47 protein-coding genes and 6 pseudogenes are annotated in these 50,855 nt (G+C 35.3%); 21 read left to right on the plus strand and 32 right to left on the minus strand.

Annotation, left to right across the window (positions count from 1 at the left end):
- Positions 1 to 342 precede the first annotated feature (342 nt).
- The 13 genes from MHH73_RS22175 to MHH73_RS22235 all read right to left on the minus strand — a co-directional run bounded on the left by MHH73_RS22175 (position 343) and on the right by MHH73_RS22235 (position 15,351).
- A complete protein-coding gene (locus tag MHH73_RS22175; RefSeq protein ID WP_251162690.1) occupies positions 343 to 624 on the minus strand; it encodes a heavy metal-binding domain-containing protein in 282 nt (93 codons plus the stop codon).
- 15 nt (positions 625 to 639) lie between these two features.
- The gene (locus MHH73_RS22180; protein WP_340978748.1) at positions 640 to 1,839 is read right to left on the minus strand and encodes a C40 family peptidase; all 1,200 of its coding nucleotides are present in this window, start codon (positions 1,837 to 1,839) and stop codon (positions 640 to 642) included.
- Positions 1,826 to 2,455 (minus strand): hypothetical protein, encoded by a 630-nt coding sequence (locus tag MHH73_RS22185; RefSeq protein ID WP_341069957.1) that lies wholly within the window; start codon positions 2,453 to 2,455, stop codon positions 1,826 to 1,828. Before MHH73_RS22185 ends, MHH73_RS22180 begins: the two co-directional genes overlap by 14 nt.
- The gene (locus MHH73_RS22190) at positions 2,455 to 4,893 is read right to left on the minus strand and encodes a CD3337/EF1877 family mobilome membrane protein (RefSeq protein ID WP_341069960.1); all 2,439 of its coding nucleotides are present in this window, start codon (positions 4,891 to 4,893) and stop codon (positions 2,455 to 2,457) included. Before MHH73_RS22190 ends, MHH73_RS22185 begins: the two co-directional genes overlap by 1 nt.
- Positions 4,890 to 5,324, minus strand: coding sequence for a hypothetical protein (locus tag MHH73_RS22195; protein WP_341069963.1), 435 nt, complete (start codon positions 5,322 to 5,324; stop codon positions 4,890 to 4,892). The genes MHH73_RS22190 and MHH73_RS22195 overlap by 4 nt, the downstream gene beginning before the upstream one ends.
- Entirely contained in the window at positions 5,321 to 7,882 is a 2,562-nt protein-coding gene (locus MHH73_RS22200; protein WP_341069966.1) for an ATP-binding protein, read from the minus strand. The genes MHH73_RS22195 and MHH73_RS22200 overlap by 4 nt, the downstream gene beginning before the upstream one ends.
- On the minus strand, positions 7,872 to 8,291 hold the full coding sequence (locus MHH73_RS22205; RefSeq protein WP_341069969.1) for a TcpE family conjugal transfer membrane protein: 420 nt from the start codon (positions 8,289 to 8,291) through the stop codon (positions 7,872 to 7,874). The genes MHH73_RS22200 and MHH73_RS22205 overlap by 11 nt, the downstream gene beginning before the upstream one ends.
- A 3-nt stretch (positions 8,292 to 8,294) precedes the next feature.
- A complete protein-coding gene (locus MHH73_RS22210; RefSeq protein WP_289432525.1) occupies positions 8,295 to 8,516 on the minus strand; it encodes a hypothetical protein in 222 nt (73 codons plus the stop codon).
- An 18-nt stretch (positions 8,517 to 8,534) separates the two neighbouring features.
- Positions 8,535 to 9,515: a conjugal transfer protein gene (locus MHH73_RS22215; protein WP_341069973.1), complete on the minus strand. Its 981-nt coding sequence runs from the start codon at positions 9,513 to 9,515 to the stop codon at positions 8,535 to 8,537.
- Between the two features lie 13 nt (positions 9,516 to 9,528).
- On the minus strand, positions 9,529 to 9,867 hold the full coding sequence (locus MHH73_RS22220) for a hypothetical protein (RefSeq protein WP_289432527.1): 339 nt from the start codon (positions 9,865 to 9,867) through the stop codon (positions 9,529 to 9,531).
- 56 nt (positions 9,868 to 9,923) lie between these two features.
- Complete coding sequence (locus tag MHH73_RS22225) at positions 9,924 to 10,814, minus strand: replication-relaxation family protein (RefSeq protein ID WP_289432528.1); 891 nt, start codon at positions 10,812 to 10,814, stop codon at positions 9,924 to 9,926.
- A gap of 14 nt (positions 10,815 to 10,828) precedes the next feature.
- Positions 10,829 to 13,369: an ATP-binding protein gene (locus tag MHH73_RS22230; RefSeq protein ID WP_341069976.1), complete on the minus strand. Its 2,541-nt coding sequence runs from the start codon at positions 13,367 to 13,369 to the stop codon at positions 10,829 to 10,831.
- Positions 13,370 to 13,917: 548 nt separating this feature from the next.
- Positions 13,918 to 15,351: a primase C-terminal domain-containing protein gene (locus tag MHH73_RS22235; RefSeq protein ID WP_341069978.1), complete on the minus strand. Its 1,434-nt coding sequence runs from the start codon at positions 15,349 to 15,351 to the stop codon at positions 13,918 to 13,920.
- Between the two features lie 597 nt (positions 15,352 to 15,948).
- Here MHH73_RS22235 and MHH73_RS22240 point away from each other — a divergent pair.
- Positions 15,949 to 17,121 (plus strand): ParM/StbA family protein, encoded by a 1,173-nt coding sequence (locus tag MHH73_RS22240; RefSeq protein ID WP_341053033.1) that lies wholly within the window; start codon positions 15,949 to 15,951, stop codon positions 17,119 to 17,121.
- A complete protein-coding gene (locus MHH73_RS22245) occupies positions 17,102 to 17,482 on the plus strand; it encodes a hypothetical protein (RefSeq protein ID WP_341060466.1) in 381 nt (126 codons plus the stop codon). Before MHH73_RS22240 ends, MHH73_RS22245 begins: the two co-directional genes overlap by 20 nt.
- A gap of 180 nt (positions 17,483 to 17,662) precedes the next feature.
- Here MHH73_RS22245 and MHH73_RS22250 read toward each other — a convergent pair whose 3' ends face one another.
- The 4 genes and pseudogenes from MHH73_RS22250 to MHH73_RS22265 form a co-directional block, all read right to left on the minus strand.
- A complete protein-coding gene (locus MHH73_RS22250) occupies positions 17,663 to 18,025 on the minus strand; it encodes a hypothetical protein (protein WP_341069981.1) in 363 nt (120 codons plus the stop codon).
- Between the two features lie 27 nt (positions 18,026 to 18,052).
- Positions 18,053 to 18,436: a hypothetical protein gene (locus tag MHH73_RS22255; protein ID WP_341069984.1), complete on the minus strand. Its 384-nt coding sequence runs from the start codon at positions 18,434 to 18,436 to the stop codon at positions 18,053 to 18,055.
- Between the two features lie 187 nt (positions 18,437 to 18,623).
- Positions 18,624 to 21,569 (minus strand): annotated as a pseudogene (locus MHH73_RS22260) (Tn3 family transposase).
- A 1-nt stretch (position 21,570) separates the two neighbouring features.
- Positions 21,571 to 22,140: a recombinase family protein gene (locus tag MHH73_RS22265; RefSeq protein WP_076315855.1), complete on the minus strand. Its 570-nt coding sequence runs from the start codon at positions 22,138 to 22,140 to the stop codon at positions 21,571 to 21,573.
- Between the two features lie 359 nt (positions 22,141 to 22,499).
- Here MHH73_RS22265 and MHH73_RS22270 point away from each other — a divergent pair, with 359 nt between their 5' ends.
- Both MHH73_RS22270 and MHH73_RS22275 read left to right on the plus strand, forming a co-directional pair.
- Positions 22,500 to 23,096, plus strand: coding sequence for a TetR/AcrR family transcriptional regulator (locus tag MHH73_RS22270; RefSeq protein ID WP_071220739.1), 597 nt, complete (start codon positions 22,500 to 22,502; stop codon positions 23,094 to 23,096).
- Positions 23,097 to 23,284: 188 nt separating this feature from the next.
- Positions 23,285 to 23,953, plus strand: a complete 669-nt coding sequence (locus MHH73_RS22275; protein WP_071220738.1) for a YqeB family protein — start codon at positions 23,285 to 23,287, stop codon at positions 23,951 to 23,953.
- Between the two features lie 164 nt (positions 23,954 to 24,117).
- Here MHH73_RS22275 and MHH73_RS22280 read toward each other — a convergent pair whose 3' ends face one another.
- On the minus strand, positions 24,118 to 24,777 hold the full coding sequence (locus MHH73_RS22280) for a SprT-like domain-containing protein (RefSeq protein ID WP_341069987.1): 660 nt from the start codon (positions 24,775 to 24,777) through the stop codon (positions 24,118 to 24,120).
- A gap of 144 nt (positions 24,778 to 24,921) precedes the next feature.
- Between MHH73_RS22280 and MHH73_RS22285 the strand changes: the two genes are divergently transcribed.
- On the plus strand, positions 24,922 to 25,251 hold the full coding sequence (locus MHH73_RS22285) for a hypothetical protein (protein ID WP_341069989.1): 330 nt from the start codon (positions 24,922 to 24,924) through the stop codon (positions 25,249 to 25,251).
- A 27-nt stretch (positions 25,252 to 25,278) separates the two neighbouring features.
- Positions 25,279 to 25,470, plus strand: coding sequence for a hypothetical protein (locus MHH73_RS22290; RefSeq protein WP_341069990.1), 192 nt, complete (start codon positions 25,279 to 25,281; stop codon positions 25,468 to 25,470).
- A 120-nt stretch (positions 25,471 to 25,590) separates the two neighbouring features.
- On the opposite strand, the gene MHH73_RS22295 is transcribed toward MHH73_RS22290, so the two are convergent.
- Both MHH73_RS22295 and MHH73_RS22300 read right to left on the minus strand, forming a co-directional pair.
- Positions 25,591 to 25,917, minus strand: coding sequence for a hypothetical protein (locus MHH73_RS22295; RefSeq protein WP_341069993.1), 327 nt, complete (start codon positions 25,915 to 25,917; stop codon positions 25,591 to 25,593).
- Positions 25,918 to 26,487: 570 nt separating this feature from the next.
- Positions 26,488 to 26,754, minus strand: coding sequence for a hypothetical protein (locus tag MHH73_RS22300; RefSeq protein ID WP_095373729.1), 267 nt, complete (start codon positions 26,752 to 26,754; stop codon positions 26,488 to 26,490).
- 120 nt (positions 26,755 to 26,874) lie between these two features.
- Here MHH73_RS22300 and MHH73_RS22305 point away from each other — a divergent pair, with 120 nt between their 5' ends.
- The gene (locus MHH73_RS22305; protein ID WP_341069996.1) at positions 26,875 to 27,165 is read left to right on the plus strand and encodes an AbrB/MazE/SpoVT family DNA-binding domain-containing protein; all 291 of its coding nucleotides are present in this window, start codon (positions 26,875 to 26,877) and stop codon (positions 27,163 to 27,165) included.
- Between the two features lie 78 nt (positions 27,166 to 27,243).
- Here MHH73_RS22305 and MHH73_RS22310 read toward each other — a convergent pair whose 3' ends face one another.
- Positions 27,244 to 27,993 carry a hypothetical protein gene (locus tag MHH73_RS22310; RefSeq protein ID WP_341069999.1) on the minus strand — a complete coding sequence of 250 codons (750 nt, stop codon included), beginning with the start codon at positions 27,991 to 27,993 and terminating at the stop codon, positions 27,244 to 27,246.
- Positions 27,994 to 28,478: 485 nt separating this feature from the next.
- On the opposite strand from MHH73_RS22310, the gene MHH73_RS22315 reads away from it, so the two are divergent.
- The 4 genes from MHH73_RS22315 to MHH73_RS22330 all read left to right on the plus strand — a co-directional run bounded on the left by MHH73_RS22315 (position 28,479) and on the right by MHH73_RS22330 (position 31,519).
- Positions 28,479 to 28,769 carry a hypothetical protein gene (locus MHH73_RS22315; RefSeq protein ID WP_341070002.1) on the plus strand — a complete coding sequence of 97 codons (291 nt, stop codon included), beginning with the start codon at positions 28,479 to 28,481 and terminating at the stop codon, positions 28,767 to 28,769.
- A 74-nt stretch (positions 28,770 to 28,843) separates the two neighbouring features.
- A complete protein-coding gene (locus MHH73_RS22320; protein ID WP_095373721.1) occupies positions 28,844 to 29,758 on the plus strand; it encodes a hypothetical protein in 915 nt (304 codons plus the stop codon).
- A gap of 597 nt (positions 29,759 to 30,355) precedes the next feature.
- A complete protein-coding gene (locus MHH73_RS22325; RefSeq protein WP_224938898.1) occupies positions 30,356 to 30,988 on the plus strand; it encodes a hypothetical protein in 633 nt (210 codons plus the stop codon).
- A 135-nt stretch (positions 30,989 to 31,123) separates the two neighbouring features.
- Positions 31,124 to 31,519, plus strand: a complete 396-nt coding sequence (locus MHH73_RS22330; protein ID WP_224938897.1) for a DUF3888 domain-containing protein — start codon at positions 31,124 to 31,126, stop codon at positions 31,517 to 31,519.
- Between the two features lie 99 nt (positions 31,520 to 31,618).
- Here MHH73_RS22330 and MHH73_RS22335 read toward each other — a convergent pair whose 3' ends face one another.
- Entirely contained in the window at positions 31,619 to 32,188 is a 570-nt protein-coding gene (locus MHH73_RS22335) for a recombinase family protein (protein WP_341066904.1), read from the minus strand.
- Between the two features lie 809 nt (positions 32,189 to 32,997).
- Here MHH73_RS22335 and MHH73_RS22340 point away from each other — a divergent pair.
- From MHH73_RS22340 to MHH73_RS22350, 3 genes are read left to right on the plus strand one after another with little or no spacing between them, the layout of a single operon-like run.
- The gene (locus MHH73_RS22340) at positions 32,998 to 34,563 is read left to right on the plus strand and encodes a spore germination protein (protein ID WP_009336473.1); all 1,566 of its coding nucleotides are present in this window, start codon (positions 32,998 to 33,000) and stop codon (positions 34,561 to 34,563) included.
- A complete protein-coding gene (locus tag MHH73_RS22345) occupies positions 34,563 to 35,753 on the plus strand; it encodes a Ger(x)C family spore germination protein (RefSeq protein WP_341066906.1) in 1,191 nt (396 codons plus the stop codon). The genes MHH73_RS22340 and MHH73_RS22345 overlap by 1 nt, the downstream gene beginning before the upstream one ends.
- A gap of 33 nt (positions 35,754 to 35,786) precedes the next feature.
- Entirely contained in the window at positions 35,787 to 36,857 is a 1,071-nt protein-coding gene (locus MHH73_RS22350; RefSeq protein ID WP_341066909.1) for a GerAB/ArcD/ProY family transporter, read from the plus strand.
- A 144-nt stretch (positions 36,858 to 37,001) separates the two neighbouring features.
- Here MHH73_RS22350 and MHH73_RS22525 read toward each other — a convergent pair.
- The 3 genes and pseudogenes from MHH73_RS22525 to MHH73_RS22360 all read right to left on the minus strand — a co-directional run.
- Positions 37,002 to 37,118 (minus strand): annotated as a pseudogene (locus MHH73_RS22525) (tyrosine-type recombinase/integrase); the annotation flags it as partial.
- Between the two features lie 56 nt (positions 37,119 to 37,174).
- A pseudogene (locus MHH73_RS22355) lies at positions 37,175 to 38,932 on the minus strand (Tn3 family transposase); the annotation flags it as partial.
- A 186-nt stretch (positions 38,933 to 39,118) separates the two neighbouring features.
- The gene (locus MHH73_RS22360; RefSeq protein ID WP_116354206.1) at positions 39,119 to 39,532 is read right to left on the minus strand and encodes a carboxymuconolactone decarboxylase family protein; all 414 of its coding nucleotides are present in this window, start codon (positions 39,530 to 39,532) and stop codon (positions 39,119 to 39,121) included.
- A gap of 132 nt (positions 39,533 to 39,664) precedes the next feature.
- On the opposite strand from MHH73_RS22360, the gene MHH73_RS22365 reads away from it, so the two are divergent.
- Positions 39,665 to 40,105 carry an Lrp/AsnC family transcriptional regulator gene (locus MHH73_RS22365; protein WP_116354207.1) on the plus strand — a complete coding sequence of 147 codons (441 nt, stop codon included), beginning with the start codon at positions 39,665 to 39,667 and terminating at the stop codon, positions 40,103 to 40,105.
- 171 nt (positions 40,106 to 40,276) lie between these two features.
- On the opposite strand, the gene MHH73_RS22370 is transcribed toward MHH73_RS22365, so the two are convergent.
- Together MHH73_RS22370 and MHH73_RS22375 are read right to left on the minus strand one after the other, a co-directional pair.
- Complete coding sequence (locus tag MHH73_RS22370; protein WP_223254522.1) at positions 40,277 to 40,846, minus strand: cupin domain-containing protein; 570 nt, start codon at positions 40,844 to 40,846, stop codon at positions 40,277 to 40,279.
- Positions 40,847 to 41,044: 198 nt separating this feature from the next.
- Positions 41,045 to 42,310: pseudogene (locus MHH73_RS22375) on the minus strand (DUF4158 domain-containing protein); the annotation flags it as partial.
- A 285-nt stretch (positions 42,311 to 42,595) separates the two neighbouring features.
- Between MHH73_RS22375 and MHH73_RS22380 the strand changes: the two are divergent.
- On the plus strand, positions 42,596 to 43,441 hold the full coding sequence (locus MHH73_RS22380) for an AraC family transcriptional regulator (protein WP_010731423.1): 846 nt from the start codon (positions 42,596 to 42,598) through the stop codon (positions 43,439 to 43,441).
- Between the two features lie 139 nt (positions 43,442 to 43,580).
- A pseudogene (locus MHH73_RS22385) lies at positions 43,581 to 43,916 on the plus strand (recombinase family protein); the annotation flags it as partial.
- Positions 43,917 to 43,978: 62 nt separating this feature from the next.
- Here MHH73_RS22385 and MHH73_RS22390 read toward each other — a convergent pair.
- The 5 genes and pseudogenes from MHH73_RS22390 to MHH73_RS22410 all read right to left on the minus strand — a co-directional run.
- Positions 43,979 to 44,209 (minus strand): annotated as a pseudogene (locus MHH73_RS22390) (DUF4158 domain-containing protein); the annotation flags it as partial.
- Entirely contained in the window at positions 44,206 to 44,871 is a 666-nt protein-coding gene (locus tag MHH73_RS22395; RefSeq protein ID WP_251162682.1) for a recombinase family protein, read from the minus strand. The pseudogene MHH73_RS22390 and the gene MHH73_RS22395, both read right to left, overlap by 4 nt.
- A gap of 806 nt (positions 44,872 to 45,677) precedes the next feature.
- Complete coding sequence (gene ytzI, locus MHH73_RS22400) at positions 45,678 to 45,845, minus strand: YtzI protein (RefSeq protein WP_251162683.1); 168 nt, start codon at positions 45,843 to 45,845, stop codon at positions 45,678 to 45,680.
- Positions 45,846 to 45,918: 73 nt separating this feature from the next.
- Positions 45,919 to 46,377 (minus strand): DNA mismatch repair protein, encoded by a 459-nt coding sequence (locus tag MHH73_RS22405; RefSeq protein ID WP_251162684.1) that lies wholly within the window; start codon positions 46,375 to 46,377, stop codon positions 45,919 to 45,921.
- A 148-nt stretch (positions 46,378 to 46,525) separates the two neighbouring features.
- Positions 46,526 to 46,729, minus strand: coding sequence for a hypothetical protein (locus MHH73_RS22410; RefSeq protein WP_251162685.1), 204 nt, complete (start codon positions 46,727 to 46,729; stop codon positions 46,526 to 46,528).
- Positions 46,730 to 47,307: 578 nt separating this feature from the next.
- Between MHH73_RS22410 and MHH73_RS22415 the strand changes: the two genes are divergently transcribed.
- From MHH73_RS22415 to MHH73_RS22430, 4 genes are all read left to right on the plus strand, one after another.
- A complete protein-coding gene (locus tag MHH73_RS22415) occupies positions 47,308 to 49,068 on the plus strand; it encodes a SulP family inorganic anion transporter (protein ID WP_251162686.1) in 1,761 nt (586 codons plus the stop codon).
- Positions 49,069 to 49,095: 27 nt separating this feature from the next.
- Complete coding sequence (locus tag MHH73_RS22420) at positions 49,096 to 49,434, plus strand: ArsR/SmtB family transcription factor (protein ID WP_251162687.1); 339 nt, start codon at positions 49,096 to 49,098, stop codon at positions 49,432 to 49,434.
- A gap of 202 nt (positions 49,435 to 49,636) precedes the next feature.
- A complete protein-coding gene (locus MHH73_RS22425) occupies positions 49,637 to 49,981 on the plus strand; it encodes a zinc ribbon domain-containing protein YjdM (protein WP_251162688.1) in 345 nt (114 codons plus the stop codon).
- A 39-nt stretch (positions 49,982 to 50,020) separates the two neighbouring features.
- A complete protein-coding gene (locus MHH73_RS22430) occupies positions 50,021 to 50,281 on the plus strand; it encodes a hypothetical protein (RefSeq protein WP_251162689.1) in 261 nt (86 codons plus the stop codon).
- Positions 50,282 to 50,855: the final 574 nt, after the last annotated feature.

Below are 50,855 nucleotides of genomic sequence, written 5' to 3' on the forward strand. Positions count from 1 at the left end.
TTAGCATTTTTTTCATTTCGACCATTCCTTTCTATTTTTTCAATTTTTTGTTCTTTAAGAATATATCACGATTTTATTTTTCCACAAATAGGGAATTATTCATATTTTTATAATTTTTAAAAAATTAAAGAACTATATAGGAGTACTGACAGCAAAACGCTTTTACAAAGAATAGTTCACTCTGCAGACAACCTTTCATTTACACAAAAAAAGAAATTAACAACGCTTCATTGGCTCTGTGGCGAAATTAATTTCTTTTAAACGGGATAATATCTTTTAAATGTAAATGACTTTTGATTTAAACATAGTAAAGCAGCCATTAAGGCTGCTCCGTAGTAGTTATTAATCAATCAATTTAATTACAGTGCCATATCCTGAAACCATAACATTTTTATCTTGATTAAAAAATTTAGTATCATAACGGATATGGATAACTCCATCCCCACCCATGCTTTCAGCGTATTCCATCACTTGCAAATTAATTTTATTAAATGCCTCCGAAATGAGGTCTTTTTCTTTTGTAAAACTAATTAATTTGTTCTCTTTTACAGGTGTTGTGATGTAATTATGGTAAACATCTAATACTTCATATTTTTCTTTAATATCCCCTGTCGACATAATCATTTGATTTTTCCTCCTTTAAAGTCGCTTCACTCTACCGTTAAATGTATCTTTCCAATACCCACTTGTCATATCTTCAATTGCCACACCTTTACTCGTTTGAGCACCTATGAATCTTCCATCTCCTATATAAATACCTACATGCCCATCGTCTTTATAGGTATTGAAGAAAACAAGGTCTCCTGGTTTCGCTTCTTTTAGTGATACGGTTTTACCAAGGTTCTTTAATGTATCAGTAGTAGTTGATGTTAACGGCCCGAGATTTACACCAACTTGATCAAAAGCCCAATGTACAAAGCTTGAACAATCAAAGCGCCCTGCTTCAATATCACTTTGGTTTCTTCCACCACCAAAGACGTATTCGGAATTACCAATCCATTGACGCCCAATGTCAGCTACTTCTACACCACTTAACCCCTCTGTGCCATCTACAGCAACATAGCCATCTACATATGAACCAGCAAAGCCTAAAACTTTCTCTACGTACCAATCAGCTCGGTTATAAGCGAATATGGCTTCTCTTAAATTACCATCAGCTGCTCCATTGGCAGCTAGATAGCTAGCTGCAGAGAAAATGGCATCCTCAATGTCGAATGGGTCAGCCTTTCCATCGTTATTCGCATCTACACCATACCCACCATACTTTTCTATCACTTTAGGATCTGATAAATCAGAATCTGATATATTCCCTGCGCCAAGCCCTGAACAAGTTGGATGCCCCCATCCAACCCATGTACAGGGCATAAATTGCATGTGACCAAGTGCGCCCACAGGCGAAATCATCGGTTCGATTGTTGAAAAATGCGTTTCTACTCGATGGTGCGCAGCCAACAAATTCCACGGTACGCCATAAGCTTCTTGTGCTGCTTGATAAACAGGTATAAATACGGAAGGAATTTCATTCTGACCTAACTCCGAAATATCACCGCCCCATAGCCCTCCTGTTTGCGTTTTTGTCTCTTGTTCTGCACTAGAAGCTAAAAGGAAAAAGACGGATACAGCTATACCAATAAACAATATAACAACAGCTGCAACCCCTAATATGATGGGCCAACCAATTTGTGATGCTGCGGCAGTTCCTGCTTTTTGTGCTGCCTTTTTAGCAACTTGTTGCCCTGCTTTCTTTGCGGCTGCTTTCCCAGCTGTGGCAGCTGCGCTTTTTAGCGCCGAGCTGCCATCTGATTCATAATTGTCGTTTGGGTCATTAGCTTGAGACATTTACATTCACATCCTCTACAAGCCATTCACCGTTATTTTCTCTCAAACCAACAAGATACCAATCTTCTATTTTTTGAGTAGAACCATCAACGGATTTAGCTTCCCCTTTTACCATCACATTCCAACGGACAACAATGCTGCTAGCGTTAGAAACTTGTGTAATATCTATTTCATCCACCGTTAAATAAGTTCGTTCTAATGGCTCTCTACGAGGGTTTTTTTCGAATTTCTTATACAAAGCATCCGTCATAAACGGTTGCGCATTTTCTAAATACTCCATCGGCTTTTCCGCATTATAAGTGTGATATGCTTTTACAAATTTTATAGCGACATCTTTGGACCTTTCCATTTGTTCTTCGGAGAATTGCTCTGTTTGGTTGTATGTCTTAGTTGCTGTTGTTGATTCTTCGTCATTTTCTGTATCTTGAACGGCTGATGAAGAGCCAGAATCAGTGTTTTCCACTGATTCGACTACCTCTTCTGATTGCCCTGAATCTACTGCCATTTTGTTGAGAAAAAAATATGTGGTAAAGCCCACGACAAGGAAAATGGAAAGGGTAAATATAAACAGTTTCACACGATCTCTTTTACTGTGTTCAAAATCCCATCCAAACATTAGTTACCTCCTTCATTCTCTTGATTACCTTGTTTTTTTCTCCATTCAGCTACTTGTTCGGCTTCCCATTTAGTTAATGGTTTATCGTCATTCTTTGCTCGATTAATGATTGTCTGAATTGCTTCAGCTGTCATTTTACTAACTCGTCTTGCTCCGTTTGATGTTGTTTGTTGAGTACTTGCATTGTTCTCATTGGTGATGTGATTTCGATTAAATGTCTCATTGATATTTCTTTGCGTACTTTCATTATTTGTGATGTTTCGATTAACGGTTTCATTGAAGTTTTGATTTATCTGTTCGTTATTAGTGATTTGTCGATTAACAGTCTCACTAATATTTCTTTGTGTATTTTCGTTATTCATTAAATTACGATTGACCGTTTCGTTAGAAACGTTGCTTTCTTGTGTGATACGGTCACGATTCACTGTGTTTTGAATGTTCTTAACATCATTGTCATGAGTAGATTGATTTCGATTAATCACTTCTTGAGCGGTCTGTTTATCTGTGTCATTATGAAGTGTTCGACGTTCGGCAAGATTTGATTGCTGCTTCTCTTGAATTTTGTCTGTATGTTCGCGCATATTTTGATGATTGACATTACGCTCTGACTGTTGACGATCATTAATATCCATACCTTCGAGTGTAGACGCTGTTTCTTTATCCGCAAGCTTTTCAGGATATCTATTCACCAATGGGATTGTATTGCCTGAACCCATACGGCGACGACGTAAATCATCTATATTCGTTACATTATCATTACTCTTATCTTGGCTATTAGAATCAATCTGACGGTCCATAAGCTCTTCTTGATTAGTTGGGGCATTTGCGATGTCTGGTCGATTATGGAGTTGGTTTTTATACGTTTCTTTTCCTTCTTGAAACTCTTGATCACTACGGTCAGCAAGAGTCATACTTCTTGCTGCAGCTGAAATACGGTCTTTTGTTTCACCTAATGCCTTTTTACGTTCAGCTAATTGTTGTTCGTCTAGCTTACCAATATGGGGCTGTGGTTTAAGTCCTGTTTTGCGGTTCGCTAAAGGTAAAGGGCTCTTCTCGCCGTTCATTAACTCTTTACCTCTACGTACATTATTCTTTGCTTGATTAAAGCGATTTCTGTAATTGTTTAATGTTTGACCGGTACTACTTTGAATATTACTTGCAGCTGTTGATACCATTCCAAACAAGTCTTTTCGTTTTGCCCAAACACCTACAAAACAAATAATTTGTAATAACATCATACCTAGATAACCTAAATCAGAGCTTTCTGTAGCTCGATAAAGAATTGCGGAGACTCCAAACAAGATAGTTAATAATAAAGCTATAGCAATCTTCATAATCTGCGCATGAACGAGTTTCATAATCCAATTAAGAGCTGTTTGTTTCCAACTCGGTATTAAAGCCATCAATAATGGAACTGGTGCAAATAAAGCTAAAACCAAAAAGATTAATTGATATAAAATAATTGTTCCTGAAATAAGAAGCAGAAAAACTCCGATGATAGTATTTGCGATGAAAAGTAAAGGAACAAACGCAGCTCTTTGTTTGATACCCGACGTTGACATCATAGAATTGTTATTTTCGTTCACTTCCCATTCTGCCTTTTCTTGTCTTTCCTCTGCATCAATTATTGGGTCAACTGCTAAAAGATCATTAACTCTATTTTCCTCTATTTTTGTAGTTCCATATTGCATTAGCAAATATGGCTTTTTTACCATTAAATCAAACATCTGATTTCGGATAGTAGCTAATCCCTCATCTTTGCTGTAACCCGATCCAGGATTAACAATACCTGCTGAAACCCCTAAAATGTTACTTTGTAATTCACTTGACCATTCATTAATACCACCTAAGAATTTCGCAGAATTAGCGAAGAATCCCATTGAAAACACAAAGATAATTAAAGCTGAAATGATTCCACCCCATGCTCTACTACCTTCCCGTTTTATCATCCCTACATAAGCTGCCCATGCACCTACCATGCATATAATAAAGGTGATTAATAATGGCCAAAGTCCATTGCCCATAAAGCCATTTGAATTAAATCCTGCGATATTAGAAATCGCTGCACCAATCTGATCGATTACACTTGAGACAAAATCAAGCGCAAATGCTTCTTGAACAATGACCATTGTGAAATTAGCTAATAGGTTGTTAAGCATCCATACAGCATTAACCATTTCCATTAAAGCAACATAAATTTGATTCCCTGCGCCATCCATCCAATTCCAAGGCATCCAGTCACCAGATGTGTCAACATAAGTGTCAAGTTCGTAATGATGTTGTGGATGCTCATTATATTCGAGCTCTACCTCTCCTACTCTCTGGGTTTCTCTATCTTGCGGAACAAGGTTATCTTGTAAGCTCTCTGCGGCTACAGGTACTTGCATTGTCACAAACATTAAACAGATGACAGCCAATAGCTTCAAGATTTTTTTCACTGATTATGCAGCTCCTTTAATACCTTCGGCTCTATATTTGCTACTAATTGGTCAAAATCGTGAATTTCACCATATTTTGAACGCTTCCAACCATCGTCTGTTTGAATTACCTCCATAGTATCTGTTTTCAAACGACTTTCTTCAGGATGTTCATATACAATTTCATAGAAATATCGATCGTCATCAACTTTCCATTCAGTTAACTTGTAATTTTCAACTTGTGAATCATTATCTGCTTTATCTTCTGGGTCAATTAAGCTCTGTTCTTTTTCTAGTAATTCAGCCATTTTCCCCTGATCTTTTTGAATGTGTGCATTCACCCATTCAACAGGAATATTTGAAGGACCTTGACTGTTCACCTTTTCGCTACCGCATGCTGCGGTAACGAATATTGTTGTTGTCAATCCTGCTGCAACTAACCATTTCTTCATACATAAACCTCCGTTTCTTCTTTTTCTGGTTGATTATTCTTTTCTTGTATAACCTCATTTTCTTCTATTTCCTCCGAAACCCTTTCAGCAGGTGGTCTTGTATCGAATGCGTCGAATAAGTCATGGAATAAAGCATTAATGGAAACAACTCCTACACGACCAGAAATATCTTGAAATAGACATTGGCCATTCTGTAATTCACTCAATATAGATGCGTTATATTCAGTATTTTTTAAATTTAATAAGGAAAGCACATTTTCAATTTCTTTTGAGTCGGTACTTCTAAAAGCAAATTTCATACCGATGTTATTCTTCATTTTTTCATCTAACAAGTCATCCGCATTTTGTGTTACAAAGTAAATTCCAGCATTCATAGAACGCCCTGCACGCACAAGACGTGTAGCTAAGTGACTCCCTTGGCTTGTGTTTAAGATTGCCCAAGCTTCATCAAGTAACACCACTTTAAAGATACTACGATCAGAATGAATGAATTTTAATGCGAACGACGAAATTGGAAGCATCATTGCTATAGAAAGCATTTCAGATAAGTTGTATTTTTCTGGAGGTGTGTTAGGTGATGGCAACTCTAAATTTTGTATTTGTAGAACGTTTAATGCTGTTTCTAAGCTAATGGATGATTGCCCCTCACCATCACCGAATAATAGCTGTGCAAAGGATAATTCACTAAAGGACTGAATATGTCCACCAAGTTCTCTTGCCACTTCGTCATCATCATTTAGCAAGGTTTGCATTACTTTTTTCAAACAAGGCTTTTCTCCTTCGGCAACCACACGCACAGCATGTGTTAATTTAGGAAATCGTTTAGAATCATCTAAACGTACACCTGTAAGGAACGTTAGGATATCTAGAGCAAGCGTTTCAGCTTCTTTGATATTATCGTGTATGGAAAACGGGTCGAGCCTTCCAGCATCCTCTGCTTTCGTAGAAAGCGAAATGATGTTGACATGGTCTCTTAAATCATAAAGCTTGTCGCCCCATTCATCTCTATCTCCCTTTGGGTCCACCACTAAAGCTTTTCCGCCTGATAATACCGATAAATACGTAATCAAGTTAGCACAAAAGGATTTTCCTCCACCTAGTGAGCCAAGAAATGCTGCTGATAAAGCATTTGTTTTCGTTCCTCTAATCCCTTGTGCAGCTCGGTTAGGCATAATATAAACAGGTTGGTCTAAGATACCTGTTGAACCGATAAAAAAGCCTTCTCCATCGCCTAATTGTTTAGTAGCTCCAAACATCCCTCCTGCTACTGTCGCAGGCTCCATGAAATGAACATAATCGGTAACATACCTTTTAGCTGCTGGTAGAAACTCATTAAATGCAAGCCATTGATCACCATAAGGTTGCTCGATTTGAAACATCATATCTTGGTAATGGTCCTTCAACGTATCACAACGTCTTTTTAATTCATCTTCATCTGATGCAGATAAAGCGAAAACAATAGATGTTTTAATTAATGGCATTCGTGATTTTTGTAAATGAGCTTCTAGCTCATGCGCTTCTTGCCTTCCTTCCAATACGTTTAACCCTGTATCATTGCCTGTTTCTCTTGCGTGACGATCTTGGTCTTTTAATTCTTTCTGTTTGTTTCGTACAGCTGATAAAGCTTTACGATTATCCATCGTTTCTGTGCGAATACTGATTTCTACAGGGAAATCAAGGCTTTGAATGGCATATATCCATTCTTCATTCGGAAATTCTAATTCATAAGGTACACTTGAAACAGTTAGAAAAGCGACATGCCCTTCTCTTTCTTCACCTTCATGAATTTGCTTTAATAAAAGGCTCCGTTTAGGAGAATCATCAATCAACCCTTCGGTTAAACGTAAAATGTCATGATGCATCGGGCGGCGAACAGTTACATTCTCTTCCTCATATTCTTTATAATTCACTGAATACGCTGGACTCCAATTTTGTATAAGAGGCGCTTTCCCAATCCCTCGATAAAAGTTTCTTCTAATCAACCATTGAACTGTTAATTCATCCACTGGTTCAGCTCTCATACGTGAATGAACTTTATTATGAATACGTCGTTCCGATTTACGATAACGCAAAATTTCATCTTCGATAATTTCAGGTGTATCTAGACCTGATGTTTCATTCACACCGCTAATAAATTCTTTCCACGCTTCTTTTAAGTCCTGAAGAAAGGATTTTTTATTTTTTACATTGTCGGGTTTCGGTAATTTTACGCCAATGAAAAACAAATACTCTGTTCCTTCTTTGCCTAACATACTTTCCAATTGGATGGCTGCGTCATCCGTATGTTTAGCAGCAGCTTCTTTTAATGGACCTGTTAATGTTTTTTTGAATTTATTATGTTTCTCTTCTATCGATTGAAAATTCGGAACAACAAGCAAATGAGTATCTAAGTTAATTTGCCAAAAAAACGCTTTAATTTTGGTGAAAATAATGTCCTTCTCGTCAGTTGCAAGGAAATCGTAATTAAACCCTTCTAATTTATAATAAGCCCAACAACTGCCATCTTGAGAAAACACCAAATTGCCTTCAAAATATTTAACGGGAAAGTCAATGTTCATTTACTTCACCATCCTTTTTTTGATAACTAAGCTTTCGATAACTAATAGAACTTTTATATTTATAAGGAGCTTTCACTTCTGAAACTTCCTTATATCGGTTTATACGGCGAGGGCTAAGGTGGTGTTGTGCCGCCCGATAAAAGAATCGGTGCGGCGCTTTTCCATCTAACAGTTGTTTGGTAAAAAACCAGGCAAATAATCCCGGTAAAAAGATGTATTCAATCAAACCCAAATCAATTAAACTTAAAGGGGGGAATTTGTTTAGGAACCAAACCAAGGCAACTCCACCCGCAAAAAATCCTATCTGCCGATACGTTACGGGTATCGGCAGTGGGATGTCTTGCACCCCATAAAGTACCTTTTCCACTTTCCATACACTGTTATAGGTTCGTAGAATCTTTGGTCTCATATATTACCCTCCGAACACGGTTCTGAATAAGTTAGAACCAAGATTTGTAATAGTGTCTGGGTTAAATACAAATACGCCTACAACCATCGCGAATATAGCAAATCCAACGAACCTAGAAAACTCTCTTTTCACTAAGAAATAAATTGCTATAGCTCCGATAGCTACCAAAAACAAAGCACCAATTTGTGTTGAAAACCAACTTTGAATATTTTCTCCAAAATTCATAATCTATGAACCTCCTAATTATTGATTCTTTAATTCATTTACAAACCATCGATTATCTTTGACAATTTCCATTTCATACGGGTAAACAAGTTCTGCTTTAGAATGTTGATCGCTAAAAGCAACCGTGGCATGAACGATATATTCTCCTTCTTTTTCCCCTTCCTTCACGACGAGGTTTTTCACTTCTTTGAAAGTCATGATACCAGTCATAGATAAAACTGAATCATCATTATCTTTCAAATAATAAGTTAATTCTTCTTGTGTGCCTGTCGTATATACCTTGAAGAAGGTATATAAGAAGGTTTTTACTTCTTCTTGCAATTCAGAACTTAACACTTTATCTTCTTCGCTTATTTTAGTGTCTGCTGCAATGTCTGGCTTTTGAGGGGCAGCCACGAAATAAGGTATTTGATGCACTACATAAGATTGGCCATCTGTTTTCACTGGAACAACAAAGTATTTTTCGTGTGGTCCTGATGTTTCTTCTTTAGGTTGAGGTGGTTTCTTTTTATCCTTCTTAGCTTTTTCTACTGCCTTTTTGTCAGGTGGAATCACCTTTTTCAAGTTCTGATTGATTCGTAGTGTAATCAAAGCTTCATCTTTTTTCGTTTCTTCTACCTTCCATACTTGTGAAGAAGATAACGTGCTGCTCCATTCCATCCCTTCATAAGATAATCCTGCTTGCTGATCTAATCCTTCAGCTAAATATTTAGATAAGCGTTCCCCTCTTTTTTCTCTTGCTTCATCGGTGTTATCCCAAATGAAATATTGAGACGCAAAGTTTTGCGCAAAGGTTTGACCGCCCTCTTTAGCTGCTAGATTTACCACTTCCTCTTGTGCTTCTGTCGGAATCTCTTCTTTTGCTTCATTGGCTCCTGCATTTCCCACTCTGACAATAGCGATAATTGATAAGAACAACACAAGCCCAAACCCAGTCCAAAACACACCTTTAAGCATTTTTTTCCTGAATAACGTTTTCGGATATTCTCGCTTTTTCATAATGCCCTCCTTTTTATTTCATCATTTCTTCCATGGCTTTCTTTCTACTATCTTTTTTCTTGGCTTCTTCTCCTAAAGCCCAAACAGCTATACAAAGGAAAAGAATTAATCCTAGAGTTGCCCAAATACCATATTCAGTATAAAAGCTTTTCAGCCATCCTAAGACATCATCTGCTGCTTCTGCGAAAGGTGGATATTGATCATAAGCAAATTGAAATAGAAAGTATCCAGCAATAATCATAAGTGCAAGAATGATAACTAATCCGACTAATCGCTTTAAAAAGCCCAATAGCATATCTTTAATGGTACTATCACCACTCGATGAAGAACCTCGCTTCACCTTGTACCCCAATCCAATCACCTCCTTTCAAGTGTAGCTTCAATTTTTGAATATTAATATTCAATTTTTTATTCTATACGTTTATATAGGCTATATAGTTTCTCTTGGTCAGTAGAATGCGCAGCCTTCCATATGTCACCGTAAGGATTTTCTAAAACCTCATCATAAGTAGCAAACATCAAAGCACCACCAATTTTTTCGATTTCTCTTGATTCTGCTTTTTTAGCATTTCTCATCAATTGATCTCTTTCGTTTTGGTTACTCGATACAAATAAAACACGAACAAGTTGTATATTATCACCAAAAACCACATCATCTTTATAAGCGCCTTTTCTCACATATTCGTTATAGCGTCGTAACTTATTTATGGTGACATCAATCCTTTGACGACTTCTTTCTAATTCCACTAAGTATAAGATTTGAATAGATTGCTCATTTAGCGTGCGTTCTAAAACAAATGCACCATCGGGCCGAATAACAGTAGTTGCTGATTGCTTCACTTTACCTTCTTTGTCTTTTGAGGATTCCCCATAATTCCTGAAAGCTCGCCTTTCAGAAAAAAATTCTTTAAAAGCAAATACTTTATCTTTTTGTGAAGCATAAGCACCTTGAATATGAGACATCTGCAATGAATGATAAATATATGTTGGTGTACGATCAGTCCATCGTTTATCCCAATCAGATTCCCCTAAAATCTCTTTCACTTCTTGCACACCCTTATTATCTAAGGTGTAAACTAAACGGTCATTTCCACGTGTTGACGCTTTAGCAACTGGAAAAGATTTAATATAACCCTCTCTTTGCAATGCGTTCATTTGCCGTGATATCCACGGTCTAGAATAAGCTGTCCCGTCAGGGTGAACATAGATGTATTTTTCTAAATACGGTACATCCACAAAAACCAAGTCATGCAATGATACAAATAATTGTTCTTCTATATCTCCGATTCTTTTTACCATTCCTCATTAACCCCCTAAACCAATAAATCCTCGATATTAACCGCTTTTTTATCATTTGACTCCCTCTTCTCCTGATTATCTTCTAGATTTGGTGTGTCCTCTTGATTTGTGTCATCAGCAATTAAACCATCATTTTCAGATTCATCTTTCTGCTCATCTTGTTCCATTAATTCTTCTGTTAAAGCATGTAATTCACCACTTATCTCATGAAATGCTTCATTTTCTTGGTCAGGAATTTCACCATCGCCAACCAACACATCTAATTCCATATATTCATCAACTGGTTCTACTTCCGATTCTTTCGTAACCACTGGAACAGCTAATTTTTCATACTCTAATGCCTCTTCAATCGTTCTTTGTTTAATACCAGGAATCGAAGATTGATAAAGTGCTTCTTGTGGTGCTTTCATCCGAATCAGAAAAGGTCTTGTTCGTTCATTTCCAACCTGCATACGCATATATGCATGATAAGGCTCAACTTGAAGGTAATCCGATTCTTTTAATGTTTCCGATGTCATCGATCTATTCACATATGCTGCGTCATCAGGCTCTCCTAAACGGAAAGAAACAAGAGTTCCAAAGTTTCTGAAAATCGCTGACGCAACTTCTCGTGGCAGCTGATCTTTAATTCCCTGCATCCCTAGAATAATAGATGTTTTATACTTCCGAAGTTCCGAAGCAAAAGATTCGATAGCGTCAGTACTATGCTCCATAAGCGTTGGCGCCTCATCTACCATCACAAAATGATAAGGTAAACGGCTTCTTTCAGATGCTGGTGTATCTGCACGACTTTTCCCTGCCAATTCAGCAAACGTTAAACACATTGAGCCAATCAATTTCTTTTCATCACTGGTTAACTCTGATAAATCCAATAAATTGATTCGCCCTTCATCCATACTTTCTCGAAAGCGTAAACCATTTGTTTTTGCTCTCAACATTTTTCCTAATACACCTGATAAAGTAATTTTACGAAGCTTATTAAGAGTAGAATTTGTTTTTGCTTGAAGTTCCCTATCTTGCAACTGTTGTAAATTCGCAAAATAAAGGAACAAGTCATTTTCTATAGGGTCTGCTCGATCCAAACGTTCTAAAACAGAATCACGATAATCAGGGTCACTTAAAAGCCTCTGTAAATTCGGCAAGCTTGCTTCCCCTACTCGTTGTAAGGCGATTCCTCCATTTAAAAAATTGTCATCAATATTAGGACCCCAAAAATCCTTCCAAGTTCGTTTTAATACATCTGCTACCGTTTGTGCAATTTTATCCTCACTTGTAGCAAAATCAACATCATAAACATTAAAAGGAAATTCCCCTTCTGAAAATTTGATGTATCTCACAAGATGCTGCTTTTCAGGCGGAATACGTGCTGCAATGTCCTGACATAAATCACCATGGGGATCAATAACCGTTCCACCTATAGATGTACCAACTCCATCCAATTTGATTAAATCTTCCACGAGATTATACATCGCTGTTGATTTACCCATACCAGACATTCCAAGAAATGCTGCATGATATCTAAGTGTAGCTAAATCAAACAATACACTAGTTTCATGCCCATGATATTGATGATCTCCTAGGGATATCGTCAAATTCGGGTCAAATGAAGGTTTCTTTAATTCCTTTGGCAATGGGGTAGCCCTCATTTTCAAACGATTCAACTTATTATTTTTCACTCGTTCGCTTGGCAATCTCATAATTGCAGCCATTTCTTCAGTGCCTAAAATAACTCGCTTTTTTTTAGTTTCAATGGAAAATAATCGATTTTGAAACTCCCATCGAAATAAAGGGCGAATCGTTCGAAACCACCACCATTCACGACCTTTTAACTGATTAAGCCTTCCGCTAGAGAAAGTACCTATAGAACCTTTAGCGCTTTTAATTAAAGATTTAACATCTTTTTGATCTCGACCAAACGCAACAACCTTTATGCCAATCCTAGATAAAACACGAGTTGATTTCCCCTCAATAGCTGACAAATATAACTCATTATCTTTTTCTAATGTTTCATCCGCTGCGCCTTGTTTATGAAATTGTTTAATAATTCCTCTAAAACTTCTCTCAGTGCCATAAGCCGGCTGAACTAAAAATTGCATATGAATTTCTTGCTCATCTTCTAATCCATCTAAAAACTCAATTATTTCTGCTTGGGTATCTACAACTTCATTGTGGTATGTCTTGATGGGAACTGTCCAATGACTCTCGGTGAATAGCTTCGTTGCTGCATGAGGGCGTTTAAAATCTAATGGAGTTGGGTTAACTTCTGTAATTTCTACTTCTGGATGTTCTGCATAATATTTACTTTTAAATGCTCTTCCTACATGATCATCAGGAACCCAAACAAAAAATCTTATATCATCTTTTGTGGCAATAATTTCCCAACTAATCCATTCTTGCTTAATCAATCTTCTATACCATGGTCTATTTAGAAAACTCAACATTGTCGACCATGCTGTTTCATCTTTAAAATACAAAATCTTTCCATCCATCGTTGTCTTTAATTCATAAATTTTTCCACTTTTCGGAATCAAAAATGGCAATAAATGATACCTCAAATACTCCACCTCCCTAAAAACACATTATCAACTAATATATTATTTTCTCAATTACATTTCTTTACCAATCACAAAATTCTAACTTCCAATTACCTCTTTATCCTAACCGATCTATCCACCACACTCTCATAAAATATCCTCTTTTCCCCTCTCTCTTGAACTCCTTTACTTGAACTTACTCTCTTGAACTACTTACTTACTCTCTTGAACTTAACTCTCTACCCACTTACCTCCCCCCACACTCACTCTCTCTTACTTACTTAACTTACTTAACTTACTTACTCTCTCTCACTTACTTACTACTCACCACTCCCCCCTACCACTACATAACATTTGAAATCAGGTAAGTGGGTTAAATATCTAAGGTCCTGCCAAATGATCACGGGTAAACGACTCACCTAGCCGTGATCATTTGGCAGGACCGGCCACGGCTCAACCACCCAAACCAATCAATTAATAACTTAAAGTGGTGATTAGTATTATTTAATATTTGATTATATGATTAATTGCCTTAATCATAACACACTGGAAATTATATACAAGGGACATTATTCCCAATATACACCAGTATTTTTCCTATTTTTAGGTGGTCCATTTCTCCCAGAAGGCAATAGTAAAGAAGCTGGTTCCTCAAGAAATTTTGAAGAGCCAGATAAAGAATTATTAGAAAGCAAAAACAAACCAGTTAACCCACCCACCACCTGATCTATAAATGTATTTGAATTGGACCCATTTCTTTTTTGTTCCCTTTTGCGTTGGAAAGGGATGACTTTTGTTTTCTTAATAAGGGTTAAAGTGGTTTCCGCAGCACGTCCTTTTCCTTTTATCTTCTTTGTAATTATTCCAATTTGAACAAGGTGTTCTATAATCTTTTTAAAAGTTGTATACGGGATGTTTTTTTTCTCATTTGATGACGACCTAACCTCTTCAGCAATCTTTCTTTGTGCAGCAGATACACTTCCTCCTTTGGCTTTTAAATAGTTAATAATATCTTCTTTCCATTCATCAAAATGGCTATATGTACGTTCTTCTCTTGGTTTTGCTTCCTCCCATGCTTGATAAGTAAATGGCATACCTGAAAGCAAGCGAATCCAATAAGATGACGGGCCATGCGGAGCATCTTTTTTAAATGCGCTTTTTACTTTTCTTTTAACATCTAATTGACGCATGGGTGGCTCATTTAAAGCATTCCATTCTTGCAAAAAACCTTCTGTTTCATTTTCACTGTATCCATTCGCTTTGTATGCCAAAGCAAGTGTATAGCAAGTGTTATCTCTTTGACCTTCTGATACGCCTTCTAAAAGCTTTTTGATTGCTGGATGTTGTAGTAATCCATCTACACCTACACAAGTTACTTTCCTTTCTTCTGCTTTTTCTTCTTGATAAATAGATAACCAGTCACATAGATTATCAAAACTAATACGACTATCAGTCTGATAAACAATGTTTGATTCGGTAGGCATACGAAACCATCGCTCTGCTCCCACAGCCTGTAAATCGCCATTTAAAGCTTCAGCAATACTCATTTGTATTCGTTTATAATGAGCTGTCACTTTTGGAAAAGCTCTTTTAGGGCTATTCAAATACCAATAAAGGTGAAAACCACCTGAAGGTGTTGAAACAACTAAAGAAGGCATCGGGAGTCCTCCATCATTTACAGAATCCAATACATCAGGAAGAAAAAGCCCGCCCTGGTTGTATCCATTTTTTGCATCTATATCAACAACCATCGCATTTAGCCAACGTAAAGAACCCTCATGACGTTGATCATTGCGGTAAAACGTATTAGGTGTGTAATATGTATAAGCTTCTGTCGCACCAAATAAGGAGCGATATGTACGCACAGCTTTAGGCTTTTCGTAAAACGTATTACAAACATAAACCCAACCCAAATGACTGTTATAACCGCTTTGCTGCTTATCTATTTGTTTTTTTGGTAAATCTGTTAGTTGATCTCTATAAATCTCTCTTAATGCGTTCATTTCTTCTCCTTCTCCACACAAAAAGACCGCCACAAGCTGCCCTGTAGCGGTCCTAAACCTTTAACTTTGATAGAGAAAGATGCAGAATTTTGTTAGGTTTTACCGAACAAAAAACATTGCAATTATCCAAAATTTCATATATGATAAGTACATATATGAATAAGAACAATCATGATGTTGACAGCATCATGATTTACCTATCAAAGCTAGATCGAGGTTGGTTGCCGTGGAGCTAGCTTATTTCTAAAAGAGCGGTGTTGACAGCACGGCTCTTTTTACTTGTTTTTTTATGTATTTGTTTTTGTATTTTTATTATAAAAAATCTCTTAGACTAGTAAATTTTAGAATTATCTATAACTATACATAAAACTTTTTTGTTTGTCTACTATTCTTCCGATCGGCGAAAAGAAGCCAATCGGTTTTTTTATGTGTTATTTGTGCGCATAATATAATATATTATATGTATAAAGAATATAAAAAAACACTATTTTTTACGCATTTTGTGCGCATAAAATACATAAAATGTGTTGCCAGAGTATTAAAATAAATGTATACTATACTTAAGATAGCAAAATAAACCAATTAAGGAGTGTTTTTCTGATGACGATTTTAAAAGCTGGTGCAGATGCTGGGAACAACGGATTAAAACTTTGGGTAAAAGATACAGACCCTATAACAATTCCTACTGTTTTTTCTTATTACATGGGCGAAACAACTGAATTAATGGACATGGATGATATTGCAGCTAGTGACTTATTAGAAAATATTGATGTAACTATCAATTCTAAAGCTCTAACAAGGAATGGAGAAAGATATATAATAGGAGAAAAAGTTTTAAAAGATAACCTTACACCAAATGAATTAGAAAAAAAGTCCGATAAATCTAAAGATGAAATTCCTGTTATTGTGACACTTTCTGGGCTCGCCATCGATGCAATCAAAAAGAATTACGGGCAAGATAATATTGAAGTTTCTTATGATCTATCTGTTGCCTTACCAGTAAATACAATCACACAAGAAAGTGCCAAAAATAACGCTACTCGTTTTATGGGTACACACGAAATTATCTTCCATCATCCATCAGGAAGGAATGTTTATGTCACTTTAAAAATCGAATACTGCAAATGCTTACCTGAAGGCGCAGCCGCAGCTTGGGGTGTAGTCTTTGATGAAAACGGAAAAGTTACAGAAAGAAAAATAGAAATTGGCGATAAAATTATGAAAGTAGATTTCACCAATAAAACCCTCTTGCATTTTGATATTGGTGCTGGCACAACTGAAATCGTTGTGACAGAAGGCGTTAAATATAACCCTAAACTTTCAGAAGGGTTGAATTTCGGGGTTAAATCTACTATTAATGAAATTATCAAGCGTTGGAATCGTAATAATCCTAGAAAATCCATTGATAGCATGGCAGAATTTAACGAAATCTACTTTGACCCTGAACATCCTCGTCATAATGATCTAGTTGCAGAATCCAAAACAGGGTTGTTACAACTATCAACACAAATTAGCAGCTCGATTATAAATAAGATTGACGATTTAAAGGATGACCCTTTTGTGTTTATCTATGGCGGTGGAGCAGCAATACTTAAACCTTACTTGCAGCCAATTCTAAAATCCAAGGATCGTATGACTAACGTTACATTCTTAAAAGACCCTATGTTTGTAAATGCGCGCGGCTTACTCGTATATACATGCTCACCAAGGTACGAACAACAGAAAGAAAGAGAATTAGGTGTAACTGCTAGTGGCACGCACTCGAAATAAGGTATATAAACAAGGAGATCGGATAAACATTTATTTAAGCCGCGATATTACACCTGAATTTGTAGAATGGATTAACAAACAATCCGACCTATCTAACTTCTTCTTATATGCAGCTCAACAACTTTACAACCAAACAGGCTTTGTAGATGTTGCAGAAGTAATGCCAAGAAAGATTAATTTTGATCTTTCATCAACTAATGGAAAGCAACCTATATATCAACCAGAAATACAAAAAGAGGAACAACCAGAAAAAGAAGTAATTACAAAAGAGACAGCAAAAACAATAGAACCAAGAGAAAAAGAAGAGAGCTCTAACTCTGCATGGTCGAGTCTCGATGATTTCGACGACCCTTTTGCTTAATTTTACAGTTAGATAATAATTTAAAATAAGGAGATAAGCGTCATATTTTAGAAACTAAAGCACAAGACCACCTTAAGGTGGTTTTTTGTTTTAACACGTGCTGCCATTGACCAGAAAAAGGAGCTTTCTTTCCAGCTCCTTTTTTATTCCTCGTAATTTTATTTTCTGCTACGATCACCCTCATTGTGCTACTCCTTTATTTCTCATTTTTCTTATAGCTGATTTAATTCCTGTTATCGCTTCAAATAATAAATAAGGGGCAATTAACCAGCCAATTATAAGAGCAAGAAAAAACTTAAATCCCTTTCGTATTGTTAAAAAAAATAAATCGAAGAATATATCAGAACGCACTCGATATATTTCGCGAATAATGAGCTGCGTATCTGTCGGTCTATTTTTATAACGGTTAATCATTGACCAACCAGCTGGAACAGCACAAATGAAATAAACAGATAGTAGGTCGAATGACTGGAAGAAAGGATTCAAAACAAGATATAAAAATAACCCTATCAACAATGGAAAAAGACTATTTATTGGATGCATACAGTTCCCTCCCTTCTAATCCTATACTCAAGCATTTTCTTGTACCGATGATTCTTTAATTTTCATCTTCTTTTCGTTAGATTGATTTATACGGTCCAGATAAATATAAATGAATTTTTCAGTCACCTTACTAGGGAAGTAACCTATACGCTCCTTAATAATATTTTCAATCACCCATACTTTTCGAGTTGCTTCTTCATAATCACTATAAGAAGCAGCGTTATATTCCTGCATTTCATTCCCTTGTTCGGTTGCCCTATGAACGTTTATACGTAAATTATATACATCAGAACGGTGTTTTCTGGCATAACGCAATAAGAATAACAATTCAATGGTTTCTTTCTCCATAAGGGTTTTAGTATCCTTGAAAATTTCCACTTCTGCAGGAATTGAATCTATGGTGTTTGACATGCGATTGCCATTCTTTGATATTTGATAATCCTTTAATTCCATTTCACAAAAAGGACAGTATTTAGAACTTAATTCAGTGGCACAATAAGGGGTCCTGCCGACAAAACGCAGATATTATACGATAAGGAACTTTTCAGAAGGTAAAACCCTGATTTTTCTACGCTAAGCAGAAAAATCAGGGTTTTATTTATGTTCTGAGTGGACGTAGGGAATGAAAGGTCGAAATCTCAGGTTTAAATGAATATTCACCTAGAAAGTTTATGTGTTTCCATCCTAATGGTGATATGTGTGGAAGCAATTTCTCTTGATATTTTCCTGTAGTTTTAAAATGTTCAATTGCTTGTGATAGATACACGGTATTCCAAATACTAATAGCATTAATAATGAGGTTTAAGGCGCTGGCACGCTGCAACTGATCTTGTAGTGCTCTTTCTCTAAGTTCCCCATGTTTCCCAAAGAAAATAGCTCGTGCCAAGGCATTCATGGCTTCACCTTTATTTAATCCACGTTGGATTCTCCGACGTAATGTTTCGCTAGAAATGTAGTCTAATATAAACAAAGTTTTATCAATACGTCCCATCTCTCTTAGTGTAGTAGCAAGGCTATTTTGACGAGAATAAGAACCTAATTTCCCCATAATGAGAGAGGCAGATACCGTTCCTTTACGAATGGAATGTGCCAACCTTAATACATCATCATAATTTTCCTGAATGATCTTGGTGTTAATTCTTCCACGTAGCAACTTCTCCATTTCTGGATATTGGTCGGGCTTTTCAAATGAGTAAAGTTTTGAATCTGCAAGGTCTCGTAATCTTGGGGCAAACCGAAACCCTAACAAATTAGTTAGTCCGAATACTTGATCTGTATAACCGGCTGTGTCTGTATAATGTTCTTTAATATGCAAGTCGGTTTCATGATGCAATAAACCATCTATAACATGAACAGCGTCTCTTGCGTTTGTATTAATCACTTTCGTATAGAAGCTAGAAAATTGGTCACTAACAAAGCGATAAATGGTTGCTCCTTTTCCCGTTCCATAATGTGGATTTGCATCAGCGTGTAAGGATGAAACTCCTACTTGAACACGCATTCCATCTGAAGAAGAAGATGTACCATCTCCCCAGTACGACGACAAGCTTAACTGATGCTGAAAATTCACCATAATGGCTTGTGCTTTATTCATGGCATCTTCATATAAACGCCACTGTGAGGCTGTGGACATTTGCCGGTATGAAACTCCTTGTGTCGCTTCTGCCATCTTAGTAAGACCGATATTTGTTCCCATAGCCATAATCGCTGCCATGATCGCTGGCTTTTCTTCTTCTTTTGGAGGATGCAGTGTAGAAGCATGAAGAAACTGCTTGTCGAATCCCGTCCAACTTGCTACTTCCATAAGCAAATCTGTCAGCTTCACACGAGGTATCAGTTGATATAGAGATAAACTATATTCTCGTGCTTTTTCTGGAACGTTTTTCTCCAAACGATGGACATGCAGCCGTCCATCCTCAAAATTAACCCCATCTAATTCTGTGATATTCGCTTTAATCCATTCAAGCCGATTATGTAATACATCCATTTTTCCTTTTAAGTATTCATCAACAGAAGGTGGTGCGGTAAGTTCATTAAGCTGCTTGTTTTGCTCCCATGTTTCTTTTGTCACTAAATAATTATCAAAATCTTGATGCTGACGACTTCCTTTAATAGAAACGTTACCTGAGCGTACAAGATTTCTTAACTCGGTAAGAACAGACATCTCATAGTATTGGCGATTTATATTCCCGTCATCATCATAAACGTGCTTTTGCCAGCGATTCGAGATAAAGTCCAAAGGAGCACCTTCTGGAACCTTTCGTTTATTATTTCTGTTCATCTCTTTAATGGTCTCAATAGCTTGAAGCAATGGCTCTCCTGATTTTGTAGAAGTGAATTCCAAGGCTTCTAACAATGTTGGGGTATATTTACGTAAGTAGTTAAAGCGAAATTTTAGTAAGTCTAAGTAATCGTAATCCATTGGGCGTGACAATTGCTTCGCCTCTTCTATTGAGTTTACGAAGTCCTCCCAAGGCATAATAGCTTCTAATGCTTCAAATGGGTCCTTCCCTTGTTCTTTTGCTTGAATCAATGCTGATCCCAAATCTGCAAAGTGAATAACCTTTTCATTAACTGATTTACCATTTAACCTCTGAATCTCTTCTTAAGCTTTACGTCCCTTTGATAACAATAAGCTGATTTGCCGATCATGTATCTCAAAGGCATGATCAGTAAGGTTTTGGCTAAGTTGTAGGAGATGTAAAATTAAAAGTGTAAATTTCTTATTCTCTTTAAATCTACGGAATGAACGGGGTTCATATTTGGAACCCAATCGTGCTAACTGTAAGACCCTATTTGGATGAATTTCTTTAATATCCACATTAAGTTGCAAAGTTCGTATGACTTGAAGACGTTTTATAACCTTTAAGAAGGCATCTGGAGAAGATTGACCGGGAACTTCTCGTAACCAAGCAAGGGGTGTCTTTGAATAGGTGGAACTTACATCAAGTAAGTGATCTAACTTTGGTTTTTGAGATTCATTTAATGTAGAGCTGATAGATTTAAAAATTCGTTCTTCTGCCCGTTGACGAGCCTCCCATACAATTCTTTCTATTGTTGTCATAGCTGGCAAAATTACTTTTTGTCTTCGCAATTCCTTAATTGTTGAGCGAATCAAGTAATCTGTATTCCCGTTCCCAAGAGCGTGTTGAAGAGTATATTGTGCAATTATTCGATACATCCCAAAGGATAAATTTTGGTAGCCATAATGCTGTCGAAGTTCCTCTAGGTGTTCATTTCGAGTTGCTACCCGTTTTGCATACTGTGTATATTCTTGTGGGGAGACATCAATTTGTTTCGCAATATAATCGAGTATTTGGTTGGGAATGTCTTTAATCTGAAATAAAGTCCAACCCGGATACCGAAGAACTGCAAGTTGTAAGGCAATCCCTAAGCGATTATGGTCTCTTCGATGCTTATTAATAAATGCAAGATCTTCTGTGGTAAAAGTATAGTGCATTTCCATATCATGCTCAGTCATATCATCAGGAATAGACATAAACATATTTCGCTGATCAAGGGTTAATAGTTCTTTCCCTCTCATGTTACACCTCCTCGCTGGATAGCCCTTTCTTTCCCAAGTAACGATATAGCGTTGTTGCTCCTATTCCTGTGGCTTCTTTAATTTGAGATAAGGAGTAGTCTTTACTTTCATACATCTTCATGGCAAGCATAATTTTTTTTGATTCAACCTTCGGTCTACCTCCATTTCTTCCCCTAGATCTAGCTGCCACCAACCCATCTTTCGTTCGTTCACTAATGATATCCCGTTCTAATTCAGCTATGCTAGCCAACATTCTGAAAAAGAATCGCCCCATAGCTGTTGTTGTGTCAATTTTATCCTGAATAGACGCGAAATGGATTCCTTTTGCTTCAAACTGTTCCATGAGTTCGATTAAATGTTTGGTACTCCGACTGATACGATCTAATTTATAGACAACTACTGTGTCACCCTTACGTAATACTTTAAGAAGCTCCTCCAACTGCGGGCGATTTTTCCTTTTACCAGATTCTTTTTCTTCAAAAGTTTCGTCCACTCCATGACGATCCAATGCATCAAGTTGTAATGATAATGACTGATCTTGCGTACTCACACGTGCATAACCAAATTTCAATTTGAAACTCCCCTTTCCATACAAATTAATTATACCAAAAAGGGGGTTAAGGCTGATGTATTGGTATTCTGTTTTTGGTTATAGTTTTGGGTATGTATTTTAGCACTATTTGAGACTTTTAAAGACGCTCACTCACCATAACCATAAACGGTCGTTTATGGTTGTTGTTTTTTAACAAGAAAATAGATATTTCTGTTAAAAATAGATAAGAGAATGTGAAAAAGGTGTATTTAAACTAACTAGGCAGGATAGTCGAATTCTTAGTGTTGACAGGAATAAGAAGTTTGTATTAAAATAAAAATTGATTGAAAGACCAATTTAAAAATTGAATAACCAATATAAACGAGAGGAAGACCCTGATGGAAAACAAACAATCTTTTATTGCTGAAGCACGAAGAGAACAGATTATTCAAGCTTGTATTGATACACTCGATGAACTTGGCTATACAAATGTCAGTTTAACTAAAGTCGCTAAAAAGGCAAAAGTGAGTACAGGATTAATTTCGTATCATTTTTCTGGCAAAATGGATTTAATCAATCAAACCTTAGTGCATTTATTTAACAAAAAATTGGATTTTATTAGTGGGAAGGTTGTTCGAGAAGAAACGGCTATTTCACAATTAAAAGCATATATTGAAGCTAGTTTGGCTTACCAAGTGGCTAATTATAAAAATAATATCGCATTGATTGAAATTGTCTTTAACGCTAAAGACGAAGAAGGAGTGCCTTACTATAAAGCTGATGATGACGAGGAAGATCTGTTAAATGTATTGCTCAAAGAGATTTTATTAGAGGGACAAAAGAAACAAGAGTTTTCTAATGAATTTGATGTAGAAATGATCTGTGTTCTGATTCAAGGTGCAATAGAAGAAAGTATGCTTAAAAATAGGGCTTCCTTTAGTCTTGAGAAGTATAGGGATGATTTAACTAGAGTAATAACAAAAATAGTTATGTAACATCAAAAGGTCTATTTCCCTTTAATTAGAATAATTGATGGTTGAATAAGGATATATATTTATGCGTATTTGTTGTTTGATAATTATTATTTTCATTTGTATTGAATATTTTTGTCAGAATTTCAAGATACTCTAAACATCTTAATTCAACTATTTTTAACTATAAAGTCTCGGAGGTAACAATCCCAATGAAAAATACATCCACAATTGGTATGGGTTTCTTGGAAAAATTGATTGCAGTATTATTTCCTATTGTTTTAGGAACGATAGGTTGGTTTCTTCCAAAGTTGTTGGAATTCGTAAAAAGAATATCTTTCTTTTCTGATTCAAAAGTCATTGAACTTTTGGATGCATTCAACCCTTTTTGGGTGTCTATTATCTTGATGTTCGTAGGTGTAGTTATAGGTGTTCTTTTATCACTAACAGTTTATAGTGAAGCACTAAAAATGAGCATAAGCGATCAAGAAATATTGATCAATAAAGATGATAAAGAAAAGATAATTAGAAAATCTGAGGTAAAAGAAATCTTTATGGAAGATAATAATGTCGTAATTACTGGAAATAAAGGTCAAGAACTTTTGAGTGAAAAGACGGATATTAAGAAGGAAAAAATACGAGAAATCTTTCTGTATCATCATTACCTTTGGTGTGAACAGGACCCTTATGTAGATGAATTCAAACTTTGGGCCCTAGAAGATCATTTACTTGGGGAGAACACCAATTCAATCTTATATGAACGTAGAAATGCAATTAGAGAAGGAGATAAGAAAAAGGCAAAAAATTTAAAAATGGATTTAAATGAGCTAGGGGTAGTTGTGAAAGATCAGGGTAAGGATCAATATGTACGAAAGATTTAACTAAACAAGCCAAATTTAAAAAAGTCGGTTCCTTAGCGTATAGGAATTCGACTTTTTAGGTTGCAATTTGCTTAGCGTATAATATATGCGTTTTGTCGACATGACCCCAATAAGCACAAGTTAGCATTTTTTACCCTCCATAAAGGGGAGAGAAAACCTCTCCCTTAGTCTCTTTCTTCCAACTCTTCATTGCATTCCATACATTTTAGGGATACATCAGGCTTAGTAGAACGAACAATTAAATCACAACCAGGACAAACCCATTTATAAGATTTTTTCCTCTCTTTCTCTTGGCCATCTTCTTGATTAGTGTCATCATCATTACTAAGATGTAATTGCATTCCCCTTCGAGCGATTGAAAAAGCGCTTTTATCAATATCAAGAGAGGATATTTTCTGCTTTGTTTCCTCTGTTAACTTAGGGTTATACCACCCATATTTCTTATCTGGTTTATCTTTTTCAAAGTAAAACCCTCGTTTTTCTGCTTCAGCTTTAAACTTTTTGTTATGGTAGTTTCCACCTCGACTGCAATCCTGAATATCATGAGTAATATTGTACAGGTGCACCATCTCGTGAAGTAATGTATCCATAGTTTCAAAAAAGTCTAAATCCAAAAATTCCGCAGCTATATTTATTTCGTACAGTTTGATTTTTCCGTCACGATCACCCCAAACCTCTTTTGTTGTACACCAGCCCATCGCTTTGCGTTTACCACTGGTTTGAATCGTAATGGCGAGGTTAGGTAATTCATCATTGAAGAACGTCTTATTTAATAACTCAAACGCATTATGTAATTCGTCAGTAGCCACTTTTATGCTGGACATTTAAGTGAATCCTCCTTTTTGAATATTAATATTCAATAACTTTAACTATATTATAACATAAAATTCTGACAAATAGTATTGTTTTGATGCTTTTTATGTGCTAAAATGATATTAAGAAGATATTTAAAAGGATGGTGATTTATTATGTTTTTCAGTAGAAAAGAAAAAATCATCGCATTAGAAAACCAAAATGAATATTTACTGGGTAAAATTAAAGAATTAGAAGAAAATGAAGATGCATTAAAAAAAGCCAATGACCAATTAAAAGAAAAAGTAGATGAACTTTTATGGGAGCAGGCACATCAAGAGGGTTTGTTTGACGAACCAGAAGAGCCTGACTATAGTGAACCTTGCAGTTGTGGAGGAATATTTACGCCCATGTACGATGAACACCCTAATTGGATAAAAATCTGTTCATCATGTGATAGCAGATTCGAGAATTATGATGCTTCTCCTATTAAAGAACCTGTTTGAAATAGATATTAAAAAGGAGTTTTACTTATGAAAAGATTACCCATCAACATGCCAGATGCGCTTAAAGAGGACTTTGAAAAGATGTCAGAGGAGGTAGGGTTATCACAAAACCAATTAGCTGTAATGGCGTTGCATAGCCTTGTAGCAAACTACGAATCAAAAGGGTCCTTTATCTTCGCAGATTTATTAAATCCTGAACACAGATCGAATCAAAAATAGAAAAGGGGAAATATATAATATTTCTATGTTTCTATCTGTCCCCCTATAGAACAGCAGGAAGGTGGTTTTCCTGCTGTTTCTTAAGATTATATCGTCTACTAGTAATCCCCCATGTATTTACTACTTGACTGTCGCTAGATGTGCATATTCCTTATATTCTTCCTGTGTTTTAAACAAAGTCCAGTCTATACCTAATAATAATTCATTTAATTCATCGGCATCTGCGTTTTGTATTGCTTGGTTATGTTCGTTCATTTCTTCAACACTTTGATAATCTTCTTCATCCCAAAATTGTTCTAAATGTTCTTTTGCTTCATCCAAAGTTAGTAGTCTAATATCCTCCCAATCCTGTAAATCTACTACCCAATATAATTTTTCAGGTGTATTCTTCCTGAATCCCTTTAAGGTACTTATTAGTGCTTTTCTTTTTTTATCATTTTTGTTCATTTTCTTTTCCTCCTTTTTTCCTTTTGATTGCGAAGCGCAATCTGTTCCCAAAGGGAATTATTTTTTCCCTTTTGCAAGTAGAAACGAAAAGCTCACATAGACAGACTGTCAAGGGAGTAGTCAGGAAAAGTTTTTGGTGTTGCGTAGCGTTTTTAGCCAAAAAGTTTTTCTGCCCTTGACGGTCTGTCTCGCCGTCTTAGTTTCCAGCAGGTGGAGGGCGTCAGCCTAGGAGGCTCCGCCTGCTGGAAACTTAGTCGGCTTGTGAAGCTTTACGATTCGGAAGCAAAAGGAAAAAATAATCAATAAAAAAACAGGCGTTAGCCTGTTTATCCACTGGTTTTAAGGTTTTAAGCTTTCGAAAGGTTTTCGACTCATGGGGTACGGCCTGAAAGGCAAAGGAGACAGGAACTTACGGAATGTAGGCGCTAGCCGTACATGCCGTTGTTATCGGATCATTTAGTGCCACAGTGACACGTATAGAATGTTGATTTATGGCTATCTACACGATTTTTGTAGATGGCCGTAAATTTACATTCTGTAGTGCTGTCGCCCATGGATTTCTTTATGCAGTTAAAAAGGTAAATCATCCTCTGGCATAATCGGATATATACTTTTAACAACCTCTGTAATATCATTTTCTTCATTCCAAGTTACTTGAATAATTTCCGTTTTTCTTCCTCCATATTCGGCAATTTGTTGTTGAATCCATTCATACGCTTTAATTCCTATATACCAATCAGGATTTTTCTTAAATTCATAGTCGCTAATGAGAAAGCTACCTCGTCTCAAACCCATACTTCCTTCGGTATTTAACTTTGTCATTATTACTACTTTCATTTGAATTCTCCTTTTTATCTTTATGTAAAATAAAGGTATAATTAACCTACCGAAATAATACTATCAATGTTCTTATGATAGTTACCTATTTATCTATAAAATATACGAGGTGAATCCATTTTGAAAAGTACAGGAATTGTAAGAAAAGTAGACGAGCTAGGAAGAGTTGTAATACCAATTGAATTAAGAAGAGTAATGGATATTAATATTAAAGACCCACTAGAAATTTTCGTAGATGAAGATCAGATTATTCTTCGTAAATATTCACATGCACGTGCTTGTATGATTACTGGCGAAATAAGCAGTAGTAACGTTGAACTTGCTGGAGGAAAGATTGTTTTAAGTCGTGCTGCAATTCATCTACTTCAAGAAGAATTAAAGGACTACATAACTGTAAATGAGATGGCTTAATAGCACATACTCGAAGGAGGACTTCTAGTCCTCCTTATTTTTCTTGATGTTATTCATCTACACTTGGATATGATCTAGTTAATAACCAATTACCTCATGCGCTACCTTATCAATAACCTCTTTCGGAACGGCATCAATATCAAGCATATAAGCATTATTCAACCTTGGATTAAAAATCCCAATGGAATCAATATTATCGAAATAATCATGGTTAGACTGCTTACCCATCAAATAATATACAAGCAACTGCAATGTATGTTTATTCGTTGGATTTGCTTTCGTTACTTTAAAATCCCATAACGTGTGTTCAGTTAAAAAATCGCCGTCTCCTTTTGTGATGATGTCTGTATAACCGCCTTCAAATGTAAACCCATCTTTGATGATACGATTTTTCTCATTGAATGCCCTGCTACGCTCTACCATCGTTCTAATATTCTCTATTGTTTGTTCATTGGGTTGAATATTCCCCACTGGTTTATATTGAGCAATTCCACTACGAAAAGCTACATCATACCCTACTAACGTACATGCATTCGCTATAGATGTTTCATCTAAACCTATAATGCCCTTCAATAATTCTTCAGCATAATCAAGTTCATTCACCCTTTTAGCTCCACGAATAGAAATTCTGAAAGCATCCTCTAACGATGTCCCGTATGAGAAGCGACTTAAATAATCTACTGCCATACCGATTAATGAACTATGTATATTTTCATCCTCATGCAATATTTTCCCATCATCAAATGATAGTATAGTAAAATCTTTTGGTCTTATATATCCACCTCTTGGTTGTTTAACTTCTTTAACCCTCTTCATAACTGAAACCATCAAAATCCCCCTCAATTAGTTAGTTTTCTATCCCTTCTATAATAAGGTTTAATATCTAAAAATCACATACATATTTTTCAACATTCTAAATAGTACGGGTAATTCTTCTTGACAAATAAATATACACCCTTCATACATTTTAGTAGACATAACTGCTTAAAGGCAGGAAAGACATCAATAAAAACGAAGCTCTTAAAGTAACTGTTTATCAACAACTTACCCTCACTGTAAAATATTTAAAATATTCTGTAATCTAACTTCCAAATAAAGGATTTATGGTTCTTCTTGAAGAATTATTAATAAGTAGTTTTAAACTACATAAATTATTAGAGGAGCTGATAAAATGAAAAAGTTTTGCTGCAGCTGTAGTTTTTGGCCTAGGAATATCTTTATTTTCGACAACACAGGCATCCGCGGAATCATCTGAATCTTACAAAGAATACATGTTATCTGCACCTGGGGATACGTCAATACAAGCAGGGACCATGATAGGCATGACAACCGAAGCCTACCTATCAGTTGGTAAAGTTCATGCGTATGGTATGACAACTACAAGTCAGCCAGTGCCTGATATAAGAGCAGCAAACTATCTTTTCGAAAATTCAAAGGCTGTAAAATCTAAGCTAGACCGTAAATCTAACACAGTAACAGCTTATGCTTTTTCCGGTTCTACAAGTTATGTTAGTGGGAGAAGTTATTATTCTGCTACTGACCACTTCGTTATTGACCCATACGGTCAAACATACGGAGATAGAACTTTAGATTCTGATTTGTAATACCTATTATCCAACTGTAACATAGGAAATTCACTGAAAGGTGAATTTCCTATGTTTATATTGAGGTGAAAGATTTGCTAAAACAGAAAAAATTATTACTTTTACTTAGTATATTTTTAATTTTCCTTTCATTGGGATGTCAATCTACATCAGAAAAGCATGTAGAACAAGCAAACGAGCAAATGAACATTGGAACAACTTTGGGTATGCAGGATGAAACTGCTATGACGCAATATAATGCAACATACAACATATCAGCTAATACAATTTTTTCTCCCAAATTATACATTCATAATCGAGATATTAAAAATAATGACTTTAGACTAATATTTTTACTAGACTATAAACAAATTAATATTACTTATAATAATCAGAATGTGAATTATATAGATATCTCTATGAAACCAAATGAACAGAAAAACATCGCCATTGAAGTACCTTCCTTAAAAAACGGATTTCATGATTTTCTCGTTTTATGTATTCGAAAACCTGATACTTTATTATCTCAAGAAAAATTTTATCCACCTGGTCACTTTCATATTTTTAAGCGATCAACATTAATTGTAGGAAATGATAATACGAAACCTAATATTAACTTTAAAGAAAGGTTAGTTACAAATGGAGAAATTGACATTCCTCCAATTGTAACTAAAGAACCAAGGGACAAATTTGAAGGAGATGTAGTAACATTATTAAAACAACCTTATCCGGAAACACTTTGGTTGAATTTTTCCCCGATTAAAAATAATATGAAATATGCTGTTATTGCCTTTTCTGGTGCAAACCAAATTGAATTAGATAATGCATTTTTTAAAACAACATCCACAGGAGTAATAAATTACCCTCTTAAACTAGGTTTAGATAAGAATAATAAAAATTTAATTATAGCTGTAGTGGAAAATCCATTTAGCGAATTAGAGAATAATTCTGGTGAAATTTCTGCAGAACCTTTATGGGTTTCGTTCTTAAACAGAATTTCTTTAGAATAGTTTCTCAGTTGGGGAAGCGTTAACACAAATTAATTTTCAAAAGAAGAGTATTTCTTGACAAATAAATATACAGCGCCCATACATTCTAGTAGACATAACGTCACATTATCGGCAATTGCAAAAAGCCAGAACCCTTGTGGGAACTGGCTTTTCGTTTGCGCTTTTGTTGGTCATGAAATATACATGTCAACAAACAGTGATAAAGCACGATTTGTTCTTTTTAAAGAATGAATGAAAACATGCATGAAAACGCTCGCCAACCTGCCTTATAAACAACCTTTTTCTTAAGAAAAATACCACCTTAAGGTGGCGGTCCTTAACGAAAGGATTGCTGTTTATTTTGCTTTTTTCGCTTTCTTTGGCTTCAAAGGAATACCATGTTTTTTACTATTCTCACGTATTTTTTTCGCTAACTCTTCTGCTTCTTTTTTGGTCAATTCCATTTCGGTTGTTCCTCCCTAAATCTCTTTTACTAAAAGTTTGGTCAACAATGAATCTTTTTAAACATACCTCCTCTCTATCTCTCATATACATGAAATAAATCTAGAACACTATGACACTGTTCTAAAGCAAACCAAGCGAAAAGAGGGGATTATTTTGTTGAAAGAAGGGGAGAAAAAGAAAAGACAAACACGTTCAGATAAAAAAAAAGATATCAAACCGACGATTTCCATTGACTTAAAAAATTGTATTTATCAATTGTCTTATGTCACCAATCAACCAGTAAAAGATATTGTAGAAATACTTTGCGAGAAAGGTTTGCAGTCGAGAAAAGTCATGGAATACTTGTCTCAATATTTCAGAAGAGATTACCAGTTTTTCAATACTACGTTCTTTGGACAACTGGAAAGGGAGTCGCTACAAAGAAAGTATCAATCGCCTAAAAATGAACGGGTCTCGGTTCGATTCACGCAATGGACGTATGAGGACATTCGCAAGCTGTCTGACGCCTTAGACGTCACACCATCCAAAGCAACCGCTTTATTACTAGATGCCAGCGTGCGGAATGCAAACTTATTGAATGCCATGGTGAAATTATTCTTGCATGAACAACTCGATCAATCACGCATGGATGAATTAAAACGTGTCATGAAGTATGTAAGTAAAAATAATCCATACAACGAAGAAATATCGTGGTTCAATTTATTGTCCTTTATTTTTGACGAAGTAAAAGACACGACCACGAATGTAAAAGTAGCCATTAATAATTGGTTGGGCAAAAAAGATTAAACTGTTCTGCAGATAAACCTTTTAAAAGAGAATTTCTGCAAAACACCCCAAATTGGCATACAAGTGAATATTTATATAAAAATTTAGGAATGTTAATTTTATGGTAGTTAATTTCGTTGTACAAGGAGTAATAAAATGAAATCAAAAATTCTAATAGCTCTCTTAGGAATATATTTATTTACCCAACCTCTTGTAGGAAGCGCAAATGTTAACTCGATTAATAATGAGAATTTATATGACTCTTATTTAACTTTACTGAACCCTTATGTTTATAAAATTATAAATGAAAAAGTCGGAACCGATCGTTCCTATGATTTATTTGATGCGAAAATTATTAGTATAAAAAGAAATGTACCTGGGGAGACTCCTGAAGAAAAAGAGGTTAATAAAGGAGTATATGATTTTACCGTCAAAGTCCAATACCGAACTTTCGTTGGAGCGCATAACCCGCCTCTTGGGTTAGAAACCTTAACATTAAGAGTCACTCCCAATGGAGTGAAATTGTTAGATTTTAATCATAAAGACTTATAAAAAATGCATAAAATAAAAAGAAGGGCTGCCACCCTTCTAGGCCTAGTGACAGGGTTCCTGCTGTAGACCGCAAAGTAACTTTGGAGAAGTAATAAAATCCTATTTTTTTAGTTCTTCAAGCTTTCTTCTATTGACTGCTCTGTATAAGGAACCTTGTGATATTCCAGTTGCCGAGACAATCTCCTTTATGGAATATTCCTCACTATCATACATCCTTAGCGCAACAGCAAGCTTTTCTTTATCCAACTTGGGTCTACCTAATGTTTTCCCACGCCTTTTACTTGCTTCAAGTCCTTCCTTTACTTTCTCAGCAATAAGGTTTCTTTCTAATTCTGCAATGACACACATCATTTGGAACATGGCTTTGCCTGTAGAGGTTCTTGTATCCATATTTTCTTTTAAAGAAATGAATTGCACCCCCATCTCTTCTAACTGTTGAATAATGTTGAGGATATCCAATGTTTTACGTCCTAAACGGGAGATGCTCTCCACTACAACTGTATCGCCTTTCCGGATGACATCAAAAAGTTGGTGAAGTCCTTTTCTATCTTTAACTGTACCAGTGAATTTCTCCTCAACTATTTTTTCACAACCATATTCATTAAGCATACCAATTTGCCGATCTAAATTTTGGTCAATAGTAGATACCCGAGCATAACCAATTATCATTTGTAACCTCCAATAAACTTGTATATTTTTATTTTACTAGAGGGGCAATTATTGTAAAGGTATTTGATAATACTTTTGGTAATTATTTTTGGTAACTGCTAATCTTAATAAAGTCAAAGGGTAACAGGGCGATGGGGGGACATTACAAAAACACTGGTTTTTGGTAATCTAGTTGAGTAAAAAGTTTATTAATTTAGTGTTTAAAATTTATGTGTGCTTGAGTGTGATTAAATTTACCTCTCAAACACGTTAATTATTCAAGAAAAGGGCTATTTTCTTGAATAAGAGAAGGAATTATTAGAAAGTGAATTCGAAGCTTAAGATTTCCCTATGTATAATAGGATTTGAAAAGCATTGATCTTAATTATTAATATATTGCTCTTTATGTCTAGCTCTTGGTTTTGTGCCAAGGACATTTTTAATAATGTCTTCACTCATATGTATACCATGCTTATATAACCTATTTTGTTCTTGTTATTTGTTCGTCTTCATTGAAAAAATGTAATAAGACATATTTTAGCCCAAGCCTGGAAAAGAGAATCTTCCCCTGCATACGGAAAAAAAATAATATTTAAACCGGCCAATATACCCAATAACCATGAAAAATTCATATTAAGAGCTATCATCATTTTATTAACTTTGTTTGATCCACCTTACTCCCCACCTTTCTATATTAATAAATTCCCAGTAAATTAATGTAATTCGCGCAAAAATCATTAACATATCATTTCCAAAAACGGCACATATTATTAGTTATAAAAGCCATAATAACAGTATAAAAAACAAACTTTTCTAGGATGGGTTAAACTATGCGTTATTTAAAAATTAAATCCATTATGCAAAAAATGAAGCAAAATACTAAATGGACACAGGAAGAACAATTTAATAATTCAATTTTGTTCTCATCGGATGTTCATAAAAATGAAGAAAAACTAAAACAACTGTTAGATTCAAGTGATGATATCATTTTTCATGATTTCATCATTCCATTACATGACGGTCGCACATTGAAAGCTCTACTAGTTATAGTAGACGGGTTAATTGATGAAGATGCCATTCGCAATAATGTATTAGAGCCACTGACTAAGGAATCTCTAGATAGCACTATGGGAGAAGAATTAAAACAAGTAAAAGAAAGAATTTCTATTTTTAACACAAAGAAGGAAAATAATCTAGAAAAATCTGTATACCAAATACTGAAGGGAAATACGTTACTATTACTGGATGGGTATAGTGAAGGATTACTGCTAAATGCACCAGGGTACGAGGTTCGAGCAATCTCCGAACCTCAATCTGATCGAGCTGTGAGAGGAGCACATGACGGATTTATTGAATCATCACCTACTAATATTGCATTGTTACGGCGAAGAATCTCACATCCTTCTTTACAGTTTGAAACAATTAAAATTGGTGAATATAGTCAAACGGATATTACTATCGGATATGTAAAGGACATTGCGGATCCAAAATTGATTGAACGGATCAAACAAAGATTAGAACAAATTAAAGTGGATGAGATAAATAATTCAGGGGAAATCGAACAATTCATCGAAGACCATCCCTTTTCAATCTTTCCTACGATTGGAAATACAGAACGTCCTGACAAAGCTTCAGCCTTATTAATGGAAGGAAGAATTGTGATCATTGTAAATGGGGATTCGGTCAGTTTGTTTGTTCCATCCCTATTTCTTGAAAATATAAAAAGTATAGAAGATTACAGTTCTCGACCCTATTATAGTTCCTTCATTCGAATGCTGCGTTTCGTGTCATTTGTAATCAGTATTTCTTTACCAGGCATTTATATTGCAGCTATTAATTTTCATAAGGTGATGATTCCATCTGATATGATTGTCCCTATTATTCAAGCGCGAGAGACGGTCCCATTCCCTCTAGCAATGGAAATTGCCATGATGATTTTAATGTTTGAAGTTGTCCGTGAGGCTGGTGTCAGACTTCCTCAACAAATTGGCTCAGCGTTAAGTATTGTTGGTGCTTTGATTCTGGGACAAGTCTCAGTCTCAGCCGGACTTGTTGGTGCACCGACCATTATTGTTGTATCCATATCGTACATTGCTGCATTTGTTATCACCCCAATTGCAGACGTCACCGCACTTCTTAGGATAGGATTATTTATTGCTAGTAGCTTATTCGGGGGATATGGACTAATTGTCGCCATGCTCGGTTTATTAACACATATGATCTCTTTAACATCGTTTGGGATTCCATTTATGGCGCCATTTGCACCTTTTTATTTTCAGGATTGGAAAGATTCACTGATTCGTTTACCGTTGAGGTGGAAAAAACAGCGACCAAAAAGTATACCGAATCAGCGTAAGACTAGAATTAGATCATTACCTAAAACAGGTGATAAATGATGGTAAGGATGCTAACTATCATCCCATTATTATTTTTATTAACCGGCTGTTGGAGTAGTCAAGAACTTGATAAATCAGCACTTGTACATGGGATAGGGTTGGATAAATCTGACGGACAATTACGAATTAGCGTCGAAATCATAAAACCAACTGGACCAAGTGAACAAGGTGGAGGAGAGGGGGGCGGAGGAAATGGCCAAAATATTCTATTAGAAAGAGACGCGGACTCATTGATACAAGGCGCAAGAGAATTCATAAAAGATGCGAAACGTCGGCTTTATTTTGAGCATACTCGTTTATGGGTGATTGGTGAGGAATTAGCAAAAGATAATTTTATTGACTACCTTGATGAAAGCAGACGCGATCAAATGTTTCGTTTGAATAGTTATCTTTTCATTACAGAAGAAAAGCCAATTGATATTTTGGGTACTTCTACACTTTATGAAGATCTTTCTTCGGCAGAAATAGTTTCTGCTTTAGAACAAACACAATATATTGCTGAATTTACATCCGTAAAAATGTATGAATTTTATAAGTTAATTGAGGGCCCTATTCCTAATGCCTATTTGCCGATAATTCGAACAAGAAAAGAAAAGGGTAAAGCAATTACTTCAATAGACGGCACTGCTGTTATTAACACTTATAAAATGGTCGGTAAACTGAATACAGATGAAACTGTTGGGCTGAATATCCTTTTAAACAAGGTAAAAGGCGGAAGTAAAACTGTATCTCGAAGTAAAACTGTATCTCTGAATGACAAGGAGAAGATCTCTGTAGAGATAAAGAAATTAGAAACGGAAATAAATCCAACATTAGATGGTAATCAGCTTGAAGCATATCTGAAAATCGAGATAGAGGGAACTTTAGCTGATAATACTACGAATAGGAATATAAATGATCAATGGATAAGTAAAGTTGAAGAAGAAGTATCAAATCAGACTGAAAAATCCGTACGTTTAACTTTGAATAAGCTTCAAAAGGTAATAAAGACTGATATATCAGGAATTGGACTGGAAACCTACAGAAAATATCCTAAACAATGGAAAAATGTCCAATCTGAATGGAATGAGATTTTTTCTAATGCAGATATAATGATTGATGTTCATACAAATATTACTCATCAAGGTCTTATTAATAAAAGTGTAGGAAAAAATCACAAAAAGCCTTATAACAACCCTTATAAACGATAGATTCTATGGACAATGAAGAAGGAGATTACTGATATGTTAACGAAATGGGAGACACTTTTTTTATTAATAATGACGCTTCCAATCATGGGACATGTCGTGATTCTTCCGTTAATGCTCGATGTTGCTGGGAGAGATGCTTGGATTTCCATAATTATATCACTTCCGGCAGCATTTACGTTGGCAATCTCCATTTATCGTTTGAGACTTAAATACCCAAAACAAAATATTTCTGATATGCTTCACAATTTATTAGGAAAACCTTTTGGAGTGATGATAAAGATAATTTTCATTATCTACTTTTTATTTTTAACAATTTTCTCGTTTGCTTTGTTAGTTGATTTTATCTACATTGCCTTTTTTCCTGAGACACCACGATTGGCTATACTGGTCTGGTTTTTGTTATTCTTTGTTTATGCAGCTTCAAAAGGTATTAAAAGAATTGCATTAACGGCAGGAATACTAGCAATAATTGCTATGGCGACTGGACATACAGTCACGATTTTGGACAGACCAATGAAAGATTGGAGTGAGCTCCAACCTATATTTGAGTTTGGTTGGAATCCAATATTATGGGGATCTTTGATAATTTTAAGTATATGGGTAGAATTATTACTACTTTTATTTCTACCCATTCAAAACATTCGTGAAAAACGAATGTTTTTACTATGGAGTATTGGAATTTTGTTAAATGCACTTATGATGTTTTCAACAACTATAGGTAGTATTACGATTTTCGGATTAGGTCAGGCTGATAATTTTGTATATCCCGCATTAGAGTCAGTACGAATTATTAGTTTAGGATTCATTGATCGTTTTGATATTTATGGATTACTATTAATGGCTGTAGGGACATACATACGCTGCAGTCTATACTTCCGAATCGCTTATGATATAACTGTATCAAAGGTTTCCTCAAAGTGGATAAGACGATTTGGGTTTACGGGGTTTGTTTTACTCGTATTCCTTGGTACGTACTATTTATCAAAAGAACATCTTCGGCTAGATAAAACATTAGATATTTACGCATATATGATTGTCCTGTTTCCTATTCCATTTTTGTTACTAGGTATCTCTTATTTAAAAGGAAAAACAAAGCAGAGTTAGCTCCCAAAAAGGGAAAAGTGATGCTTACCTTATGTCTTAAGTTTTGCAAAAATCATTGCTAGATAAGGGGGTATTTTCAGAGTTATGATTTTAAAAGTATAACTATCAGTTGATAAAAAAGTAAGCAAGGCAAGCACCCTATCATTGTGCAGATACATCAATACTACGGGGACTACATACCGTTTTAATTTCAGCTAGATTGGACAATTCACCTCGATCACGTATATGAATTTTTCTCGCATCAACCTCAAAGTCCTCAAGCTAATATCTTGATGGGATATTAGCTGGCTTTTGTCACCGATCAAAATGATAAAAAACTACGACACCTTCAACTTAATAGGTATTCGCTGATTCATATTGAGTTCAAAAGTTCCGTATGGATTGACATGATGATAAAATAAAGGTGTTAATCCCCTAAAATCTTCTGGAGTCATTTTCTTCAACCAATATTGGTTGTTGTCATAAAGAACCTCTTGTACCATTAAGGTATTCATATAGACTAAGCAATTTTGCAGCAATTGAAGTGATAAGACAGAAACCTCTTGATCTTCTATCGAATTGGAACGAATTTCACTGTTTTTTCCATAGAAAATATAGGTATTCACCGAGTTCCATTGTTCCACTGTATTTAATCCTTCATGGATCTCTCTGCGAATCTCTTCATAGTGTAAATAATCACATAAAAAGATTGTTTTAATCGCTTTTCCTAATTCACATAAAGCCTGATAAGTTGGATGTTTCGTATCCCGTGTAAATCGCTTTAATATAGATTCGGCAGAAGCAGTACCCAACCGTAGAGCAGTTGCAAACTTAATGATTTGTTCATACTGTTGCCGAATAAGATCCCAGTTAATCGGTCTACTTAAAGTCGGTTGCAGGTGAGGATATTCCTCATTCATGCCGGCTTCTGGACGATATAGCTTTTGAGACCCGATATTTTTAAAGCGTGGCATCAGTTTAAAACCAAGTAGATGACAAAAAGCAAAAGCAACGACACTTTGTCCGTGTGTATCGACATAATTTCTGTCAACTTCCATATCCGTACAGTGCCGAAGAACTCCTTCCATCATAGCTGCCACTTCCGAAGAAAGGCAGGACTTTAGCTGAGAATAAATACAAGCTGACTTTCGATCTGTATGCCAATAGATCATGACTCCATGTTTCTTATAACGAGGATGCCATTCAGAGAGTAGGTTCTGATCCCAAGAACCAAAATGTTTTGAATCGGAAGCACATGCAGTGGTAGCTTCTCCCCATACCTCTTTCATTCGATTGTAGATGATATGGTTGGTAACCTCTGCGTTGGCTTTTCGCAAATGGTCTTTATGAATAAATTTTTGACGGATATATCGAAGTTCCCGATAACCATCTAGGTGGTTTCCAGCAGAAACAGTTTTCAAACCTGTATTCGTTCCTAATCCAAATAAACTTAGTAGAAGCCGTCGTTGGATGGTTTCTCGATCTAAAATCTCTCGATCGGCTGTGGTTTTAAAGTGCTTGGTAAACTCCGTGTGAAAATCTGTTTCTTTTAGTAAATCCAATAGGTTAATGTCGGACCAACGGCTCTTAATCTCCCGTTTAAGCGTCGTCACATGTGGGGGTTCGGGTTGCTTTTCAAGTGGAGTGACTCTAATCCATCCCTTGTTATTTCTGGTAGTGATCGCTACTTTTTCGTTACTTTGATCCCTTAACCCTTGATTCAATAAATGGAGTTTATCTTTCATCAACAGTATAATATCTTTGATAAAAGGCTCTACATCAAGAGGCACTTTCAGTGCTTGAAAATATTCTTCCTTGTGCTCTTCAAAATCTTGAGGGAGATCTTCATCCGGGTTTCGATATCGATCAGCGCCCTCAATCCAAATTTCTTTACAACGAAGTCGAGTGCGAAGCGATTGTATGACAGCAATTTCATAATTGATTCGATTTACCCTTTCAATTCCTTTGCTGTCTGTCTCGACAATGACGTCTTTCCATTTTGGCTGAATTACGCCTTCAATGGGAACTTCATCACCAGCAGCAAAATAACGCTGCCCACTTTCCCCATACTCTCGAATTAGTTGTAGCTTTGAAATAAAGTTTGAGCAAAAAGATCTCGCAAATCCTTATTTTACGATAAATAAGAAGAATCCATTTGAAAAAAAGATTAATCAAAAAGGATTCTTCTTTAGCAGATTTAAGTTTGGTTTTTATAAAAAAGTTTGATCATTTTCTACCTGTGTTGCTCAACAATCGCGCCCGATAATGGAATGAATAGAATATTAATTTAAAGGTTCTAATTTCATCATTGCACCAAAATATTGTGAAGCAGTTGTAAAAGAGATAAATGCACATAATTCACTTATTTCCTCTTCAGTGAAATATTCTTTTAAAATATCAAAAGATGAATCAGCTATGTCACCCTTTTGTTTTAAAAAGACTTCTGCAAATCCTACTGCAATAGAAGTTTTTTCATTAAACTTATCTGGATCAGGTTTTCCTTTCGCCTTACAATACTCACATCCGTTACTTTGGGCTAATGTTCTCCTTACTTGTTCCTTTAATTCAGATGTTAGTAGTCCATCTTTTTCTAACACATTTCCTAACTGATTCCATCCTTCCATTACTTCTTTATTATGCCCCAATAGTCTCTGAAAATGTGTTTCCCCGAAATTAGATCCAACAATCCTTGCCATATAGGTACCTCCCTGTTATATTTAATTACAAATTAATTATAAAAAATAAAATCACTAAAACAAATTAAATTTATAACGATTATCAAATTAATCTTTTATAAAATTAACGATTATTGGGGATAGACTTTAAAAATGAAAATAGATGATATTGATAAAAAAATTTTAGATGAACTACTTAATAACAGCCGTCTATCAATGAGCGAGCTTGGGAGAAGGGTGAATCTGTCCTCCCCATCAGTAACAGAACGGGTAAGGCAAATGGAATCATTTGGAGTTATAAAAAAATATACTTTAGAAGTGAATTATGAAAAATTAGGTTTACCAATCCAATGCATAATTGAAGCAACAGTTAAAAATGGTGACTATAAATCTTTTAAAAATTATATTGAGAAACTTCCAAACGTCGAATTCTGTTATCGAATAGCAGGAAGTGCGTGTTATATGCTTAAAATGCAATTTGAAACGTTCGATAAAACAGAAAAGTTTATTGATGAAGTAAATCCAATCGCACATACTGTAACACATTTTATTTTTTCACAAGTTTCAACATATTTAAAAATTAATATGGATTGATAAGTTTTCAGTCAAAAGCAATACTCTTTATTTACCAGACAGTTAATTGAAATAGCATGCTTAAATAATAATGGAAATTCTTGAACGAGTTCCTGCTTATTCCACAAAATGGCCCGATTCTGGTATAACCTTATTCAATAATTGCGCCCGATTCCAGAAGACTATAGATTTCTAACCTTCGGCATCTGCCTTTGTTCTATGAACAGTACCAAAAGGATGATTAGGTGGTGCATAAATTGAATAAAGCTTTAACGGTATATTACCTGTATTGGTTACATTATGCCAAGTATTGGCAGGTACTATAATGGCAAAATCATCACCCGCATTTCTTACAAAATTCAGGTTATCTTTACTCTTACCCATCTGAACAAGTCCTTGACCTTCCTCAATTCGTAGAAATTGATCAACCTTAGGGTGAATTTCCAACCCTATATCATCTCCAACGTCAATACTCATTAAGGTCACCTGCAAATGACTTCCGGTCCATATAGTATCTCGATAGGTATTATTTTGTTTAGCAGCCTGATTGATATTTATTACAAAAGGTTCTTTTCCATGGTCATTTAATATGGAACTAGTATATCCCTGAGTGTTTGGATATGACCAATATTGATTTGCATAGCGCCTAGCATATGACATATTTCCATAGCCAAGACCAAACATATTATCATGATTACACATTTGCCCATTACTATAATAAGTGTTCGAATAATAAGGATACATATAAAAAGGGTTATTCATTAAAACATACCTCCAAAGATATATGATTATAAACCCATCATATGTCCAGCGGATTTAGAAGTTCATTGCTAATTCTTATTCCGTTATCTGGCCCGATTGCGGAATGAAAAATTCCTGCATTGATACAGGAATTTTAATCAAACTTTATTATAAATTATCGAACTTTTTTACAAATTAGCAGACTTTATTTTAAATCAACATTAGTTGGATAGCCTCGATAATCGGCTGATGAACTTGATTATTTGAGCGAAAAGTAAGGTTGTTTAAAATTTTAGAAAGGGACTTTCGATAATGACCTTGGTAAGAAGCGTGCATTTTCGTATAGATTTTTTCTTTGTATTCCCGGTTATTTTTTGTCATGTCCTTAATAATATCCCGAATCATATCAGAGCTAACAATAGGGAATAGAGTATCTTGAATGACCCCTTCTGGGTTATCTACGGTCGCTTTTAATAAATTGACAATATGTTTATTTTTCCCTTGGACTCTTTCTAATTCTTCTACTGCTTCTTTTCGGGTTGTATTTTTGGCCTTATTTCCGAATTTTAGCGCAATTTCATCCAATAAATCAGCTAAATAATCAATGACTTCCTCATGACGATGCGAAAATAAAATGGCAAGAAGGGTATAGCGTATAGGTGCAGGGTGAGCACGCAATTCCGTTACGGTTTCGGTAGCTGCACGTAGTCGATATTTTTTTACTAGTTTAGGAGACATCTGTTTACATAAACCATCAGGGATTTGAAGATGTTGAATGGCTAATAGTTTTTTGATTTCCATTTCCATCGTACTTACACTTGGTTTGCCTGGAGAGGATAGCAACTGGCGAAAGGTTAAAATGTCGTTGTTTTCTTCATCAGGAATTTTAGCTTCGAAATAACCATCGGACCCTTCATCAGAGTGTGATTCAAGAAAGGCATCTAATCGTGAACAGGTCTTAGGAGAAAGTTGTTGATAGGTCATTTTATATAAATTCTTTTCAAAATGATCGATAGCAGATTCAATCATTCGCTTCAAACTTCCTAATGAAGGAGGTTCAACTTTCCACGTACGAAAGAAACTGTATGCTTGATTTTTCAAGTAGTCGGTATCATGTGTAAACTGAACCTGTTCTCCTAACCACTCTGCGAAGAGATGTTTGTCGTTTGCAGTAAGTTCTCGAAATCCAAAAAGGTTACGTATTGCCTTTCGATGTTCCGTATAACTTCTTTCTTTTCCACCCCAACCATAGTTGTCAAAAAAGTCCTCTACCGAAGCATCTACTTGATCAGCTACATGTTGGACAACTTCTTTGGGCACATCTTGCTTCTTGTTAGGAAACTGTGCTTCCTGTTGGAAATATTTAAGAAGGACAGCAAACCCTAAACGGTTTGCGCTTGTTTTCTTACTTAGCACTAAGTGATTTTCATTTGGCAATAAACTAAAATGTTCATCGAGTTCATTTTGATTCCAATTTCTCTTCAATGGTTTCCCTCTTCTCACTATGTCATTTTATAAACAGTATAAATTTCGACATAGTGAGCTATCAACAATACTTATCGAAATTATCAAAAAACAACTTTACTTTTATTGGAAATAATCTTGCGGACTAGAGCAGCTACCCTGTCACTAAGCCTATCGGAAGGAAACAAATAGTTTGTCCTGATTCTATCAAAAGGTTTATTTTTTGATACCAACATTTTTAGGCATGAAATGTCGGCAATTATTATCTATTTTGTTTTAAAGTAAATATTGAAAGGGAGTAAACTTATGGATTGGCTAGAAAGAATGAACAATGCGTTAAACTACATTGAAAATAGCTTGAATGAAGAAATAGACTACAAAGAGATTGCAAAAGCAGCTAATTGTTCTGAGTTTCATTTTTCAAGAATGTTCTCTTCAATCTCAGGTATATCGCTATCAGAATATATTAGACGTAGACGGTTAACACTCGCAGCATTTGAAATTCAAAAAAGTGATATTCGGATCATTGATGTGGCAATTAAATATGGTTATGTTTCTTCTGATACTTTCTCACGTGCTTTTCAAAAAATGCATGGAGTAACCCCTTCCAATGCTCGTAATAGAGGGGTACAGTTAAAAGCCTTTCCCAGAATTTCCTTTCAAATTTCTATTAAAGGAGATACCGAGATGGAGTACAGAATTGAAAACCTTGATTTTGAATTAAGAATTGTTGGAAAAAGTAAGCCAGTAAAAACAAGCAGAGCATTTAAAACAATCCCTACGCTTTGGAACACTGCGAAAAAAGATGGATTTATGCAAGAACTAGTAGATATGTCATGGGAAAATCCAAAATGCACGCTTGAAAGCCTTCTGGGGGTTTGCGGAAAAGAAGCTGCCATAACAGATGAACAATTTTCCTATTTCATGGGCGTAAGATACGATGGGGAATCCCCAGAAAATATGGAGACGCTTATTATTCCCGCAAGTACATGGGCAGTTTTTCCGAACATAGTGGATGCATGGAAACGTTTATATTCCGAGTGGGTCCCTACCTCCGAGTATGAACTTGCAAATTTACCGTGTATAGAATGTTATTACGGTCCGAAGCATAAACCAAGACACGAACTCTGGGTCCCTGTTATCCCGAAGTAAATTACATATTCAGTAATAGAATGCTGTTTATGGAGTAACGAAAAAAGAGCCTAATTTCTCAATTTAGGTGATGGGAAATCAGGCTTTTTATATTGGAAATTCCTTATCGTTGTAAATCCGCATTTTCCTGACGCTACCCCAGTTAGAAGAGATGGGGGTGCAATTCATTTCTTTAAAAGAAAATATGGATACAAGAACCTCTACAGGCAAAGCCATGTTCCAAATGATGTGTGTCATTGCAGAATTAGAAAGAAACCTTATTGCTGAGAAAGTAAAGGAAGGACTTGAAGCAAGTAAAAGGCGTGGGAAAACATTAGGTAGACCCAAGTTGGATAAAGAAAAGCTTGCTGTTGCGCTAAGGATGTATGATAGTGAGGAATATTCCATAAAGGAGATTGTCTCGGCAACTGGAATATCACAAGGTTCCTTATACAGAGCAGTCAATAGAAGAAAGCTTGAAGAACTAAAAAAATAGGATTTTATTACTTCTCCAAAGTTACTTTGCGGTCTACAGCAGGAACCCTGTCACTAGGCCTATAAGGAAAATACTCCTGGCTCAATATCCAACTGTTTTGCCAAATAGTCAAGCAAGAAGTCGGGGATCTCCTTTATATCAGTTAAGCTCCATCCTGGATAACGGAGTAGTGCTAATTGGACAGCAAAGCCTAACCGGTTGTAGTCTCGTCGGTGACGATTTATGATTTCCAAATCATGTTGCGAGAAGGTATAGTAAGTAGCAAGCTCCCATTCACCATTGGGAGGGGTCATCCATTCTTGTCGCTGGTCTGTTGTAAGAAGTTCTTTACCGCGCAAGGTATCTGCTCCTTTCTTTGATTTTCATACTCCTTTACACGTCGATAAAAAGTATTTGGCTTTAAATCAAGACGCTTCATTCCTTCCGTCGCAGTGATTGATCCAGATTTCCACTCATCATACACCCGAATAAAATCTGCATTAATCTCGTACTTACGTCGCCCAAATCTCACACCCTTCTTCTTTGCCACTTCAATTCCTTCGGCTTGCCGTTGCTTATTTTTTTTACGTTCTTGCTCGGCTACATAAGAAAGCAGGCTTAAAAATTGGTCCTCCATTAACTTTCCAAGATCGCCCATTCTTCGGAATTTTCGGCTATCAAAAAGCGTCTCATTTTCTAGTACCACGATATCTGCGTTTAGCTGCCGTGTAATATACTTCCACTCTCGAATAATACCATCATAGTCCCGACCTAATCGGTCCAGTGCATCAAGATATATCAAATCCCCTTCGCGAATGATTAAAAGCATCGCCTGATACTGCGGCCGATTAAAATCTTTTCCACTTTGCTTGTCAATAAAGATATAACGTTCTTCAATTCCAAGTTCACGGAATTTTTTAAGCTGCCGTTCTGGATTTTGATCCTTAGCAGAAACGCGAGCGTACCCTAGTTTCAAAAATATCAACTCCTAAACTATTAAACTATGTCAAAAAGTATATCAACAAAATGAAATGTTTCAAAATAAAAAAGCACACTTTTTGACACACAGAATATTATCTGTTTTCCAACGTGTCATAAAGTATACTTTTTGACAGTAACCATAATATGAAAAATACCTTACATTACTGTTGTTAAATGACAATAAAGATATTTAAACCAGTAAATAAATACATTATTAGCGTTGTTTAAAAACGTTATTAGGTTACCTTTGTAAGATTAATACAGGAAATAGAGGTTGCATAAAACCAATTTTTTATGTAGTAAGAGGATTCTGAAGAAGCTTGAAACGTTGATTTTATCAACGATGTATTTTTAAATAAGAACCTTGTATATCCGTTTAATGGATGTTACATAATAAAACCGATAAATCACATAATATTAAAAAAAGAGTATATATTTGAGGTTATAATAAATGATAGATCCTTGGAGATGTTAGTATCGAATGATTTATTAGTAGATATTTACCGTAACGCTGTTGAGCGAAAAGTTAATAATGGTCTCATTCAAACATCCTTTAATGAAATTTAAAAAAGAAATTTAAGAATTAATAGACCTAGTGAATTACAACAGCTACTCGGGGCTTACGGAATCTGTCAGAGCCGATGTAGGAATGATGTTTATAAGTAACTAATAACGAAAGTAACCTTTCCTTAACATTAGGAAATACTTGAGTAATAGGAAATTTCTGAATTTTATTATTGTGCTCTTTTTATTATAAGGAAACAAAAAAACTGAAATGGAACAACCGTTTGATACACTGTTCTATCGTTGTTGATTGTCATTTTCTTGTTTTTTTGAATTGTTAGCAGCTGAATGGGGATCAACTGGGTCAATAGTATGTTTATATTGGTATGCTTTCGATGTAGTGGTTAAACTTAATATTAAGATAATAAAGATAATGACTAAGCTTACAATCAAAAAATTCGCCATTTTTATAGTTCCTCCTCAAATATTTATATAACTAAATGATTTTATTTATAAATTTACATGACCTTACTATCTTCTATATAAAGTTTTCTGAATTTCTAAGATCAAAATCTAGGTTCAACTTTCTTTCTAACTTATCTATATTTCCTCCCTCTTTTACAAACAATTCTAACTTTTCAGCCATCAGTTTTCCTATTTTACTATCTAACTGTTCATGATTAAGTAATGATTTTATTTTTATTGTTTCTGGGGTGTTATCCCTACGGAACCATTGTCCAGGGACCTGTTCCCATAAGTTTTCCCACTCATCTAACAATTCAATTTCATTTAAAAAGAATTTTTGTAAACCACATAACCAAGCAGTACAACTAGTATTTCTTTTTTGGCACCCTAAACCGTCTTTTAAAAGCTCACACCCTTGACAACAAGAGTTCCCACTTTTTATACAAACCTCACAAATATAATGTGACCCAACTAATTGAAGTACCTTCAATCCATATTGGATAATGTCTTCTCTTTTTATTTCTATACTCAACTTATTCGCTCCATCCGCAATTAAATTTCTCCCTTAGATTAACCAATTTTTTACCCAATCCGACCATGGCAAACAGGTAACTATGTATCCATCCACGTACCTATGAACGTTATTCTGCCCACATTGTCCACCTCTTAGTTCTGCCCATTTAGTATAATTTTCTAGTATGCCTTGTGCCCCGCATCCAAATATGTCCTTCCCCCTCTAAGTTTATCCAAACATAGTGACCTATTTTTTCTATAGCTACTACCTTACCTATTTTTTCGACATTAGGTTCATGATAAATGACCTCAACTAGATCACCTATAACAACCTTGTTCCCGTCTTTATCCTTGTAAGATTTTATGTCCATTTCCCCACCATCCTTACTAGTAATTCTATCTTTCTATAAAGGGGGATATTTCCTATTTCCATTAATTATGTTCTTAGGCTGGTGCTTGGACATAATGAGAGCACAGGTAAAAAGGAAGTCAATTAGTTCCAAAAAGTGCAATAGGTATTTAAAATATTCCTTAACTTAAGCAAAACACTCAGTAAGTACCTTCAAAAACTACTTTGTTTATTATATAGGCGTTCAGCAGTAGGAGCAGGTATTGTAGTCTCTTATCCAATGTTGAAAAGCAATAATTATATTACGAAAAGAGAAAAGACACATACTCTACCGTTGTTCTACTTTTTGTTCTTGTACTTTTTCGATTGTTCGTTTGAGATTAATTGGGTTAATAGTATGTTTAAAATATCCCGTTGGATAAAATATATAAAATTTTATATATTGTGTTATTAAACAAAACCCTTGCTCCTATTCTCATGTATTTCACCTCAAAAATTCCTTTTGACATAATTAAGGAAACAGTGTAAATTCATATCATAATATATTCAAATAATCAGATATAGAGATATGCAAATATTATAAACGAAGAAGGGTTGGTTATGCAACATAAATGGTTTTTTACTGGGAGATATAATGGGTATTCTTTACCGAATTTTCAAAAAGACCTATTGTCTGGTCTAGTCGTTGGTGTCATTGCTATACCTTTGGGTATGGCGTTTGCAATTGCTTCTGGTGTTAAACCCGAATATGGAATATATACTACAATTATTGCAGGTATTTTAATTTCACTATTTGGTGGGTCAAGGTATCAAATTGGTGGACCTACAGGAGCCTTTATTCCTATTTTATTTGGAATAGTCATGACTTATGGATATGAAAACTTATTAATTGCTGGATTTTTTGCAGGTATTATCCTATTTTTAATGGGGATTTTTAAACTTGGTTCATTAATTAAATTCATTCCAAGGCCAGTGACTATAGGCTTCACATCAGGAATAGCCGTCATTATTTTTGTGGGTCAGATTGCTAATTTTCTAGGCCTTACAGGGGTAGAAAAACATGAAACCTTTTTAAGTAATATCAGAGAAATTATCATTCACATTCATTCTATTAATTTTTATAGTGTATTAACTGCTGGAATATGCCTTATTGCGGTCTTGTTAACGCCAAAATTTTCCCCGAAGGTTCCAGGACCACTAATAGGATTATTATTTTCTACAGTGATAGCCAGCATATTTTATCCTAATCAAATAGCCACAATTGGCTCAACATTTGGTGAGATTCCAAGTGCCTTACCTCATTTTAAGGTACCTGAAATGACCTTTGAACGCGTGCAACAATTAATTGGGCCAGCTTTTGTAATTGCATTGCTTGGGGGTATCGAATCTTTATTATCTGCAGTGGTCGCTGATGGTATGACAAATAGTAAGCATAATAGTAATCGAGAATTAATTGGTCAAGGTATCGCTAATATGATTACTCCTTTATTTGGTGGAATTCCTGCAACAGGAGCCATAGCCAGAACAGCGACAAATATCAAAAATGGTGCGTTCTCGCCATTTTCCGGAATGATTCATGGAATTGTCGTTTTGTTAGTATTAGTACTTCTTGCTCCTTATGCTTCAAGTATCCCATTAGCCAGTATGGCCCCTATCTTAATGGTTGTAGCGTGGAACATGAGTGAGAGGCATGTATTTTATCACGTGTTAAAAACAAAAACGGAAGATTCACTTGTTCTAGTTGTTACTTTTTTATTAACGGTTTTTGTTAATCTTACAGTTGCTGTTGAAATAGGTCTTTTATTAGCAGTGGTTTTATTTACAAAAAGAATGAGCGATATTACGGTAACAGTCAAGGCACTACCTAACCCAAACAATAAACATGAAAAGATGGAATCTAAAATGGTGACAGATGCTCGTGACTGTCCTCAAATTAGTATTTATAATGTAGAAGGTCCTTTATTTTTTGGGACTGCTCAAGCGTTTGAGCACTCAATAATGAATACGATCAACTACAAACCGAGAGTTTTACTCTTAAGAATGGGAAAAGTCCCTTTTATGGATACAACGGGTGAATCTTATTTATCAAGTATCGTAAAGGATTTTTCCAAACACGGGGTTGTATTGATATCTGGTATTAAACCTCAACCTAAAAGCGTTCTAGTAAAAACAGGTTTATTTGAATATATAGGAGAAGGGCGTTTTTTTGATCGTACTGGAAATGCAATAGATTTTGCACTTGAACATCTAAATAAGGACAAATGTCTTGGATGCAAACATTTTGCTTTTAGGGAATGTACAGTCTTTTCGGGTGCACATGAGAACATTGAAAAAAAAGGAAAAGTAGTTACGACATCTTAATTGTATCTAGAAAGAGAGGGAAATAAATTGAACTTAGAAATGCAACGGTTTAAAGCTGAATTTTTTAAAGCTCTTGCTCATCCACTTAGAATAAGAATTCTTGAACTTTTAGCTGACGGAGACAAAAATGTAAATGAAATTCAAAATCTTGTAGGAAGTGAAGGTTCGGCAGTATCGCAGCAATTAACAGTCTTGAGAGCAAAAAATATAGTTACAGGTACCAAAGATGGTAATCGGGTCGTTTATTCCTTAAGAGATCCTATGATTATTGAGTTGCTCAGTGTTGCTCGTCAAATTTTTAATAATCACCTTGTTGATACGATAACAATGTTAGATAAATTCAATGATACAGATAATGAGGAATAGAAAAAAAGAAAAGGATAACCTTTTCTTCAAATTTGAAAAGAGTTTAAATGAATTTCATCTAATTCAAGAGATCATGACAGGATATAATCATATAAGGAACTCGCTTTCAAGTTCGTAATTGCTATTCTTACGAAGTTTTAAAAAAGGAAATTGAAATTAACTCTCATATAGAATTAACAATAATGAATGGAGGAAAGAAATTATGGTTAATGTGCCAAATTGCCCAAAATGTAGTTCAGAATACACTTACGAAGACGGAAGTCTTTTTGTTTGTCCAGAATGTGCTCATGAGTGGACTTTATTAGAAAAAGAAAATGATAATAGTGAAGATAAAAAGATTTTCAAAGATGCAAATGGAAATGTCTTAAATGATGGTGATTCTGTAACAGTTATCAAAGACCTTAAAGTAAAAGGAAGTTCATTAGTCGTAAAAATAGGTACAAAAGTTAAAAATATACGTTTAGTTGACGGAGATCATGATATTGATTGTAAAATTGATGGTATTGGAGCTATGCAATTAAAATCTGAATTTGTTAAAAAGATATAAATGTTTCTAAAGGGTATCATTTGAAAAAGGTGTGAAAAAATGGAGACACAAATTTCATCAACCTTCTACTATATAAAAACTAAAGACGAAATCGGGGATACTATAAGAACAGCTGTTTTTAAGCTTAAAAATGGATTATTTCACGCGTATTCTTCTTATGATCAAAAAGATGATAAAAAAATTATTGGTTTTGGTGAGAGTGAAAATGATAAAACAGCTATAAATTTATCAAAACAAGACCTAAGAAAAGAATGGGAAGCAAAAAAAGGCATAAATTTTTTGGATCATACCCTTTATTAAAATTTTTAATAAAGGGTATTTTAGTCAGTCTTCTATACTATTCCATAATCAGGCGCTTATCTACAGTATGTTTTTCTACCGTATCTAACGTATGTAATGATACAAAAACGACCAGATTTCTATCTATGTGGAAACATTATATACTGATATTTCTTATAGTATTCAACGTATCCAAAGGTATGGGGAAATAGACTTGGGTAACTGGAGAAAGAAACAACCTTGAAGTTTAGTGTGGAAGTGTACTTCTTCCAGATTAAACTTCAAGGACAGTAAGCGTTAGCGCGGTAGGTGTGATAGATAGGCTCGTTGCCTGATGGAAAACATACTAAGCCTAAAGTATCAATTGTACCCACTGGGGGCTCAAGTCACGTCCTTAATACGTGTATCTATGACTACATGTAATCAACGATAAAAGGTGCATTCTTTCAACTTTTATGAGCTGATACTGTAGATAACTACCCAATCGTTGAATAATTAAATCCCAATTTCTCATTTAAATCACTGAGAGATTGGGATTTTTAATACTGGAATATCCTTAACGTTGTAAATCCGCGTTTTGCTGGCGGTACCCCTA

The organism is Cytobacillus sp. FSL K6-0265 (assembly GCF_038003465.1).
Classification (GTDB): domain Bacteria; phylum Bacillota; class Bacilli; order Bacillales; family Cytobacillaceae; genus Cytobacillus; species Cytobacillus stercorigallinarum.

What these genes read in the sequence shown, in the direction of transcription:
- MHH73_RS22175 (WP_251162690.1), bottom strand. Translation starts at nt 624, where the DNA reads ATGATTATGTCGACAGGGGATATTAAAGAAAAATATGAAGTATTAGAT.
- MHH73_RS22180 (WP_340978748.1), bottom strand. Translation starts at nt 1,839, where the DNA reads ATGTCTCAAGCTAATGACCCAAACGACAATTATGAATCAGATGGCAGC.
- MHH73_RS22185 (WP_341069957.1), bottom strand. Translation starts at nt 2,455, where the DNA reads ATGTTTGGATGGGATTTTGAACACAGTAAAAGAGATCGTGTGAAACTG.
- MHH73_RS22195 (WP_341069963.1), bottom strand. Translation starts at nt 5,324, where the DNA reads ATGAAGAAATGGTTAGTTGCAGCAGGATTGACAACAACAATATTCGTT.
- MHH73_RS22200 (WP_341069966.1), bottom strand. Translation starts at nt 7,882, where the DNA reads ATGAACATTGACTTTCCCGTTAAATATTTTGAAGGCAATTTGGTGTTT.
- MHH73_RS22205 (WP_341069969.1), bottom strand. Translation starts at nt 8,291, where the DNA reads ATGAGACCAAAGATTCTACGAACCTATAACAGTGTATGGAAAGTGGAA.
- MHH73_RS22210 (WP_289432525.1), bottom strand. Translation starts at nt 8,516, where the DNA reads ATGAATTTTGGAGAAAATATTCAAAGTTGGTTTTCAACACAAATTGGT.
- MHH73_RS22215 (WP_341069973.1), bottom strand. Translation starts at nt 9,515, where the DNA reads ATGAAAAAGCGAGAATATCCGAAAACGTTATTCAGGAAAAAAATGCTT.
- MHH73_RS22225 (WP_289432528.1), bottom strand. Translation starts at nt 10,814, where the DNA reads ATGGTAAAAAGAATCGGAGATATAGAAGAACAATTATTTGTATCATTG.
- MHH73_RS22235 (WP_341069978.1), bottom strand. Translation starts at nt 15,351, where the DNA reads ATGAACGCATTAAGAGAGATTTATAGAGATCAACTAACAGATTTACCA.
- MHH73_RS22250 (WP_341069981.1), bottom strand. Translation starts at nt 18,025, where the DNA reads ATGCATCCAATAAATAGTCTTTTTCCATTGTTGATAGGGTTATTTTTA.
- MHH73_RS22255 (WP_341069984.1), bottom strand. Translation starts at nt 18,436, where the DNA reads ATGTCAAACACCATAGATTCAATTCCTGCAGAAGTGGAAATTTTCAAG.
- MHH73_RS22270 (WP_071220739.1), top strand. Translation starts at nt 22,500, where the DNA reads ATGGAAAACAAACAATCTTTTATTGCTGAAGCACGAAGAGAACAGATT.
- MHH73_RS22275 (WP_071220738.1), top strand. Translation starts at nt 23,285, where the DNA reads ATGAAAAATACATCCACAATTGGTATGGGTTTCTTGGAAAAATTGATT.
- MHH73_RS22280 (WP_341069987.1), bottom strand. Translation starts at nt 24,777, where the DNA reads ATGTCCAGCATAAAAGTGGCTACTGACGAATTACATAATGCGTTTGAG.
- MHH73_RS22285 (WP_341069989.1), top strand. Translation starts at nt 24,922, where the DNA reads ATGTTTTTCAGTAGAAAAGAAAAAATCATCGCATTAGAAAACCAAAAT.
- MHH73_RS22290 (WP_341069990.1), top strand. Translation starts at nt 25,279, where the DNA reads ATGAAAAGATTACCCATCAACATGCCAGATGCGCTTAAAGAGGACTTT.
- MHH73_RS22295 (WP_341069993.1), bottom strand. Translation starts at nt 25,917, where the DNA reads ATGAACAAAAATGATAAAAAAAGAAAAGCACTAATAAGTACCTTAAAG.
- MHH73_RS22300 (WP_095373729.1), bottom strand. Translation starts at nt 26,754, where the DNA reads ATGAAAGTAGTAATAATGACAAAGTTAAATACCGAAGGAAGTATGGGT.
- MHH73_RS22310 (WP_341069999.1), bottom strand. Translation starts at nt 27,993, where the DNA reads ATGGTTTCAGTTATGAAGAGGGTTAAAGAAGTTAAACAACCAAGAGGT.
- MHH73_RS22315 (WP_341070002.1), top strand. Translation starts at nt 28,479, where the DNA reads ATGATAGGCATGACAACCGAAGCCTACCTATCAGTTGGTAAAGTTCAT.
- MHH73_RS22330 (WP_224938897.1), top strand. Translation starts at nt 31,124, where the DNA reads ATGAAATCAAAAATTCTAATAGCTCTCTTAGGAATATATTTATTTACC.
- MHH73_RS22335 (WP_341066904.1), bottom strand. Translation starts at nt 32,188, where the DNA reads ATGATAATTGGTTATGCTCGGGTATCTACTATTGACCAAAATTTAGAT.
- MHH73_RS22340 (WP_009336473.1), top strand. Translation starts at nt 32,998, where the DNA reads ATGCGTTATTTAAAAATTAAATCCATTATGCAAAAAATGAAGCAAAAT.
- MHH73_RS22345 (WP_341066906.1), top strand. Translation starts at nt 34,563, where the DNA reads ATGGTAAGGATGCTAACTATCATCCCATTATTATTTTTATTAACCGGC.
- MHH73_RS22350 (WP_341066909.1), top strand. Translation starts at nt 35,787, where the DNA reads ATGTTAACGAAATGGGAGACACTTTTTTTATTAATAATGACGCTTCCA.
- MHH73_RS22360 (WP_116354206.1), bottom strand. Translation starts at nt 39,532, where the DNA reads ATGGCAAGGATTGTTGGATCTAATTTCGGGGAAACACATTTTCAGAGA.
- MHH73_RS22365 (WP_116354207.1), top strand. Translation starts at nt 39,665, where the DNA reads ATGAAAATAGATGATATTGATAAAAAAATTTTAGATGAACTACTTAAT.
- MHH73_RS22370 (WP_223254522.1), bottom strand. Translation starts at nt 40,846, where the DNA reads ATGAATAACCCTTTTTATATGTATCCTTATTATTCGAACACTTATTAT.
- MHH73_RS22380 (WP_010731423.1), top strand. Translation starts at nt 42,596, where the DNA reads ATGGATTGGCTAGAAAGAATGAACAATGCGTTAAACTACATTGAAAAT.
- ytzI (WP_251162683.1), bottom strand. Translation starts at nt 45,845, where the DNA reads ATGGCGAATTTTTTGATTGTAAGCTTAGTCATTATCTTTATTATCTTA.
- MHH73_RS22410 (WP_251162685.1), bottom strand. Translation starts at nt 46,729, where the DNA reads ATGGACATAAAATCTTACAAGGATAAAGACGGGAACAAGGTTGTTATA.
- MHH73_RS22415 (WP_251162686.1), top strand. Translation starts at nt 47,308, where the DNA reads ATGCAACATAAATGGTTTTTTACTGGGAGATATAATGGGTATTCTTTA.
- MHH73_RS22425 (WP_251162688.1), top strand. Translation starts at nt 49,637, where the DNA reads ATGGTTAATGTGCCAAATTGCCCAAAATGTAGTTCAGAATACACTTAC.
- MHH73_RS22430 (WP_251162689.1), top strand. Translation starts at nt 50,021, where the DNA reads ATGGAGACACAAATTTCATCAACCTTCTACTATATAAAAACTAAAGAC.